The 55249-nt window shown below is 66.1% G+C and carries 55 protein-coding genes and 4 tRNA genes (2 of these 59 cut by a window edge); 26 read left to right on the plus strand and 33 right to left on the minus strand.

Translation table 11 applies throughout. From position 1 onward, the window contains the following. On the minus strand, nt 1-67 hold the 5' end (the start) of the coding sequence (locus QUV18_RS11655; protein WP_300894095.1) for an FAD-linked oxidase C-terminal domain-containing protein. It extends 1310 nt beyond the left edge of the window; 67 of the gene's 1377 nt are visible here — the first part of the coding sequence; it begins with the start codon at nt 65-67; its stop codon lies off the left edge, out of view. A gap of 87 nt (nt 68-154) precedes the next feature. Here QUV18_RS11655 and QUV18_RS11660 point away from each other — a divergent pair, with 87 nt between their 5' ends. Next, a complete protein-coding gene (locus tag QUV18_RS11660) occupies nt 155-1843 on the plus strand; it encodes a chloride channel protein (RefSeq protein ID WP_300894096.1) in 1689 nt (562 codons plus the stop codon). An 18-nt stretch (nt 1844-1861) separates the two neighbouring features. On the opposite strand, the gene QUV18_RS11665 is transcribed toward QUV18_RS11660, so the two are convergent. The 6 genes from QUV18_RS11665 to cobS form a co-directional block, all read right to left on the minus strand. Beyond that, nucleotides 1862-2203 carry a DUF427 domain-containing protein gene (locus tag QUV18_RS11665; protein WP_300894097.1) on the minus strand — a complete coding sequence of 114 codons (342 nt, stop codon included), beginning with the start codon at nt 2201-2203 and terminating at the stop codon, nt 1862-1864. A gap of 79 nt (nt 2204-2282) precedes the next feature. After that, nucleotides 2283-4082: an aminopeptidase P family protein gene (locus QUV18_RS11670; protein ID WP_300894098.1), complete on the minus strand. Its 1800-nt coding sequence runs from the start codon at nt 4080-4082 to the stop codon at nt 2283-2285. A 208-nt stretch (nt 4083-4290) separates the two neighbouring features. Further along, complete coding sequence (cobT, locus tag QUV18_RS11675) at nt 4291-6162, minus strand: cobaltochelatase subunit CobT (protein WP_300894099.1); 1872 nt, start codon at nt 6160-6162, stop codon at nt 4291-4293. 91 nt (nt 6163-6253) lie between these two features. Then, a complete protein-coding gene (locus tag QUV18_RS11680; RefSeq protein ID WP_300894100.1) occupies nt 6254-6661 on the minus strand; it encodes a hypothetical protein in 408 nt (135 codons plus the stop codon). A 71-nt stretch (nt 6662-6732) separates the two neighbouring features. Further along, nucleotides 6733-7422, minus strand: a complete 690-nt coding sequence (locus QUV18_RS11685) for an aspartate/glutamate racemase family protein (RefSeq protein WP_300894101.1) — start codon at nt 7420-7422, stop codon at nt 6733-6735. Between the two features lie 40 nt (nt 7423-7462). Then, nucleotides 7463-8449, minus strand: coding sequence for a cobaltochelatase subunit CobS (cobS, locus tag QUV18_RS11690; protein WP_300894102.1), 987 nt, complete (start codon nt 8447-8449; stop codon nt 7463-7465). Between the two features lie 180 nt (nt 8450-8629). Here cobS and QUV18_RS11695 point away from each other — a divergent pair, with 180 nt between their 5' ends. The 5 genes from QUV18_RS11695 (at nt 8630) to QUV18_RS11715 (ending at nt 12449) form a co-directional block, all read left to right on the plus strand. Then, on the plus strand, nt 8630-9133 hold the full coding sequence (locus tag QUV18_RS11695; RefSeq protein WP_300894103.1) for a sigma-70 family RNA polymerase sigma factor: 504 nt from the start codon (nt 8630-8632) through the stop codon (nt 9131-9133). Further along, nucleotides 9130-9828, plus strand: coding sequence for an anti-sigma factor (locus QUV18_RS11700; RefSeq protein WP_300894104.1), 699 nt, complete (start codon nt 9130-9132; stop codon nt 9826-9828). Before QUV18_RS11695 ends, QUV18_RS11700 begins: the two co-directional genes overlap by 4 nt. 105 nt (nt 9829-9933) lie before the next feature. After that, nucleotides 9934-10488, plus strand: a complete 555-nt coding sequence (locus QUV18_RS11705; RefSeq protein WP_300894105.1) for a fasciclin domain-containing protein — start codon at nt 9934-9936, stop codon at nt 10486-10488. Nucleotides 10489-10580: 92 nt separating this feature from the next. Next, on the plus strand, nt 10581-11060 hold the full coding sequence (gene msrB / locus QUV18_RS11710; RefSeq protein ID WP_300894106.1) for a peptide-methionine (R)-S-oxide reductase MsrB: 480 nt from the start codon (nt 10581-10583) through the stop codon (nt 11058-11060). A gap of 168 nt (nt 11061-11228) precedes the next feature. Continuing rightward, entirely contained in the window at nt 11229-12449 is a 1221-nt protein-coding gene (locus tag QUV18_RS11715) for an MFS transporter (RefSeq protein ID WP_300894107.1), read from the plus strand. A gap of 3 nt (nt 12450-12452) precedes the next feature. Here QUV18_RS11715 and QUV18_RS11720 read toward each other — a convergent pair whose 3' ends face one another. The 7 genes from QUV18_RS11720 to infC form a co-directional block, all read right to left on the minus strand. Then, the gene (locus tag QUV18_RS11720; RefSeq protein WP_300894108.1) at nt 12453-13076 is read right to left on the minus strand and encodes a DnaJ domain-containing protein; all 624 of its coding nucleotides are present in this window, start codon (nt 13074-13076) and stop codon (nt 12453-12455) included. A gap of 123 nt (nt 13077-13199) precedes the next feature. Next, nucleotides 13200-13799, minus strand: coding sequence for a hypothetical protein (locus tag QUV18_RS11725; protein ID WP_300894109.1), 600 nt, complete (start codon nt 13797-13799; stop codon nt 13200-13202). Between the two features lie 61 nt (nt 13800-13860). Beyond that, nucleotides 13861-14898 carry a YeeE/YedE family protein gene (locus QUV18_RS11730; RefSeq protein WP_300894110.1) on the minus strand — a complete coding sequence of 346 codons (1038 nt, stop codon included), beginning with the start codon at nt 14896-14898 and terminating at the stop codon, nt 13861-13863. A 224-nt stretch (nt 14899-15122) separates the two neighbouring features. Continuing rightward, nucleotides 15123-16088: an ABC transporter permease gene (locus QUV18_RS11735; protein ID WP_300894111.1), complete on the minus strand. Its 966-nt coding sequence runs from the start codon at nt 16086-16088 to the stop codon at nt 15123-15125. Next, nucleotides 16081-17088 carry an ABC transporter permease gene (locus tag QUV18_RS11740; protein WP_300894112.1) on the minus strand — a complete coding sequence of 336 codons (1008 nt, stop codon included), beginning with the start codon at nt 17086-17088 and terminating at the stop codon, nt 16081-16083. The genes QUV18_RS11735 and QUV18_RS11740 overlap by 8 nt, the downstream gene beginning before the upstream one ends. Before the next feature lie 74 nt (nt 17089-17162). Further along, nucleotides 17163-18869, minus strand: a complete 1707-nt coding sequence (locus QUV18_RS11745) for a peptide ABC transporter substrate-binding protein (RefSeq protein WP_300894113.1) — start codon at nt 18867-18869, stop codon at nt 17163-17165. A gap of 236 nt (nt 18870-19105) precedes the next feature. After that, the gene (gene infC / locus QUV18_RS11750) at nt 19106-19651 is read right to left on the minus strand and encodes a translation initiation factor IF-3 (RefSeq protein ID WP_300894159.1); all 546 of its coding nucleotides are present in this window, start codon (nt 19649-19651) and stop codon (nt 19106-19108) included. 200 nt (nt 19652-19851) lie between these two features. On the opposite strand from infC, the gene QUV18_RS11755 reads away from it, so the two are divergent. Beyond that, a complete protein-coding gene (locus tag QUV18_RS11755; RefSeq protein WP_300894114.1) occupies nt 19852-20760 on the plus strand; it encodes a translation initiation factor 3 in 909 nt (302 codons plus the stop codon). An 86-nt stretch (nt 20761-20846) separates the two neighbouring features. Here QUV18_RS11755 and QUV18_RS11760 read toward each other — a convergent pair whose 3' ends face one another. The 6 genes from QUV18_RS11760 to cysG all read right to left on the minus strand — a co-directional run bounded on the left by QUV18_RS11760 (nt 20847) and on the right by cysG (nt 26288). Then, on the minus strand, nt 20847-21692 hold the full coding sequence (locus QUV18_RS11760; RefSeq protein WP_300894115.1) for a ferredoxin--NADP reductase: 846 nt from the start codon (nt 21690-21692) through the stop codon (nt 20847-20849). Between the two features lie 70 nt (nt 21693-21762). Next, on the minus strand, nt 21763-22170 hold the full coding sequence (locus tag QUV18_RS11765) for a DUF934 domain-containing protein (RefSeq protein ID WP_300894116.1): 408 nt from the start codon (nt 22168-22170) through the stop codon (nt 21763-21765). Next, on the minus strand, nt 22167-22901 hold the full coding sequence (locus tag QUV18_RS11770) for a phosphoadenylyl-sulfate reductase (RefSeq protein WP_300894117.1): 735 nt from the start codon (nt 22899-22901) through the stop codon (nt 22167-22169). The genes QUV18_RS11765 and QUV18_RS11770 overlap by 4 nt, the downstream gene beginning before the upstream one ends. Continuing rightward, complete coding sequence (locus QUV18_RS11775) at nt 22888-24555, minus strand: nitrite/sulfite reductase (RefSeq protein WP_300894118.1); 1668 nt, start codon at nt 24553-24555, stop codon at nt 22888-22890. Before QUV18_RS11775 ends, QUV18_RS11770 begins: the two co-directional genes overlap by 14 nt. Then, nucleotides 24548-24892: a DUF2849 domain-containing protein gene (locus QUV18_RS11780; RefSeq protein WP_300894119.1), complete on the minus strand. Its 345-nt coding sequence runs from the start codon at nt 24890-24892 to the stop codon at nt 24548-24550. Before QUV18_RS11780 ends, QUV18_RS11775 begins: the two co-directional genes overlap by 8 nt. A gap of 1 nt (nt 24893) precedes the next feature. Beyond that, nucleotides 24894-26288, minus strand: a complete 1395-nt coding sequence (cysG, locus tag QUV18_RS11785; protein WP_300894120.1) for a siroheme synthase CysG — start codon at nt 26286-26288, stop codon at nt 24894-24896. A gap of 146 nt (nt 26289-26434) precedes the next feature. On the opposite strand from cysG, the gene QUV18_RS11790 reads away from it, so the two are divergent. Beyond that, nucleotides 26435-26896, plus strand: a complete 462-nt coding sequence (locus QUV18_RS11790) for an Lrp/AsnC family transcriptional regulator (RefSeq protein WP_300894121.1) — start codon at nt 26435-26437, stop codon at nt 26894-26896. 65 nt (nt 26897-26961) lie between these two features. On the opposite strand, the gene tpiA is transcribed toward QUV18_RS11790, so the two are convergent. The 6 genes from tpiA to rimK form a co-directional block, all read right to left on the minus strand. After that, on the minus strand, nt 26962-27714 hold the full coding sequence (tpiA, locus tag QUV18_RS11795; protein WP_300894122.1) for a triose-phosphate isomerase: 753 nt from the start codon (nt 27712-27714) through the stop codon (nt 26962-26964). A 56-nt stretch (nt 27715-27770) separates the two neighbouring features. Next, nucleotides 27771-28121 carry an iron-sulfur cluster assembly accessory protein gene (locus QUV18_RS11800; protein ID WP_300894123.1) on the minus strand — a complete coding sequence of 117 codons (351 nt, stop codon included), beginning with the start codon at nt 28119-28121 and terminating at the stop codon, nt 27771-27773. A gap of 28 nt (nt 28122-28149) precedes the next feature. Continuing rightward, nucleotides 28150-28869: a DUF3307 domain-containing protein gene (locus QUV18_RS11805; protein WP_300894124.1), complete on the minus strand. Its 720-nt coding sequence runs from the start codon at nt 28867-28869 to the stop codon at nt 28150-28152. Then, entirely contained in the window at nt 28866-29504 is a 639-nt protein-coding gene (locus tag QUV18_RS11810; RefSeq protein WP_300894125.1) for a hypothetical protein, read from the minus strand. Before QUV18_RS11810 ends, QUV18_RS11805 begins: the two co-directional genes overlap by 4 nt. Before the next feature lie 107 nt (nt 29505-29611). Beyond that, complete coding sequence (locus tag QUV18_RS11815; protein WP_300894126.1) at nt 29612-29974, minus strand: SUF system Fe-S cluster assembly protein; 363 nt, start codon at nt 29972-29974, stop codon at nt 29612-29614. A 75-nt stretch (nt 29975-30049) separates the two neighbouring features. Then, nucleotides 30050-31474, minus strand: coding sequence for a 30S ribosomal protein S6--L-glutamate ligase (rimK, locus tag QUV18_RS11820; RefSeq protein ID WP_300894127.1), 1425 nt, complete (start codon nt 31472-31474; stop codon nt 30050-30052). Between the two features lie 133 nt (nt 31475-31607). Here rimK and tgt point away from each other — a divergent pair, with 133 nt between their 5' ends. From tgt to QUV18_RS11835, 3 genes are all read left to right on the plus strand, one after another. Continuing rightward, a complete protein-coding gene (gene tgt, locus QUV18_RS11825) occupies nt 31608-32735 on the plus strand; it encodes a tRNA guanosine(34) transglycosylase Tgt (protein WP_300894128.1) in 1128 nt (375 codons plus the stop codon). Nucleotides 32736-33028: 293 nt separating this feature from the next. Further along, complete coding sequence (gene lon / locus QUV18_RS11830) at nt 33029-35437, plus strand: endopeptidase La (protein WP_300894129.1); 2409 nt, start codon at nt 33029-33031, stop codon at nt 35435-35437. A gap of 277 nt (nt 35438-35714) precedes the next feature. Then, the gene (locus QUV18_RS11835; RefSeq protein WP_300894130.1) at nt 35715-36155 is read left to right on the plus strand and encodes an SRPBCC family protein; all 441 of its coding nucleotides are present in this window, start codon (nt 35715-35717) and stop codon (nt 36153-36155) included. 94 nt (nt 36156-36249) lie between these two features. Here the strand turns inward: QUV18_RS11835 and QUV18_RS11840 are convergent, their stop codons facing one another. Beyond that, a complete protein-coding gene (locus QUV18_RS11840) occupies nt 36250-36441 on the minus strand; it encodes a hypothetical protein (RefSeq protein WP_300894131.1) in 192 nt (63 codons plus the stop codon). 126 nt (nt 36442-36567) lie between these two features. Between QUV18_RS11840 and QUV18_RS11845 the strand changes: the two genes are divergently transcribed. The 3 genes from QUV18_RS11845 (at nt 36568) to QUV18_RS11855 (ending at nt 37731) form a co-directional block, all read left to right on the plus strand. Next, the gene (locus tag QUV18_RS11845; protein WP_300894132.1) at nt 36568-37041 is read left to right on the plus strand and encodes an HU family DNA-binding protein; all 474 of its coding nucleotides are present in this window, start codon (nt 36568-36570) and stop codon (nt 37039-37041) included. 19 nt (nt 37042-37060) lie between these two features. Continuing rightward, a tRNA-Val gene (locus tag QUV18_RS11850) sits at nt 37061-37135 on the plus strand. A gap of 29 nt (nt 37136-37164) precedes the next feature. Then, nucleotides 37165-37731, plus strand: a complete 567-nt coding sequence (locus QUV18_RS11855; RefSeq protein ID WP_300894133.1) for a histidine phosphatase family protein — start codon at nt 37165-37167, stop codon at nt 37729-37731. Nucleotides 37732-37740: 9 nt separating this feature from the next. On the opposite strand, the gene QUV18_RS11860 is transcribed toward QUV18_RS11855, so the two are convergent. After that, nucleotides 37741-38205: a MaoC family dehydratase gene (locus tag QUV18_RS11860; RefSeq protein WP_300894134.1), complete on the minus strand. Its 465-nt coding sequence runs from the start codon at nt 38203-38205 to the stop codon at nt 37741-37743. A 90-nt stretch (nt 38206-38295) separates the two neighbouring features. Between QUV18_RS11860 and QUV18_RS11865 the strand changes: the two genes are divergently transcribed. From QUV18_RS11865 to QUV18_RS11880, 4 genes are all read left to right on the plus strand, one after another. After that, a tRNA-Val gene (locus tag QUV18_RS11865) sits at nt 38296-38371 on the plus strand. A 270-nt stretch (nt 38372-38641) separates the two neighbouring features. Beyond that, nucleotides 38642-38842: a hypothetical protein gene (locus tag QUV18_RS11870; protein WP_300894135.1), complete on the plus strand. Its 201-nt coding sequence runs from the start codon at nt 38642-38644 to the stop codon at nt 38840-38842. A 116-nt stretch (nt 38843-38958) separates the two neighbouring features. Beyond that, a tRNA-Asp gene (locus QUV18_RS11875) sits at nt 38959-39035 on the plus strand. Between the two features lie 215 nt (nt 39036-39250). Continuing rightward, nucleotides 39251-39327: transfer RNA gene (locus QUV18_RS11880), tRNA-Asp, on the plus strand. 33 nt (nt 39328-39360) lie between these two features. On the opposite strand, the gene QUV18_RS11885 is transcribed toward QUV18_RS11880, so the two are convergent. Beyond that, complete coding sequence (locus QUV18_RS11885) at nt 39361-40251, minus strand: alpha/beta hydrolase (RefSeq protein WP_300894136.1); 891 nt, start codon at nt 40249-40251, stop codon at nt 39361-39363. A 241-nt stretch (nt 40252-40492) separates the two neighbouring features. Further along, nucleotides 40493-41869 (minus strand): dipeptidase, encoded by a 1377-nt coding sequence (locus QUV18_RS11890; RefSeq protein ID WP_300894137.1) that lies wholly within the window; start codon nt 41867-41869, stop codon nt 40493-40495. A 245-nt stretch (nt 41870-42114) separates the two neighbouring features. On the opposite strand from QUV18_RS11890, the gene hemA reads away from it, so the two are divergent. The 3 genes from hemA (at nt 42115) to ispG (ending at nt 45972) form a co-directional block, all read left to right on the plus strand. Next, nucleotides 42115-43338, plus strand: coding sequence for a 5-aminolevulinate synthase (gene hemA / locus QUV18_RS11895; protein WP_300894138.1), 1224 nt, complete (start codon nt 42115-42117; stop codon nt 43336-43338). 136 nt (nt 43339-43474) lie between these two features. Next, nucleotides 43475-44758 (plus strand): helix-turn-helix domain-containing protein, encoded by a 1284-nt coding sequence (locus QUV18_RS11900; protein ID WP_300894139.1) that lies wholly within the window; start codon nt 43475-43477, stop codon nt 44756-44758. Nucleotides 44759-44841: 83 nt separating this feature from the next. Then, the gene (gene ispG, locus QUV18_RS11905; RefSeq protein ID WP_300894140.1) at nt 44842-45972 is read left to right on the plus strand and encodes a flavodoxin-dependent (E)-4-hydroxy-3-methylbut-2-enyl-diphosphate synthase; all 1131 of its coding nucleotides are present in this window, start codon (nt 44842-44844) and stop codon (nt 45970-45972) included. Between the two features lie 33 nt (nt 45973-46005). Here the strand turns inward: ispG and QUV18_RS11910 are convergent, their stop codons facing one another. Together QUV18_RS11910 and QUV18_RS11915 are read right to left on the minus strand one after the other, a co-directional pair. Then, nucleotides 46006-46524, minus strand: a complete 519-nt coding sequence (locus tag QUV18_RS11910) for a thioredoxin family protein (protein ID WP_300894141.1) — start codon at nt 46522-46524, stop codon at nt 46006-46008. Further along, complete coding sequence (locus tag QUV18_RS11915) at nt 46521-47273, minus strand: DsbA family protein (RefSeq protein ID WP_300894142.1); 753 nt, start codon at nt 47271-47273, stop codon at nt 46521-46523. The genes QUV18_RS11910 and QUV18_RS11915 overlap by 4 nt, the downstream gene beginning before the upstream one ends. Before the next feature lie 170 nt (nt 47274-47443). Here QUV18_RS11915 and QUV18_RS11920 point away from each other — a divergent pair, with 170 nt between their 5' ends. From QUV18_RS11920 to prfB, 5 genes are all read left to right on the plus strand, one after another. Then, nucleotides 47444-48583: an aminotransferase class I/II-fold pyridoxal phosphate-dependent enzyme gene (locus QUV18_RS11920; protein ID WP_300894143.1), complete on the plus strand. Its 1140-nt coding sequence runs from the start codon at nt 47444-47446 to the stop codon at nt 48581-48583. Between the two features lie 264 nt (nt 48584-48847). Continuing rightward, a complete protein-coding gene (locus QUV18_RS11925; RefSeq protein ID WP_300894144.1) occupies nt 48848-50071 on the plus strand; it encodes an N-acetylmuramoyl-L-alanine amidase in 1224 nt (407 codons plus the stop codon). 90 nt (nt 50072-50161) lie between these two features. Continuing rightward, nucleotides 50162-52672, plus strand: coding sequence for a penicillin-binding protein 1A (locus QUV18_RS11930; protein ID WP_300894145.1), 2511 nt, complete (start codon nt 50162-50164; stop codon nt 52670-52672). Nucleotides 52673-52699: 27 nt separating this feature from the next. Beyond that, nucleotides 52700-53341 (plus strand): glutathione S-transferase, encoded by a 642-nt coding sequence (locus QUV18_RS11935; RefSeq protein WP_300894146.1) that lies wholly within the window; start codon nt 52700-52702, stop codon nt 53339-53341. 127 nt (nt 53342-53468) lie between these two features. Continuing rightward, nucleotides 53469-54596, plus strand: a complete 1128-nt coding sequence (gene prfB, locus QUV18_RS11940) for a peptide chain release factor 2 (RefSeq protein ID WP_300894147.1) — start codon at nt 53469-53471, stop codon at nt 54594-54596. Nucleotides 54597-54690: 94 nt separating this feature from the next. Here prfB and QUV18_RS11945 read toward each other — a convergent pair whose 3' ends face one another. After that, a protein-coding gene (locus QUV18_RS11945) for a hypothetical protein (protein ID WP_300894148.1) crosses the window boundary here: on the minus strand, nt 54691-55249 show its 3' end. It continues 605 nt past the right edge of the window; only the last 559 of its 1164 coding nucleotides appear in the window; its start codon lies off the right edge, out of view; the stop codon is at nt 54691-54693.

Below are 55249 nucleotides of genomic sequence, written 5' to 3' on the forward strand. Positions count from 1 at the left end.
CCTTGGAGCATGTCAGCCGTTGTCCTAATAAGGTGGACAACGCGCCGATCGCAGCCTGGATAGTCATGCAAATCCCTCTCTCCCGTTCACGTGCCAAACCTAGTCGAAGCGGCACCTGGGGAAAAGCGGGGGCACGCCGGGAATTGCCGGTGGCATGACACAATCGTCGCGGCATTTCCTGGGTGGCAAGATCAACGCGGCGGAGCGGGCGGCAAGAAACGGCTGGCGCGTGCTGCTGGACAAGGGGCCCAGCCAGTTCCAGTTCTGGCTGATCGCACTGGCCATCGGGATCGCGGCCGGCTTCGCGGCGCTTTTGTTCCGGCGCGGGATCGATACGTTGCAAAGCTGGGCGTACAGCGCGCAAGGCATGGCCTATGTCCACAGCGCGGCGGCGGCCTTGCCGTGGTACTGGGTCATGGCGGTGCCGATCCTTGGCGGGCTGGTGGTGGGCGTCATCCTGCACCGGTTCACGCCGGACGGGCGGGTGCGGTCGGTTTCGGACGTGATCGAGGGCGCGGCGTTGCAGGAGGGCCGGGTCGAGGGGCGCGTCGGGCTGGCCTCGGCGGCGGCATCGATCATCACGCTCGGCACCGGCGGATCGAGCGGGCGGGAAGGGCCGGTGGTGCACCTGGCGGGCGTGATTTCGTCCTGGGTGAGCAACCGGATCAACGCAGACGGCGTGACCGGACGCGACCTTCTGGGCTGTGCCGTGGCCGCGGCGGTGTCGGCCTCGTTCAACGCGCCGATCGCCGGGGCGCTGTTCGCGCTGGAGGTGGTGCTCCGGCATTTCGCGCTGCATGCCTTCGCGCCGATCGTCATCGCCTCTGTGGCGGGCACGGTGATCAACCGGCTGGAATTCGGCGATGTGACCGAGTTCACGCTGCCGGTGGCCAGTGCGCTGGAATTCTACGTGGAACTGCCGGCCTTCCTGATCCTCGGTTTGGTTTGCGGGCTGGTGGCGACGGCGCTGATGCATGCGATTCTCTTTGCCGAGGACATGGCGAATTTCGTGCAGATGCGGACGCGGATGCCGCGCTGGCTGCGCCCGGCGGTGTCGGGGGCGCTGCTGGGGCTGCTGGCGATCTGGTTTCCGCATATCATCGGGGTGGGCTACGAGACGACGTCGCTGGCGCTGACGGGTCAGCTTGTGCTGCACGAGGCGATGGTGTTCGCCGTGCTCAAGGTGGTGGCCGTGGCCATCACGCTGGGCGGGCGGATGGGCGGTGGCGTGTTCTCGCCCTCGCTGATGGTGGGGGCGCTGACGGGGCTGAGCTTCGGGCTGATCGCGACGGGGCTGTTTCCGGAGGTGTCGGGATCATCGACGCTCTACGCGCTGGCCGGCATGGGGGCGGTGGCCGCCGCCGTTCTGGGCGCGCCGATCTCGACCACGCTGATCGTGTTCGAGCTGACCGGCGACTGGCAGACCGGGCTGGCGGTGATGGTGGCGGTGTCGATGTCGACGGCGCTCGGCTCGAACCTCGTGAAGCGGTCCTTTTTCCTGACCCAGCTCGAGCGGCGAGGCGTGCAGGTGGCGGCGGGGCCGCAGGCCTATTTGCTGTCGATGTACATGGTGTCGAACGTCATGCGGCCCAAGGGCGCCGAGAAGGCCGCGCCCGAAGAGCGGTGCTGGGAACTGATCGGCGAGGGGGTCTATGTCGATGGCGGCGCCACGCTGGAGGCGGCGATGGCGGTGTTCGAGCGGACGGCTGTGCCCTTCGTGCCGGTGGTGACGCTGACCAAGGAGGGCGAGCCGCCCGAACTGCTGGGCGCGCTCTTCCATGTCGATGCGCTCAAGACTTATAACCGCGCGCTGGCGGCGGTGTCGCGGGAGGAGCACAGCTAGGCGCCGCCCGCTCTGCCCTCAGATTCGTTCGACGGTCACGTTCTCGTTGGCGTAAAAGGCGATGTGGCCCTTGATGCGCTCGACATCCGGTTTCGGGTCTTCGTAGCTCCATGCCGCGTTCTGGAGTGTCTGGCTTTTCGTGACAATCGAATAGTAGCTGGCGTCGCCCTTGTGCGGGCAGTGGGTCGTGTGGTCGGTCTCGTCGAGGAAGGCCATGGCGATATCGCCGCGCGGGAAATAGATGATGTCGGGGTGGCCGTCCTCGCTGAGGACCAGCGCGTCGCGGCTTTCCACGAGGATGGCGCCGCCCGCGCGCACGGTCCATGTGCCTTCGGCCTTGCGGATCTTGATCGTCGTCATGGTTCTTGTCCCTCCCCGGTATGCGTCATGTCTTGCGGTGTCTTACACCGATTTGCCGGCCCCGTGTGACACCAATGTGTCACAGGGGCGCGGTTGCGGCCTCGAGCCAGTCGTGCGCGGGCCCGGTCAGGCGTGGGCCGATCTTGTCGAGGCAGGTGGCGTGGTAGGCGTTGAGCCAGTCCTTCTCGGCGTCGGTCAGCATGTCCACCTCGATCAGGCGGCGGTCGATGGGCACGAAGCTGATGGTTTCGAAGCACAGCTTGCCGGTCTGGTCGCCGCCGGGCAGGGGCTCGGCCTCGGTCACGACGACGAGGTTCTCGATGCGGATGCCGAAGGCGCCTTCGCGGTAATAGCCCGGCTCGTTCGAGACGATCATGCCGGGTTCCAGCGCCACCTCGCCGGCGCGCGACAGGCGCTGCGGGCCTTCGTGCACGCAGAGGTGGACGCCGACGCCGTGACCGGTGCCGTGCGCGTAATCCTGGTCGGCCAGCCACAGCGGGTAGCGCGCCAGAACGTCGAGGTCACGCCCCGCCAGCCCCTTGGGCCAGCGCGCGCGGCTCATGGCGATCATGCCCTGCAGGACGCGGGTGAAGGCCGCGCGCTCCTCGGGCCCTGGCGTGCCCACGGGCAGGGTGCGGGTTATGTCGGTGGTGCCGTCGACATATTGTCCGCCGCCGTCGAGCACCAGCAGGTCGCCGTCTTCCAGCGTGCGGTTTGACTTTTCCGTCACCCGGTAATGTGCCAGCGCGCCGTGGGGGCCGGAGCCGGCGATGGTGTCGAAGCTGATGTCGAGCAATTCGTTCGTGGCGCGTCGCTCGACCTCGAGCTTGGTGACGACGTCGATCTCGGTGATGGTGCCGGGGGGCTGGTCGTCGTACCAGGCGAGGAACTGGCAGAGCGCCGCGCCGTCGCGGATATGGGCGGTGCGGGTGGCGGCGATCTCGGATTCGGTCTTGCGGGCCTTGGGCAGGATGCACGGGTCGTCGCCCCAGACGAGCGGCACGCCGGTCTCTTCCAGTTGCCTGGCGACCCACAGCGGCACGCTCGACCGGTCGAGCCGCACCGGCCCGGTCAGGCTGTTGAGGCCGGGGCCGAAGGCGTTGGTGGGGCGGATCAGCACCTCTTCGCCCAGGTGCGCGCGGACCTCGTCGTTCAGTTTTTCCGCACCGACATAGAGCGTGAGCTGACCGGTGTCGTGGAGCACGGCAAAGGCATGGGCGACCGGGTTGCGGGGGATGTCACTGCCGCGGATGTTGAGCAGCCAGGCAATGGAATCGGGCAGGGTGAGCACGGCGGCTTCCTGTCCGGCGTCCTTCAGCCCGGCGGCGAGGCGGGTGCGTTTCTCGCCATGGGTCTCGCCGGCGAGGTCTTCGGGGTAGACGCGGATGGCGCCCTGCGGCGGGGCGGGGCGGTCGGGCCAGATGCGGTCGATCAGGTTGGCGCAGGGGCGCAGGCGGATATCGCTGCCCGCCAGACCCTTTTCGAGCGCGTCGATCTGTTCCGGGGTGTAGAGCCATGGGTCGAACCCGACCTCGCCGCTATCGAGGTTGTCTTTCAGCCATTGGGCCGGCTTGACCTCGGGCCAGTCGACGGGGGTGAAATGGGCGGTGTCCACCTGCGTCTTGACCTGCGCCCGGTAGCGCCCGTCGACGAAGACGCCGGCCTTGTGGGTCAGGGCGATGCAGAACCCGGCCGAGCCGGTGAAGCCCGTGAGCCACGCCAGCCGGTCGTCGCAGGGGGCCACGTATTCGCCCTGATGCGCATCGGCGCGGGGGACGAGGAAACCGGCCAGTCCTTCGGCCGCCATCGCCTCGCGCAGGGCGGCCAGGCGGGGCGGGCCCTGTTCCGGGCTGGCGGTGTCTTGGAAGGTCTGGAACATGGTCGGCCCCCGGGCGATTGCGTCAGCTTGACATTGCTAAGGGAGGGGCAGGGCAAGATCAATGCGGTAATCCCCTGCCGCCACGGCGCACGGAAGGAAAGGTGCGGGATATGAGTATTTCAGGAAAGATGAAGGCGGGCACCGCGCCAGGCTTCATCTTGCCCCAAATATTCCCGCCGGAGGCATCCGACGGCGCGGCGGGATGCCTTCAGCTGGCTTTCTTGATCCCCATGACGCGGGCGCGGGCGCGCGGGTCGCTGTCGAAGAGCGCTGCCAGCTGTTCGGTCATGGCGCCGGCCAACTGGTCGGCGTCGGTGATCGTAACCGCGCGGTCGTAATAGCGGGTCACGTCGTGGCCGATGCCGATGGCCAGCAGTTCGACCTGCTTGCGCTTCTCGACCATGGCGATCACGTCGCGCAGGTGCTTTTCGAGGTAGTTGGCCGGGTTGACCGACAACGTGCTGTCATCGACCGGCGCGCCATCCGAGATCACCATCAGGATCTTGCGCTGTTCACGGCGGTTGACGATGCGGCGGTGGGCCCATTCCAGCGCCTCGCCGTCGATATTCTCTTTCAGCAGCCCTTCCTTCATCATCAGCCCGAGGTTGTTCCGGGTCCGGCGCATGGGGGCGTCGGCGTTCTTGTAGATGATATGGCGCAGGTCGTTGAGGCGGCCGGGCAGTTGCGGGCGGCCCTCGTTGAGCCATGTCTCGCGCGATTGCCCGCCTTTCCAGGCACGGGTGGTGAAACCGAGGATCTCGACCTTTACCTGGCAGCGCTCCAGCGTTTTCGACAGGACGTCGGCGCAGATCGCCGCGATCGAAATCGGGCGGCCGCGCATCGAGCCGGAATTGTCGAGCAGGAGTGTCACGACGGTATCGCGGAACTCCATGTCCTTCTCGACCTTGAAGGAAAGCGGCGTCGTGGGGTTGGCCACCACGCGCGCCAGGCGCCCCGCGTCGAGGATGCCTTCCTCGCGGTCGAACTCCCACGAACGGTTCTGCTGGGCCTGAAGCCGGCGCTGCAGCTTGTTGGCGAGGCGCGACACCGCGCCCTTGAGCGGTTCGAGCTGCTGGTCGAGATAGGCACGGAGGCGTTCCAGCTCGACCGGCTCGGCCAGCTCTTCGGCGGCGATTTCCTCGTCGTAATTGGTGGAATAGACCGTGTAGTCGGGATCGGCCTCGGAAATCGGTTGCGGCGCCGGGGGCTCGAGGGGTGCTTCTCCCTCGGGCATCTCGGTCTCGTCGCCCATCTCCTCGTCGGCCATGTCATCCATGCTGACCTGGGCCTGGGCGTCGTCCTGCTGTTCTTCCTGGCTTTGCTCGGGATCGGCGTCGGCCTGTTCCTCGTCGCTCTCGTCCTGGCCGGTGCTGTCGGGCTGCTCTTCTTCCTGGGCTTCCTGGTCGGCCTCGTCCTGATCGTCATCGGGCGCGTCGGGGTCGTCGCCCAACTGGTCGCCGTAACCCAGGTCCTTGATGATCTGGCGGGCGAAGCGGGCAAACTCGGCCTGGTCGGAGAGCTTGGCCTGCAGGTCCTCGAGCGTGCCGCCGGCGTGATCCTCGATGAAGCCCTGCCAGAGTTGCATGACGTTGTCGGCAGCGCGCGGCAGGGTGCGGCCGGTGGCGAGGTGGCGGATGAGGTAGCCCGCGGCGACGGGCAGCGGCGCCTCGGACGGGTCCTTGATCTGGTCGTAGCCGCGGCGCAGGGCCTCGGCGCCGATCTTGGCGTCGATATTGCCGGCGGTGCCGGGCATGTGGCGGGCGCCCATCGCCTCGCACCGGGCCGATTCCATGGCGTCGTAGAGCTCGCGCGCCATCTCGCCCGGCGGGGTGTAGCGGGCCGAGACACCGGCGTCATGGTACTTGTGGCGCAGCGCCAGCGCGTCGGCGGTGCCGCGGGCCTGCAGGACCTCGTCTTTCGACATGCGCCGGCTGATCTGGGGCAGGCGCATCGCCTCGCCCGTCAGGCCGGCGGGATCGACCGAGTAGGTGACGGACAGGTCGGGGTTGTCGGCGAGCACCTTGGTCGCCTCGGCCAGCGCCTTCTTGAAGGGATCGGCAGGGTTGTCGGACTGAGCCATTAAGCGCGCCTTACGCATCGTGTTCGTGATCAGGGGCAACCTAGTGGGATTGCACCGGATTGACCAGTGGGGGCGATGCGATTCCGGGGGCTTACAGGATCATCCGGGTGCAGGTGTCGATCCGGCGGGCCATGTCGGCGCGGGCGCGGGCTGCGCGGGTGTCATCCTCGCCATACTCGGCGTGGCGCAGGAGGAGGGCGATCTCGGTCCAGCCATAGGCGCGCCAGCGCTTGGGTGCGCCGGGGTCGACGCCGGCCTCCGTGACATGGGGAAGAAGGGCGTCGAGCATGTCCTCGAATCCGAGCTGCTTCTGCCGCGTATCGGTGGATTGCGGGTCATGGATGGCGCCCTGCCGCGTGGCGAGTGCCTGAAGCCGGCCGGCGCACGTGGCGAAGGCCTGGGCCTGTTCCATCGGGGAAAGCGTGCCCGCATTGGCGGAGGAGATGCCTGTCGCTGCCAGAAACGCCACCACCGCCGGGGTGATCGTTTTGTGCCTCATGTCAGCAGGGTATGAATATGTATATACCCTGTCAATACATAGAATATACGTTACGCGCCGGGCGTGGCGGATCAGCCCGCCGCCGGTTCGGCCTCTCCCGAGGCGATCCGCGCGAGAAGGTCGACATGAACATCAAGCGCATCGATGACCGGATAGCCCGCGTCCTGCCCGTCGAAGGCGAGGTTCAGGTCGGTGCCGGCCAGCACGATGGCCCGGGCCCCGTGATCGTTGATCATGCGGCGGCCCGCGTCGAGGAAGAGGTGCCGCTGGTCGGGCGTACAATGGCCGGCGACCGCCATGTCGGTGTAGGCCTGACCCAGATGCGCGGCTTCATCGTCGAGGGCGACCGCGCGGGTGGCTTTCAGTTGCCCGTAAAGCCGCGTCTGCATGACCCTTCGCGTGCCGAGCAGACCTACGCTGCTCAAGCCCAGGCTTTCGAAATGGGCATCGAGGGGGGCGACGGCCGAGACCAGTGGCAATGCCGAAATGGCTTTCGTCTCTTCGAAACAGAAATGCCCGCCTATCGAGGTGATGACAGCGCAGTCGCATCCCGCCGCCTTGAGCCGGTCGATGAGCCGGGCGTAGATCTCGGCCTGTGCCCGCCGGTCGTCGGCGTTGTTGTTGCGGATCAACTCCTGAACGTCGGCATGGACGATGGTAAGCTCGAGGCGCTGTTGACGCTTGTTCATCAGCGTGGTCAGGCGGCGGTAATATTCCACCGTCGCCGCCACGCCGATACCGCCGATCAGGCCGATGTGCATGACACGGCTCCAGTTTCGCGGGGCCTGCCGTTCTGCCGCATCACCCCAGGCTGACGCTCGCCGCGCTTTCCGGCAGTTCCTCGTCGAAGCAGCGCTGGAAGAACTCGGCCACGGTCTGGCGTTCGAGCTCGTCGCACTTGTTGAGGAAGGTCAGGCGGAAGGCATAGCCCACGTCGCGGAAGATGTGGGTGTTCTGTGCCCAGTTGATCACCGTCCGTGGGCTCATGACCGTCGAGAGGTCGCCGTTCATGAAGGCCGTCCGCGTGAGGTCGGCCACTGTCACCATCTGGCTGACCTGCTGGCGGCCGTCCTTGGTGTTGAAGAGCGGGTTCTTGGCGAGAACGATGTTGGTTTCCGCGTCGTGGCTGAGATAGTTCAGCGTTGCCACCATGGACCAGCGGTCCATCTGAGCCTGGTTGATCTGTTGCACGCCGTGGTAGAGGCCGGTCGTGTCGCCCAGGCCCACCGTGTTCGACGTGGCGAAGAGACGGAAGCAGGGGTGGGGGGTGATGATCTCGTTCTGGTCGAGCAGGGTGAGCTTGCCGTCATGTTCCAGCACGCGCTGGATGACGAACATCACGTCGGCGCGCCCGGCATCGTACTCGTCGAACACGATGGCGACGGGGTTGCGCAGCGCCCAGGGCAGGATGCCCTCGTGGAACTCGGTCACCTGCTTGCCGTCGCGCAGCTTGATCGCGTCCTTGCCGATCAGGTCGATCCGGCTGATATGGCTGTCGAGGTTCACGCGCACGGCGGGCCAGTTGAGGCGGGCGGCGACCTGTTCGATATGGGTCGACTTGCCGGTGCCGTGGTAGCCCTGGATCATCACGCGGCGGTTGTGGGAGAAGCCCGCGAGGATGGCCAGCGTCGTGTCGGGGTCGAACTTGTAGGTGGTATCCAGCTCGGGAACCCGGTCGGTGCGGTCGGAAAAGCCGCGCACGACCATGTCGGTGTCGATGCCGAACACGTCGCGCACCGAGATCTCCTCGGTCGGTTTGGCATTCGTGTCTATGGTTCCATCCGCCATTCGTCGGGTCCTCTGGGTTCGCATCGTGAATTTCGCCACGTGGTGCAACATAAAGCCGGAAAGGGCAAGGGGTAGGGGAAGTTTTGCTGGACGTCCCGTTCAACTGACTTACCCTAGGTCGAAACGAGTTGGTGTGTAATGTCGTCTGAGCTTCAGGAAATCGAAAATCTGATCGCGCGAATGGCCCTGAAGGACCGGGCGGCCTTCCGCAACCTCTATTCCCGCACCTCGGCGAAACTATTCGGCGTTATCCTGCGTGTCTTGGACGACCGGGCCGAGGCGGAAGACGTGCTGCAGGACGTTTATGTGAAGATCTGGAACAACGCCGACCGATACCGCGCCAATGGCCTGAGCCCGATGACGTGGCTCATTTCCATCGCCCGCAATGCGGCCATCGACCGCAAGCGGCGGGCGCGGCACTCGACCAGCGGCGACGTTCTGACGGCCACGCTGGCCGACCCCGCGCCGGGCCCCGAGACGATGGCGATCCGGGCGTCCGAACGCAACCGCCTGGACGGGTGTTTCGGCGAACTGGACCATCAGCACGCCGATGCCGTGCGGCGCGCGTACCTGGAAGGCGATACCTATGCCGAACTGGCAGAGCGGTACAACGTGCCGCTCAACACGATGCGAACCTGGCTGCGGCGCAGCCTGTTGAAACTGAGGGAGTGCCTGTCTCGATGAGCGGCACCACGCCAGACCCGAACGACGACGTCGTTCTTGCAGGGGAGTACACCCTGAGCCTGCTGCCCGAGGAGGAACTGGCGGCGTTCGAGGCGCGCCTGGCGTCCGAACCGGCGCTGCGGCGTATCTGCGCGATCTGGGCCGAGGAATTTTCGGGCTTTGCCGATGACGTGAAGCCGGTGACGCCGCCGGAGGATGTTCAGACCCGCGTGGAGATGCGTCTTTTTGGCGAGAGCGCGCCCGAGCGTCGCACCGGGCTGTGGCAACGGTTCGGGCTGACCGGGCTGGCCGTGGCAGTTCTGGCCGTGCTGTTGTTCGTGTCGTCGGATTTCCTCGACCAGGGCCCACTGCCGCCGGAAACGCCGGCATACACCGCCGAAGTTGCCGCCGAGGACCGCAGCCTCGTGGTCGAGGCGGCCTATGACGCGGAAAACGCGGAGCTCTATGTCGAACGGCTGGCAGGCGAGGCAGCGGAGGGTCGCTCGCTGGAGCTGTGGCTGATCGCGGGCGAGAACGCGCCGGTGTCGCTGGGCGTACTGCCGCCGGATGAGCGGGCGCTCTTTACCGTGACGCCCGAGTTGCAGGAGGCCCTGTCGGGCGGGGTTCTGGCCATCTCGGACGAGCCCGAAGGCGGCTCGCCCACGGGCGCGCCGACCGGGGCCGTTCTGGCAACCGGCCCGATCACGGATGCGTGAGACTGCGCGTTTTTCACATTTTCTCTGAAACTCTGGCCGCCGCCCGTCCGTGGGTTGTCGCATGTTCGGGCAATGACGCCCGGTACGACAGAGAGGAGATACACAATGTTCAACAAGACACTTGTCGCGGCCACGGCCGTTGCCGCCATCAGCGCCGGTGCAGCATTCGCAGAAAACCCGATGGTGGGTGGCGCGCCCATGTATGCCGACAAGAACATCGTGGAAAACGCCGTGAACTCGGCCGATCACGAAACCCTTGTCGCGGCCGTGAAAGCAGCCGGTCTTGTCGACACCCTGTCAGGCGACGGCCCGTTCACTGTGTTCGCACCCACTGACGCGGCCTTTGACAAGCTGCCCGCGGAGACGCTGGAAGCGTTGATGCAGCCGGCATACAAGGACAAGCTGACCGAGATCCTGACCTGCCACGTGGTGTCGGCCGACGCGATGTCGACCGCCATCAAGGGCATGGTCGACGATGACGGCGGCATGCATATCGTCCCGACCGTGGGCGGCTGCGAGCTGGAAGCGACCTACGAGGGCGACAACATCATGCTCAAGGACGAGCGCGGCCAGATGATCAACGTGACGATCGCCGATGTCGACCAGTCGAACGGCGTGATCCACGTCGTCGACACCGTGATCCTGCCCGCTGAAGGCTGAGCCCGATCACCGAAATGTGCAGGGCGGCGCACTTGCCGCGCCGCCCTGCAACCGGCATCTTTGGACCACAAGGACCGAAGGGAGGACCCGCCATGGACCGCAGAGGCTTTATCGCCATGATCCTTCTGGGCGGCACGGCCGTTTCACTGACCTCGCTTGGCGCCGCCAGCTCGGCGTCCGGCAATTTCGAGGTGACCCGCACCGAGGCGGAATGGCGCAACATGCTGACCGACCTGCAGTACAAGGTGATGCGCGAGGAGGGCACCGAGCCCGCGGGCAGCTCGCCGCTCGACAAGCAGTATTCGGCGGGCACCTACCATTGCCGGGGCTGCGACCTGCCGCTTTACCCCTCCGATACCAAGTATGACAGCGGCACCGGCTGGCCCAGCTTCTACCGGCCGCTTGAGAACGCCGTGGAAACCAAGCGGGATTTCAAGCTGATCTACCCGCGCACCGAGGTGCATTGCCGCCGCTGCGGCAGCCACCTGGGCCATATCTTCAACGACGGGCCGGAACCTACGGGGAAACGGCACTGTCTCAATGGCGTGAGCCTGGTTTTCAAGCCGGCGTAGAGGCGCCGACCATCCCGTAATCTCGCAACGGTCGCCGTTCAGGGCGGCCGTTTTTCGTTTGCGCGGTCGCGGCGGAGGCCCGTTTCCGACCTGCGGGTCGCGAACGGAGGCGACAGGGCGCGCGCCGGGGCGCATCCGGTCAGGAAAACAGCAAGTGACAGGCCCCGTATGTTCGAGCGCCATATACCCGAATGGCTTCGCCATGCCCCCGCACCGTCGATGCGCGGTTTCGCCATGCTTGCCGGGGCCGAGGCCGTGGCGCGCGGCATGCTCGTGTCGGTTTTCCCGGTGGCCATGTACAAGGCGTTGGGCGATGCGCAGGTCGTCTCGGCGATCTATTTCCTGACCGGGTTCCTGTCGCTGGTCGCGGGGCTGCTGGTGCCGTGGCTCAACCGGTTCATCCCGCGGCGCTGGCTTTATGCCGGGGCAGGGACGCTGTTCCTGTCGGGCGCGCTGGCGGCAACGACGGGCGGGTCGGGGGTGATCGCCGGGCTGGTGATGATCACGGTCGCGACCGTCTCGCTTTTCGTGTGTTTCAACGCCTACGTGCTGGACTATGTCGAGCGGGCCGAGCTGGGCCGATGCGAGACGCTGCGGATGTTCTACAGCGCGCTCGGCTGGACGATCGGCCCGGTGGCCGGTGTCACCCTCATGCAATGGTGGGGCCCGGCCCCATTCCTTGTCTCCGCGGCGGCGATCTGCGGGCTGCTGACACTGTTTTTCGTGATGCGACTGGGCAACGGCAAGCTGATCACGCGGGCGCGGCGCCCGGCGGCCAACCCGCTTCGCTATCTGGGCCGGTTCTTCGCCCAGCCCAGGCTGGTGGTGGGGTGGCTCTTCGCGGTGATCCGCTCCTGCGGGTGGTGGGCCTACGTCGTCTACCTGCCGATCTACGCGGTCGACAGCGGGCTCGACCCGCAGACCGGCGGGATCATGATGTCGGCCACCAACGCGATCCTGTTCCTGACGCCGGTGATGCTGCGGTGGATGCAGCGGCACACGGTCCGGATGGCGGTGCGGACGGGCTTTGCCTGTGCAGGGATGCTGTTCTTTACCGGCTGGATGCTGGCGCCCACGCCGGCGTTTGCGCTGGTGGCGCTGTTCTGCGCCTCGGGCTTCCTCGTGCTGCTCGATATCTGCGGGGGTCTGCCGTTCCTGATGTCGGTGAAGCCCTCGGAACGGACGGAAATGTCGGCCGTCTATTCCAGCTTCCGCGACGTGTCGGGCATCCTGACGCCGGGGGCGGCGTGGCTGGTGCTGCTGGTGGCGCCGGTCTCGGGGATCTTTGCCTTCGCGGGAATCGCGCTGGCCGGGTGCTGGGGGCTGGCGGCCACGCTGCACCCGCGCCTTGGCGCGCGGCGCGCCGGGCCGGAGCCCGTCACGCCCTGACGCCTACTTGAAGTTCCGGCTCGGCTTGATCTGGTCCCACGCCCAGACGACCTGTTGCAGCTGTTCTTCCTGGCTGCGGTCGCCGCCGTTGATGTCGGGGTGGAGTACCTTGATCAGCGACTTGTAGGCCTTGCGGATATCGGCCTTCGACCAGGTATCCTCGGCCTCGAGAATCTCCAGCGCGCGGCGCTCGGTCGGGGGCAGCTTGCGCTGCTGTGTCCGGTTCTTGCCCGGGTTCTGCGTGGCGTTGCCGCCCAGGACCTGGTGCGGGTCCTCGATGCCCAGCCGGGCCCAGGCGCGCGCCTCGGGGTCGTTGAAGGCCTTGGTCTGGCGTTCCCAAACCTTGTCCTTCGACATCTGGGCGTTCATCTCGGCCTCGGTCGTGCCTTCGAAGAAGTTCCACTTGGTATTGTATTCGCGCACGTGGTCTTTGCAGAACCAGTAGAAATCATCCAGCACATCCGGCGCCTTGGGCGCGCGGTACTTGCCGGGCTCGTTGCAGCCCGGATGATCGCAGACGCGGGTCGAGGTTTCGGACGCACCCGACATGCCGCGCCGGCCGCGCGGGTTCTTCTTCTTCGAAGCGCCGACTGAAATATCGAATCCGAATGGGTCACTCTTGGACATGGGCTTCCCTCTGCGAGTCAGATCGGAGAGTTTAGATTACTGGTTGGCAAATTGAAGAGGGCAGTTTGTAAAAATCTGGTGGAGGAGCGATAAATCGCGAGTGGTGCGGCAGATTTCGCCGCCTCAGCGACGCGGGGTTTCACCGTCCTCTTCTTCCCTTGCGTCATCGGTTATGTCGTCCTGCGTTTCTTCGGTCTCGATCTCGGTCCCAGTTTCGTTCCCGGTTTCGGTCCCGGGCGTTTCGGGCAGCGTTTCCTCGTCCTCGATCCGGACGGGAGCATCGTCATTGGCGGCCTGCTCCTCGGTGTCGGTTTCGGGCAGGTCCTGCGAGTCAGGAACCTCAGGGTCATGGACATCGGGTTCAGGGGCAAGCGTGTCTGCCGCAACTGCCGCGATCGGCTCGCGTCGGGTGAACTTCAGCTCTTCCTCGGGCGCGGGGCCGCGGCGGGCGGTCAGCGACGGCACCGGGCGTTCCGCGGCGCCGTTGCCCTTGGCCTCGCGCCGGAAGACCAGCACGCTGCGGTAGACGGTGTTCGTCGAGGTCAGGCCCTGGCGTTCCTCGCTGGGCAGGATGTCGGCGCGCAGGTATTCCCAACCCTGCGCAGCCATCTCGTTCATGGCCTCTTCGAGCCCGTGCGCGAACCGCGCTTCCGCGCCTTTGACCCCGGGGGCCTTGCGCCCCTTCGCGGGGGCCGGGATTACCTTGTACGTGTAGCGCGTCATGCCGCCTGCCTTTGTTGAAATGCGGCGTGCATCCTAGCGGCAAAGGACGTCAGTGCAAGGCTTACTCGGCGGGATGGGCGCGGGCGGCGGGAACGGCGCCCAGGGCGCGGTTCGTGGCAAGCGCGCCGACGGCCATGGATGCGACGGCGAGGATGGCTGCGATGGAGAGTGTCGGGATGCCCGACAGCCCCGCGCCGACCGTGCAGCCGCCTGCAAGGACGCCCCCGAAGCCCATCAAGGCGCCCCCGGCAAGGTAGCGGCCGGTTTCCGACGGGGAGGAGAAGCTCTGCCACTGGAACCCGCGCGACAGCAGCGCCGCCGCCAGTGCGCCGAGCAGAACGCCGCCGATCAGCCCCGTGCCGAAGCCGGCCGGAATGGCGGTCGAGGCAACGGTGAAGAACAGCGCGTCGGTCATGGGCGAGGTGAAGGCCAGCGATTCCATCGCAATCGGGTCGAAGTCGTCGTAAAGCAGGAAGCCCGTGCCGACCCAGCCCAGCGGCACCAGCACGCCGATCAGGGCGGCCAGCAGCAGCATGCCGGGCCGGTTGCCCGAGCGCAGGGCGTAAAGCAGCGCCGCGGCGGCGATGACGGCCGTCCAGATCAGCGGGTTGCCGGGCAGGGCGGCACTGTCGAGCGGCAGGGTGACGGAGCCCAGCGTCGTGCGCAGGGGCGACAGGATGCCCTTGAGCGCGGCATGGGCGGTGATGGCGAAGATCACCACCACGGTCAGCGCCCGCAGGTTGCCCGAGGCGGACAACACGGTCAGCCGTGAAATGCAGCCCCGGGTAAGCACCATGCCCGCCCCGAAGAGCAGGCCGCCTACGACCACGGCCAGCACGGGCAGGTTGGCGGCCATGAACCGGTGATCGCCGAAGCCGATCCAGCCCTGTGCCACGGCCGCCTGCGTGCCGAGCACCGCCACGGCCAGCGCCGTCAGCCAGATGCCGGCCGCCTGTTTGCGGTCCTCGCCCACGAGTGAGCGGCGCAGGCAGAAACGGGTGATCTGCGCCAGCGCCCCGAAGGCGAGCCCCAGGGCCAGCGCGAACCAGACCACCGCCTGCGGGGCGGTGAGGGTTTCGAAACCGAATTCTTCAAACATGGCAGCCTCGGCAGAGATGCGGAATTTTTTCCCATCTGGCGTGGAATCCGGCGCCGATCAAGTATTCTGACCTGTGAATATCTTGCGGGTTTCGGAAAACGGTTCTCGCATGACTGCGTGGCCAGAACGTTGTTCCGGGTGACAAGAGAGGAACGGTGAAACGTTTTCCCTGTAGGCGGGCCGGCGTGAAGGGGTTCTTATTTGCGGTGAAACGCCGTTGCCGCTCATCGACCGCGGATGCGCGGGTCGAGCGCGTCACGCAGGCCGTCGCCGAGGTAATTGACCGACAGAACCGTCAGCGAGATCGCCACGCCCGGCCAGAACACCCGTTCCGGGTAATCCTGCAGGTAGACCGTCGCGTCGTTCAGCAGGCGGCCCCATGTCGGGAAGTCGGGCGGGAAGCCGAGGCCGAGGAAGCTGAGCGCCGATTCGGTGATGATGGCGTTGGCGATGCCCAGCGTGGCCGAGACCATGATCGGCGACAGCACGTTGGGCAGCACGTGCCGGGTGATCAGGTTGAAATTTGTCGTGCCGATCGAGCGGGCGGCCAGCACGAATTCCCGTTCCTTCAGCGCCAGCACGTCGCCGCGCACGACGCGGGCGGTGGGCATCCAGCTTGTCACGCCGATGGCGAAGACGATCAGGATGAAGATCCCGGTTTCCGGCCCGAACGTGCTGCTGAGCGCCTGCCGGAACAGCAGGACCATAACCAGCAGAAGCGGCAGCAGGGGCAGCGACAGGAACAGGTCTGTCAGCCGCATGAGCGGGCCGTCGAGCCGCCGGAAGAAGCCGGCCAGTACACCGATCAGGCTGCCGAGGCCGAGCGCCAGAAGCATCGCCGTCAGCCCCACGGCGATCGAGACCTGACCGCCCGCCATCATCCGGGCCAGCGTGTCGCGGCCAAGCTGGTCGGTGCCGAACGGGTGCGCCCAGCTCGGTCCCTCGTTGCGGGCGCGGATGTCGATATAGGTGGCGTCGATGGGCCAGACGAGCGGGCCGAGATAGACCACCACGATGATCAGCAGGAAGAGGATGCCGCCCGCCAGCGCGCCGCGGTGGCGCTTGAACTGGTCCCAGACGTCGCGCCACTGGCTGCGGGGCGGGGCGACCGGTTGCGGGTCGGAGAGCGCGCCCAGCGGAGTGGGAGCCGGGGTCTTGGTTGGCGGGGTTTCGGGGGTCGGATCAGTCATAGCGGATCCTCGGGTCGAGCAGGCCGTAAAGAAGGTCGGCGATGATGTTGAAGAGCACGATCAGGACCGCCAGCATGAAGGTGACGGTCTGGACCATCGGCAGGTCGTTGGCCTGGATGGCGGTGATCAGAAGCTGTCCCAGCCCGTTCACCTTGAAGATCTGCTCGGTGATGATGGCGCCTCCGAAGATCTGCGGCACGCCGAGCGCGATGACGGTGACCACCGGGATCATCGAGTTGCGCAGCACGTGGACCATCACCACGATCTGTTCCGAAAGGCCCTTGGCCCGGGCGGTGCGCACGTAATCCTGGTTGAGGTTGTCGAGCATCGAGGCGCGCATGAAGCGGGAAATCTGCGCCGTGGTCTGCAGCGCCAGCACCATGACCGGCATGACCATCTGCTTGAGCTGCATGACGAAGGTATTCCAGTCGACCACCCGGTGCGTGGTGTCATAGATCGACGGCAGCCAGCCCAGCTGGACCGAGAAGATCACGATCACCAGCACGCCCGAGAAGAAGGGCGGCACGGAAAAGCCGACCATGGTGACGAAAGTGCCGACCTGGTCGAAGACGGAATATTGCCGGTAGGCCGAGTAGATGCCGATGGGCAGGGCGATCAGCACGCCCACCACGTAGGCCATCGCCACCACCCAGATCGTCTGGGGCATCCGCTGGACCACGATATCCATCACCGGCGAACGGGTCTGCCAGCTTATGACGCGCTGCTTGTCGGCGGCAAACTCCGTGCCGAACAGGTGGTCGGTCAGCACCATGGGCTCGACCACGAAGAACTGCCACAGCCATTTGCCGAAACGGATATGGGTGGGCTCGCCCAGCCCCAGCGCCTCGCGCATCTGGGCTTTCACTTCCGGCGGGACGGTCAGCGGCACCTGGGCCATCGGGTCGCCCGGCGCCAGTTCCAGCAGAAGGAAGATGACGAGCGCGATGAACAGCAGCGTCGGGACCGACAGGACCAGCCGGCGGATTGTATAGGTCAGCATTCAGCCGCACACCCCCTGAAAGTCACCCTTCGTCGGGCGCGCGGCGACCCCGCGCGCCCGGTCGTGGCAAGCGATCAGTTGGTTTCCTTGCGGTGCCAGTCGGCCGCGTTCCAGAGTTCGCTGTCCCAGGTGTTGAGGATGACACCGCCCAGGCTGTTGGAATGGGCAGACACCCGGCCGCGATCGACGAGCGGGATGATCACGTATTCCTGCATCAGCATGTCGTTCATCGCCTTGGCCAGCTCGGCACGTTTCTCGAGCTCGCCGGTCTGCTGCATCTCGTCGACGAGGGCGTTGTATTCCTCGCTGCAGAAACGCGGCATGTTGTTGCCCTGCCACTGGTTTTCCGGTGCCGGGATCTGTTCGCAGTGCCAGTTCGACATGTAGGCCTCGGGGTCGGTGCCGTCGAAGTTGTTGGCGTACATCTCGACATCGGCGAAGAACTTCTGGAACGTGTCCGGGCTGCCCGGGTCGCCGCCGAAGAAGACGCTGGAGTCGATGTTGCGCAGCTCGGCCTCGACGCCGATTTCCGACCACCACTGCTTGATCAGTGCCTGGAAGTCCTGGCGCACGGCGTTGGTCGAGGTCTGGAACAGCATCGACAGCTCGACCCCATCCTTGTCGCGGGTGCCGTTGCCGTTGGTGTCGGTCCAGCCGGCTTCTTCCAGCACGGCCTTGGCGCCCTCGATGTCCTGCACCTTGCAGTCATCATTGGCGGTGGAGGCGTAGATTTCCGGTGCCGGGAGCACGTTGCAGGTCACGCGGCCCGCGTCGCCATAGCCGATCTCGACCAGCAATTCGCGGTCGATCGCCATGGAGAGCGCCTGTCGCACGGCCTTGTCGGTCAGGAACGGGTGCGGGTGATCGAGCGTCGCCCGGCGGTCGCCGAGGTCGGAGGACGGGTCGGTCTGGTTGACCATGATCCGTTCGACCAGCGTGCCGAAGCCCGAGATGATCTGGCCTTTGCCGGCCGATTCCATGTTGGCCAGCACGTCCGGCGCCAGTTGCAGGTTCCAGGCATAGTCGAACTCGCCCGTCTCGAGAACCGCGCGGCCGGCCGCCGTGGCATCGCCGCCGCCCTTGAAGACGACCGAGGCGAAGGCCGGCTTCTCGGGGTCGCGGTAATTCTCGTTGGCTTCCAGCGTGATCACGTCATTGGGCCGGAAATCCGTCACCACGAAGGGGCCGGTGCCGATCGGGTTGAAGTTCTGCTCGGTGCATTCCGGCGCCTTGGGCCCGAGGCAATCGGCGAATTGCGCCTTTTGCAGGATGGGCGACTGGGCGCCCACGAAGGCGGTATAGGGGAAGGGCTTGGGATTGCGGAAGGTGACCACGGCGGTCAGCTCGTCCGGCGTCTCGATGCTTTCGATGCCGCCGTATTTCTCGATCTGGGCACAGCCGCCGCCCTCGGCGGTGCAGTATTCCCAGCTGAATTTCACGTCTTCGGAGGTGACGGGCGAGCCGTCGGACCAAACCAGGCCTTCTGTCAGCTTCCAGGTGATCGAGGTCAGGTCTTCCGAAACGCCACCGTTTTCCACGGTTGGCACCTCGTCGACGAGCCACGGCACCATGTCGCCGTTCTCGTCGTAGCGGGCCAGCGGTTCGAGCACGAGGCTGGCGGCCTCGAGATCCTTGGTGCCGCCGGACAGGTAGGGGTTCATGATCGAGGGCGCCTGCCAGTAGATGATACCGACCTGGCCGTCTTCACCGCGCTCGGCCTGCGCCATGGGGGCCAGCGCCGATGCGGCGATTCCCCCGATCAGGATTGATCTGAGTGTCATTTTGGGTCTCCCTTGCTGGACGTTCAGTCGTCTCTTGTACGGTTCATGCCCCGTTTGCCGGAGCCGTCCGTTCTTGTTGGTTCGCACGCCGATAGTGACGGAGATGCAGCGAATATCAAGGGTTTCCGTTTACCGGACCGCGACGTCAGCGATTCCGTGCAGGTTGTACCGGAAAAAAGCAAAACCTCCCGCGCGGGTGGCGGGAGGTTCCGGTCGAACGGGTCTGGGAAGAGGGCCTACTTGCCGGCCGGGGCGATGATCATGATCATCTGCCGCCCTTCCATCTTGGGCATGTTCTCGACCTTGCCGATTCCCTCGACATCGCCGGCGACCCGCTGAAGCAGTTCGCGGCCGAGGTCCTGGTGGGCCATCTCGCGGCCGCGGAAACGCAGGGTGACCTTCACCTTGTCGCCATGTTCCAGGAACTTGACCACGTTGCGCATCTTCACGTCGTAGTCATGCGTATCGGTGTTGGGGCGGAACTTCACCTCCTTCACCTCGATGACCTTCTGCTTCTTGCGCGCCTCGGATTCGCGTTTCTGCTGTTCGTACTTGTACTTGCCGTAGTCCATGATCTTGCAGACCGGCGGCGTGGCGTTCGGCGAGATTTCAACGAGATCGAGTTCGGCCTCGAAGGCCAGGTCCATAGCCTTTTCTGGGGTCACCACGCCAATATTTTCTCCCTCCGGGCCGATCAGGCGGATTTCGGGAGCTCGGATCTTTTCATTGACGCGGGGGCCGGTGTCGCGCGTCGGGGGCGCGTTGTGGGGTCTGCGGGCTATGGCTTTGTTCCTTCGTGTCGTGATTGTTTGAGTGCGCAAGGTAGCGTCCCGTAAGGGGCGTTTCAAGCTGCAAAATCAGCGGCTCGGGGCCGAAACGGGGCCGGTTTTCCCTTGCGGCTTTTCTGTTAGGATAGTCATGTGGATATTGGAATACTGAAGGCCGCCGGCTGAGGGGGCGGCCATTGTCAAGGGGAACGACCATGCGAAACCTGCTCTGGATCTTAGTTGCTGTCCTGGTGATCGGCGGCGGATACCTGCTTTTCACCGGGAAATCGGTTCAGGAGGTGCTCGGACTGAGCGACGAGGCGGCGGAAGAGGCGGCCGAGGATGCAGGTGAGGCCGCCGATGCGGCCGGCGAGAGCGCCGAGGAGGCGGCAGAGGCCGCGGAGACCGCGACGGAAGACGCCGCGGACACGACCGAGGCCATGGCCGAAGACGCCGCCGAGGCCGTGGACGAGGCCACCGAGGTGGCGGAAGACGCCGCCGCGGACGCGACGGAAGCCGCAGAGGACGCCGCCGACACCGCGGCCGAGGCCGCACAGGAGGCCGCCGAGGCGGTCGAGGAGATGGCGGACGACGCGGCCGAGACGGCTTCGGAGGCCGCGGATGCAACGGGCGAGGCCGCCAGCGAGGCGATGGACGCCGCCGAGGAGACCGGCAGCGAGGCAATGGAGGCGGCCGAAGAGACCGGCAGCGAGGCGATGGAGGCCACGGAAGAGGCGGCCGAGAGCGCGGCCGATGCGGCTGGTGACACGGCAGAAGCTGTCGAGGACGAGATCATTGAGCTGACCATCGACGATCCGGAGACGGCGCAATCCACCGAGGCCGCCGAAGCCACGAACGAGGCCATGGAAGAGGCGATGGACACCACCGACGGCAGCGAGGCAGGCGCGACCGTCGCCGGGGAGGCTGCGGAAGAAGGGGCCGAGGCCGAAGAGGTGTTCACGGTCGAGGGGTTCGATATCGACCAGGCCGTCGAGCTGATAGAGGCATCGGACCTCGACGCGGTTCGGCGCACCGTATTGATCGAGACGCTGCGCGAGGCTGCCGACAACCCGGAACAGCTCGAAACCGCATTGACCGCGGCGCGCGAGGCGCTTGGTCTCTGAGGCATCCACCTTGGAGTCGAGAAACAAGACCGCGCCGGATGTTCCGGCGCGGTATTCAATTCAGGTCAAGTGCTTGAGTGGCGAAGTTAATCCAGGAAAGCCTTTTCGACCACGTATTCCTTGGGGTCGGAATTGGCGCCTTCGCGAAGGCCGTATTCCTCGAGCATCTCTTTGAGTTCGAGGTTGAAGGCCAGGTTGCCGCAGACCATCGCGCGGTCGGTTTCGGGCGAAAGCGGCTCGACACCGAGATCCTCGAACACCTCGCCCTTGCGCATCAGGTCGGTGATGCGTCCCATCTTGGGGCTCTCTTCGCGGGTGGTGGTGGGGTAGTAGCGCAGCTTCTCGTGGAAGCCCTCGCCGATCAGTTCCGCCAGCATCTCGTCGGAGCGGATGGACTCGATCAGGTCATGGCCGTATTGCAGCTCGCCCACCTCGCGGCAGGTATGGGTGATGATCACCTCGTCGTAATCCTCGTAGGTCTGCGGATCGCGCAGGAGCGAGGCGAAGGGCGCGAACCCGGTGCCGGTGGCGAAGAACCAGATGCGCTTGCCGGGCAGCAGCGCGTCATGCACCAGCGTGCCGACGGGCTTGGGCCGCAGGATGATCTCGTCGCCCGGCTGGATGTGCTGAAGGCGCGAGGTGAGCGGGCCGTCCTGTACCTTGATCGAGTAGAACTCCAGCTCGTCGTCCCAGGAGGGCGAGGCGATGGAATAGGCGCGCAGCAGCGGCTTTTCCTTGCCGGTCTTCTCGTCCTTCTGCATCAGCCCGATCATCACGAACTCGCCCGAGCGGAAGCGCAGGCTGGCGGGGCGGGACACGCGGAAGGAAAACAGCCGGTCCGTCCAGTGCTTCACTTGTGTCACGGTCTGGGCGTCGGGCAGGGTGGGAACTTTCACGGCCTTGGCGTCGGTCACGGTTACGGTCTCGTTCATGAATGCATCCTGCCGGTCCTGTCGACCGGCACCTCCTGTTAATCGTTGAGGACGGTGAGGTGAAGGGGCGTTATCCGCGCAGGCGGGCCTGATAATCGTGGGCCTGCCAGTTTGCCCGGAATTTCCACTCGTCTTCCGGTTGGCGTTTGGCGAGCTCGTCGGAGATTTCCACCTCGTCGAAGCCGGCGCGGCGGGCCATGGCGTACTGGTCGGCGATGACGTGGCCGCGGGCGCGGAGGCGGCCGGTGAAGCCCATCAGGCGAAGCTGGCGGGCGATGGTGAAGCCGCGCCCGTCGGCGAAGCTGGGGAAGTCGACGCGGATCGCCTCGACGCCGTCCAGCCGGCCCGTGAGGGTGGCCGGGTCGGTGTCCGAGGGCAGGTCGAGCGCGGTGGCGTCTGCGGGGGCCTCTTCCAGCGCCAAGAAGTCGCCGTTGAAGCCATCGGGCGCGAACCCTGTGTCGGTCACGATTACGGTCATGCGTTCACTCCTGTCCGGACGAGCTTGCCATCCACGAAATGGATGCCGCACTCGGATTTATCCTCGCCCCGCCAACGGCCTGCGCGAATGTCTTCACCTTCCTTCACGGGCGAGGTGCAGGGCATGCAGCCGATCGACGGGTAACCTTTGGCCACCAGCGGATGGCGCGGCAGGCGGTTTTCTTCCATGTAGGTCTGCACGTCCTCTCGGCGCCAGTGGGCCAGCGGGTTGACCTTGATCCGGCCGGTGCCGGGCTCGACCTCGAAGAACTCCAGCGCCTCGCGGCCGTTGCCGTGAAAGCGTTTGCGGCCGGTGATCCAGCCGTCGAACGGGGCAAGGGCCCTTTGCAGCGGCACGGTCTTGCGCAGGTCGCAGCAGGCGTCGGTGTCGCGCTGGTGCAGCGTGCGGTCCGGGTCGGTGCGGTCGAGCGCGGCCTGATCGGCGCGGATGACGCGCACATCCGTCAGGCCCAGTCGCTCGCTCACTTCCTGCTGGTAGACCAACGTTTCGGCAAAGAGCAACTCGGTGTCGAGGAAGATCACCGGCGTGTCGCGCCGCGCCACCGACACCATGTGCAGAAGCACCACGGATTCGGCGCCGAAGCTCGACACCAGCGCCAGGTCTCCGGCGTCGGGGTCGCGCAGGGCGTGGGCCAGCACGGACGTCGCCGAGTGGTGGCGGTAGCGCTCGTTCAGGCTGGCGACCGTTTTATCCAGATCATTCAGCGGCATAAGCCTCGGCCTTCTCGTAAAGGGCCGTCTTGAACGGCTCCATTCCGACGCGGCGATAAGCTTGCAGGAAGGTCTCTTGCGGGCCTTCGCGCAGCTCGAGATAGGCATAGACGATCCGCTCGACCGCCGGGATGATCTCGTCGGCCGAGAAACCGGGGCCGGTGCGCGTGCCGATGGCCGCGTCCTGCGTGCCGTCGCCGCCCAGCGTGACCTGGTAATTCTCGACGCCCGCGCGATCGAGCCCGAGGATGCCGATATGGCCCACGTGGTGGTGGCCACAGGCATTGATGCAGCCCGAGATCTTGATCTTCATGTCGCCGATCTCGTGCTCGAGCTTGAGCTCGTCGAAGCGGTTGGCGATCTCCTGCGCGATGGGGATCGAGCGGGCGGTCGCGAGAGCGCAGTAATCCATGCCGGGGCAGGCGATGATGTCGGAGATGAGCCCGATATTCGCCGTGGCCAGCCCGTGCTTCTTGAGCGTGGCGTGGATGGCCGGCAGGTCGGATTTGTGGACATGCGGCAGGATCACGTTCTGCTCGTGGCTGATGCGCAGCTCGTCATGGCCGTACTTGCGGGCGATGTCGGCCATCACGCGCATCTGCTCGGCCGAGGCGTCGCCCGGGGTCGCGCCATGCGCCTTGAGGCTGATCTGCACGATGGCATAGCCCGGCGCGCGGTGCTCTGCGAGGTTGGTGTCGGCCCAGGCCCGGAAGATCGGGTCGGTCTTGTAGGCGGTCTCGTAGACGGCGGTGCTGTCCTCGCGGAAGGCGGGGGCGGCGAAGGCGGCCTTGATCTCCTCGAAGAGCTGCACGTCGATGCCGGTAAAGGCCGGGCGGATCGCCTTGAAACGCTCCTCGACACGGGCACGAATGTCTTCGATTCCATGCTCATGCACGGTGATCTTGATGCGCGCCTTGTACTTGTTGTCGCGCCGGCCCAGCAGGTTCCAGACGCTGACGATGGCCTCGACATAGGGCAGCAGGTCTTCCTGCGGCACGAAGTCGTTCAGCACCTTGCCGATCATCGGCGTCCGGCCAAGGCCGCCGCCGACGACGATGCGATAGCCAAGCTCGCCGTCGCGGTCGACGATATGGATGCCGATGTCATGCGCCTTGATCACGGCACGGTCGTTTTCCGAGCCGGTGACGGCGATCTTGAACTTGCGGGGCAGGAACTGGAATTCCGGGTGGTCGGTGGACCATTGGCGCAGCAGCTCGGCCACCGGGCGCGGGTCGGCCACCTCGTCGGCGGCGGCGCCGGCGAAATGGTCGGCGGTGACGTTGCGGATGGTGTTCCCGCTGGTCTGGATGGCGTGCATGTTCACCTCGGCCAGCGCATCGAGCATGTCAGGCACGTCCGGCAGCTTGGGCCAGTTGTACTGGATGTTCTGCCGGGTGGTGAAGTGGCCATAGCCCTTGTCCCATTTCTCGGCGATATAGGCCAGCTGGTCCATCTGACGGCTGCTGATCGTGCCGTAGGGGATGGCGACCCGCAGCATGTAGGCGTGCAGCTGCAGGTAAAGGCCGTTCATCAGGCGCAGGGGCTTGAACTCGTCCTCGGTCAGGTGGCCGGCGACGCGGCGCTCGACCTGGGCGCGGAACTGGCGGTTGCGCTCGGCCACGAAGGCGGCGTCGAATTCGGTATAGTCATACATGGGTCTGCGTCTCCTGTTCGGGGGCGGCGGATTGGGCCGACCCTTCGGATTGCTTGCCGTGGAAATAGTTGGAGGGGCCGGTGCGCCGGAAATCCTCGCGGAAATGGGTGGGTTCGGGGCCCTCGTCGCCGGCGACGGCGTCGGCGAGGTAGACGCCTACGACCGTCTCGGTCTGGGCCGTGGCGAAGAGCAGGCGTTCGTCGGCGACGGCCTCGTCTTCGAGCAGCTCGGCCTGGGAGAGCTCGCGGGACCAGCTGTCATCTGCGGCGAGGTAGACCACGTCGCCCTCGATCAGGGCGTTGGCCGTGACGACCTTGGGGGTGAATGGTTTGGCCATGTCAGGCAAGCTCCTGTTCGGCGTGGGAAATCTCGGCCTGTGCCGCGCGGGGGGCGAGGCCGTAGAAGGTAAGCGCGGGGCCGGTCAGCCCGGCCTCGGTGAGGTCCTGCGGCAGCCGCTCGAGCGTGGTGGAGAGCACCCGCTGATCGGGGCGCGAGGCGTTTTCGATCACGGTGACGGGCGTGGCGCGGTCGGCGCCATGCATGATCAGCCTACCTTGGATGAACCGGGCGGATTTCTTGCCCATGTAGATCGCCGCGACCTCGCCGGTGCGGGCCAGCGCCTTCCAGTCGTGGTCGGCAAAACCCTTCATGTCATGGCCCGTGAGGTAGCGGACGGAGGAGTTGCGCTCGCGCTTGGTGAGGCTCTGGCCGATGGCGGCGACGGAGGCCGAGGCGGCGGTGATGCCGGGGACGACGTGCCAGCCCAGGCCGGCGGCGTCGACGGCTTCGATCTCCTCGTCGAGGCGGCCGAAGATGGTGGGGTCGCCGCCCTTGAGGCGGACGACTTGCGCGCCTTTGGTTCCGTGCTCGACGATCAGGCGGCTGATCTCCTCCTGGCTCATGGAGGGGCCGAAGCCTTCCTTGCCGGCGTCGATCAGCACCGCCTCGCGCCGGGCGAGTTCGAGGATCTCGGGCGTGACGAGCCGGTCGTGGATGACCACGTCGGCGGTGTCGAGCGCCTTGCGGGCCTTGAGCGTCAGCAGCTCCGGATCGCCGGGGCCGGCGCCGACGAAGGCGACGTGGCCATCGCGGTCGGCCGCGTTTTCATGTTTCGTCAGAAGGGTTTGAAGGGCGTCCTTCACCGTGCCTTCGCCGCCGTCATCCATGGCGCGGGGGCCGGCGTTGAAGTAGTAGTCGGCCCAGAAATCACGGCGGCGGCGGCCGAAGGGCAGCACCTCGACGGCCTTGCGGAAGCCCTTGCCGATGCGGGCGAGCGTGCCCAGCGTGGCGGGCAGGCGCGCCTCGAGATCGGCCTTGATGGCGCGGGCCAGCACGGGGGCGGCGCCCTCGGTGCCGATGGCCACGGTCACCGGGTCGCGGTCGACGATGGCGGGGGTGATGAACTGGCTGTCCTCGAGGTTGTCGACGATGTTGACGAGCGCGCCGTCGGCCGTGGCGATGGCGGCGGTGCGGGCGTCTTCGGTTGCGTCCTCGTCTGCGGCGTAGAACATCACGGCGCCGGCGGTGTCGCCGGGTTCAAGGGCGCGGCGGGTGAGGGTCAGGCGGCCTTCGGTGGCCCAGGCCTCGATCTCGGGCGCGGGGGACGGGGTGAAGACGGCAAGCTCTGCCTCGGTCTTCATCAGCAGGCGCAGCTTGGCCAGCGCCGCCTCTCCGCCGCCCGAGAGGGCGACGCGGCGGCCTTCCAGCGCCATGAAGATCGGGAAATGTTTCATCTGTGCCGTCTCCGCGTTGCGATTGACTTCCTCCTCTATATAGAAAATATTCCCGGTTATTCGCCATACGCGGATGGAAATAAGGACATATGTTCCAGTTTGGTGGCAAGCCAGACGGAATGTTCCAGCGGAAGGACAAATCAGGAATGGCTGTTCGCCTCGACGAGCTCGACCGGAAAATCCTTGTGGAATTGCAGCGCGACGGCGGGCAGTCGCTGGACGACATCGCCAAGGCGGTGGGCAGTTCCAAGACGCCCGTGTGGAACCGGATTCGCAAGATGCGCGAGGGCGGGGTGATCCGGCAGCAGACTTTCTTGCTGGATGCTGAAGCCCTGGGGTTCGAGGCGTGTTTCTTCGTGCTGATCCGCACGTCGGAACATGACGCGGAATGGCAGGCAAGGTTTCTCAAGGCGTTAAAGGACCGCCCGGAGGTGCAGGAGGCGCACAGGCTGGCCGGTGATATCGACTATATTTTAAAGGTGGTCGTGGCCAATGCGCGGGCCTATGACACGTTCTACCAAGCGCTGATTTCCGAGGTGAAGGTGCATAACGTGACGGCGCTTTTGTCGATGGAAGAGATCAAGTCGACCACCATGCTGCCGCTGTGATTCAGACGTCGGTATAACGTCGGTATTTTGTCGGTATCACGTCGGTGCGATGCACCGTGCCCGACTTAAGCCGTGGCTTCCAGTGCCTTGATGATGGGCGAGAAATCCTCGGCCTTGAGGCTGGCGCCGCCGACCAGCGCGCCGTCGACATTGTCGGTGGCGAAGATCTCGGCCGCGTTGCCCGGTTTGACCGACCCGCCGTAGAGCAGGCGGATGGCGCGGCCCTCGGCCTCGCCGAAGCGGCGGACGAGGCGGGCGCGGATGAAATCGTGCACCTCGTCGATCTGCTCGGTCGTCGGGGTCTTGCCGGTGCCGATGGCCCAGACCGGTTCGTAGGCGATGACGGTGTTGGCGCCGGTGGTGATGTCGGGCACGGAGGTGGCGAGTTGGCCGGCGATGATGTCGAGCGTGTTGGCGGCATCGCGCTGTGCCTCGGATTCGCCGAGGCAGATGATGGCGGTCAGGCCGGTTTCGAGCACGGCGCGGGCCTTCTGGCGGACCAGCGCGCTTGACTCGTTGTGGTCTTCGCGGCGTTCGGAATGGCCGAGGATCACGGCGGTGGCGCCGGTATCGGCGACCATGGCGGCGGAGATGTCGCCGGTATGGGCGCCGGAGGGTTCGTAATGGCAATCCTGCGCGCCGATCATGATCGGGCTGCCGGCGGCCAGTTCGGCGGCTTGTACCAGCAGCGGGGCGGGCGGGCAGACGAGGATATCGACGGCGGCCTCGGGGTGGGCGGCGGCGATCTTCTCCAGCTCGGCCAGGGCCGCGCGGGTTCCGTTCATCTTCCAGTTGCCGGCGGCCAGCTTGCGCATCATCCCAGAGCCCTCTCGTTTTCTTTTTTCTTAGATCGGGAGGGGTTGGGGTGCAATCCTCACATGCCCTCGAACTTGATCGATTCGCCGCAGCCGCAGGCCTCGGTCACGTTGGGGTTGTTGAAGACGAAGCCGGATTCGAGCAGCGAGGTCTGGTAGTCGATCTCGGTGCCGAAGAGGAACATCTGGGCCATCGGCGCGATCATCACGCGGGCGCCGTCCTGTTCGACGACCTCGTCGTTGGGGTCGACCTCGGTGACGTAATCCATGGTGTATTCCATGCCCGCGCAGCCACCCTTCTTGACGCCGATGCGCAGGCCCTTGGTGTCGCCCTTGCTCATCAGCTTCGCGATCTGGGACGCGGCTGTCGGGGTCATGGTGACCGCCTGTTTTCCGGGAATGCCGAACATGGAATGATCCTTCTGCCTGCCCCTGAACTTAAGGCCGGAGCGCGCCGATCTCAAGGGCCGGGAGCATCGACAGAAGGCCTTGCGTGGCGAGCGTGACGGCGATGGCCCAGCCGAAGGAGGCGAGCGTGCCGATGATGACGTATTCGGCGGTGCGCTGGTCCTTGGTGGCGGTGCCGAAGCGCAGGATCGACTTGGCGCCGACGAGGAAGCCCACGCCGATCGGGTGGCTGGTGAGAATGAAGAGGAAGATGAGGCCGCGTTCGAGGAGGCCGATCTGCTGCCCGCCGAGGCGGAGGCCGGCGCTGCGGATGCGGGGGCCGTGGGGGCGCATCAGCAGGCTGACGGCGTATTGCCCGGCGATCAGCGCGATGATGAGCCCCGCGCCCAGCGCCATGAGCGGCAGGAGGACGGGGAAGGCGGACCAGGGACCGGAAGCCCAGAGGCCGGGGGCATAGGCCGCCACCGCGGCGATGGTGGCGATATGGGCGGCCTGGTCGGTGATGTAGGCGGTGAGCGAGGTGAACCTGCCCCATGTCTTGATGCCGTCGATGACGAGATGGGCGGCGGCCAGCGCGAGGAGTTCGGGGGCGTCGGGGCGTCCGATGGCGGCCTGGGCGGTGACCAGCACGATGGCGCCGTGCAGGAGCATCACGTGGGGGCGGTGCTTGTTCGCGTTGATCCAGTTGGTCTGGAACAGGAAATCGGCCAGCGCATGGGCGAAAAGCAGGGCGGTGAAGGTTTCGATCATGCGGGGGCCTCGAAATTGTGGCTGCGGAAGGCGTGGCGCGCATGGGCGAAAGCGGAGAGGCCGGAGCCCTTGAGGCGGGATTCGAAGGCCTGGCGGCTGATGCCGAGGGTGCGGGCGCGCTCGGCATTGGTGGTGTGGGTGGGGTCGAGCAGGGTGACGGCGACCGCCTCGGCCTGTTGGGCGGTCCAGCCGCTGACGATCCAGTCGGCGAGCGCGATGACGCCGCGCTGCCAGTCGGTGACGCCGTGGCCGGCGATGGCGGCGGTCTCGGTGTCGAGGGTTTCGAGCAGGTCGCCGGAAGTGACGAAGGCCGCGCCGGAGGCGTCGGAGAGGTCGGCGGTGCCGGGGGAGTCGACCGGGCCGAGGCCGATGGCGATGCGGGTGGCGAGCCCGGTATCGGCCGCGCGCAGGGTGGCGGCGAGGGCGAGATACGCGTGAAGGGCAAGGTGCGGATCGGGCAGGAGGACCTGCCAGCCATCGCCGCGGTTCCGGGTGAAGCGGGCGGGGAATCCGTGAACGGTTTCAAGGGATTGCGCGGCGTTCTTCAGGCTGTCCATGGCCGCGTCGACCGCCGTGGCGGGGACGTCGCGGGAGCCGATCAGATCGCCGGTGAAGACAGCCTGCACGCGGGGCATGACAGGGAAACCCTTTGCATTCGTTAGATGCAAGTTATAAGGGTTGCTTTGCGCTAATGCAAGTGAAAAGGCTTGCTTGGCGAAGATGCAAGCCAAAAGGCTTGCTTTTACATGAAGCCCAGTTCGAGCCTTGCCTCGTCGGACATCATGTCCATGCCCCAGGGCGGCTCCCACGTGAGCTCGACATCGACATGCTTGACGCCTTCCAGCGGCTCGATCGCGTCGGCGACCCAGCCCGGCATTTCGCCGGCGACGGGGCAGCCCGGCGCGGTCAGCGTCATGATGACACGCACGGCGTTTTCCTTGTCGATGTCGATCGTGTAGACCAGCCCGAGATCGTAGATATTGACAGGGATTTCAGGGTCGTAGACGGAACGGCATGCCTCGACCACCGGCTCGTAGAGCGGGTGTTCCGTGCTGGACGGTGCGATGAGAGGGGTGCCCTCGAGCGGTTCCGGGCTCTGAGTCATCGGGTATTCCTGACGTTCCTATCCTGAGAGAACATATAGGATTTATCGGCGGCGGCGTCCAGAGGGCGCGGGGGGTCAGGTCTCCTTTGACGCACCCTGGGAGGTGGACTTGCGGCGGCGGATCGGGACGGGGCGGACGCGGGCCTCGATCTGTTCGTAGAGCTTGCCGACGATGTTCTTGCCGGTCGAGGTTTCGATGCCCTCGAAACCGGGGGAGGAATTGACCTCGAGCACCTTGGGCCCGGTTTCCGAGCGCAGGAGGTCGACGCCGGCCATGTTGAGGTCGAAGGCGCGGGCGGCGCGGACGGCGGTTTCGCGTTCCTCCTTGGTGATGCGGACGGATTTGGCGGTGCCGCCGCGGTGCAGGTTGGAGCGGAAATCGCCTTCGGCGCCGGTGCGTTTCATCGAGGCCACGACCTTGCCGCCGATCACGAGGCAGCGGATGTCCTCGCCCGCCGCCTCCTTGACGAAGCTTTGCACGAGGAAGTTGGCCTTGAGCCCGCGGAAGGCGTCAATGACGGATTCGGCGGCTTTCTTGGTTTCGGCCAGCACGACGCCCTTGCCCTGCGTCGATTCCAGCAGCTTGACGATCAGGGGCGTGGTGCCCACGAGGCTGATGATGTTGGCGGTGTCGCGGGGCGAGCTGGCGAAGGCGGTGTTGGGCATGCCGATGCGGGCGCGGGCCATGATCTGGTGGGCGTAGAGCTTGTCGCGGCTGGCGGAAATGCCGGCGGCGCCGTTGACGCAATAGGTGCCGATGGTCTCGAACTGGCGGATGATGGCGGCGCCGTAGGGGGTGATCGAGGCGCCGATGCGGGGGATCACCGCGTCGAAGCGGGGCAGGCGCTTGCCGTCGTAATGCACCTCGGGGGCCAGCGCGTTGATGGCCATGTAGCAGCGGGTGGTGTTGATCACCTCGACCGCGTGGCCGCGTTTCTCGCCCTCCTCGACGAGACGGCGGGTGGAGTAGTTGTCTTCCCGGCTGAGCACGCAGATGCGGAGTGCCCGTTTCGGCGCCACCTCGCGCATGCGGGAGGTGTGGTAGACGTCGTAGCTGAGTTCCGGTTGCAGGAAGCGGTCGGTGGCGGCGATCGAGATGTGATCCTTCATCGCCTGCCGGCCCAGCAGCATCCGCGAGGTCATGGTCGACCGGTTGGTGAGCGTGATCTCGATGGGCCATTTCTGGCCGTTGACCAGAAGGGTGCTTTCGATGACGTAGCGCATCTCCTTCTCGCCGTTGGAGGAGGCGACCTCGCGCCGGTCGACGATGTTGGCGGAGCAGGGAATCACCAGGTCGTCACGCCCGGGGATGGGGTGGACGGTGAAGCGCACCTTGGGCTTCGCCTGGGTGCCGAAGGTCTCGATATCGAAGGCGTGAAGGGCCGAGGTGCGGGCGCCGGTATCGACCTTGGCGCGCAGGGCGGGGACGCCCAGATCGGGGAGCGATATCCATTCTTCCCATCCGAATTGCAGTGTTTCCGGCGTTTCGGATTGGGTCATGAACGTCTCCCTCTAGATCTTGATCGGGGCGTCTTGATGCGCCTTTGGCCCTGCTGGCCCGATACCAGCATGTATGGAGATATGACACAAGGACGTCTTGGCAAACCGGGAAATCCGGTGCATTTGGGCCGCCATGACGCGATTTTCCTTTTCCCTGAACGCCACCGACGGCCCGGCCCGGACGGGCAAGATTTCCACGCCGCGGGGCGAGATCCGGACGCCGGCCTTCATGCCGGTGGGCACCGCCGGCACGGTCAAGGCGATGCTGCCCGGAAGCGTGCGCGAGACCGGGGCGGATATCCTGCTGGGCAATACCTATCACCTGATGCTGCGCCCCGGGGCGGAGCGAGTGGCGCGGCTGGGTGGGCTGCACCGGTTCATGAACTGGGAGCGGCCGATCCTGACGGATAGCGGCGGGTTCCAGGTGATGAGCCTTGCGGGATTGCGGAAGCTGACCGAGGCGGGGGTGACCTTCAAGAGTCATATCGACGGCTCGAAGCACGAGCTGACGCCGGAGCGGTCGATGGAGATCCAGCGGCTGCTGGGGTCGGATATCGTGATGTGTTTCGACGAGTGCCCGGCGCTGCCCGCGAGCGAGGAGGCCGTCGCCGAGAGCATGCGGCTGTCGATGCGGTGGGCGGCCCGGTCGAAGGAGGCGTTCGGCGACCGCCCCGGATACGCGCTCTTCGGCATCCAGCAGGGGGGCGTGACGCAGGAGCTGCGGGCCGAGAGCGCCGAGAAGCTTGTGGAGATCGGCTTCGACGGCTACGCGGTCGGCGGGCTGGCCGTGGGCGAGGGGCAGGAGGCGATGTTCGGCGTGCTGGATTACGCGCCGGGGATGCTGCCCGAGGACCGGCCGCGCTACCTGATGGGGGTGGGCAAGCCGGATGACATCGTCGGCGCCGTGAAGCGCGGGATCGACATGATGGATTGCGTGCTGCCCTCGCGCTCCGGCCGGACGGGGCAGGCGTGGACGCGGCGGGGACAGGTCAACATCAAGAACGCGCGGCACATGGATGACCCGCGGCCGCTGGACGAGGATTGCACCTGTCCGGCCTGCCGGAACTATTCACGGGCCTACCTGCACCACGTCTTCCGCAGCCAGGAGATCATCAGCTCAATGCTGCTGACCTGGCACAACCTGCATTACTACCAGCAGATCATGGAGGGGATGCGCGGAGCCATCGCGGCGGGCACTTTCGCGGAATGGGAGGCGGCGTTCCATGCGGGCCGCGCCGAGGGGGATATCGAGCCGGTTTGAAGGGGCGGGGGGCGCATTCTTGAAAAGAATGCGGGGCGAAGTCTTTTAAAGACTTTGAATGGCGCCCCTGCACACGCGCGCACATAGCTGTGACCAAGTTGCACGGGCCGGCCACGGGCCCTGAAAAAGCTGGGGATTTGCCGCTTGCCCCCGTTGTCACTGCGGGGCATGGTTGTTGGATGGAAGGTTGAAAGAAGGGTGGAACCGCCCCAGATTAACTTTCTGGAAACGGAGACGGACGGGGCTGCCGATAAACGGGGCCGGAGCCGTCTTGCCAAGAACAGGACAAGAGCATGCAAGAACCCCTCAATCAATCCTACCCGGTGCTTCCGCTGCGCGACATCGTGGTCTTCCCCCACATGATCGTGCCGCTTTTCGTGGGCCGTGAAAAATCGGTCCGGGCGCTGGAAGAGGTCATGCAGGACGACAAGCAGATCCTGCTGTCGAGCCAGGTCGACCCGAGCGAGGACGACCCGTCGGCCGACGGGATCTACCGCGCCGGCGTGCTGGCCAACGTGCTGCAGCTTCTGAAGCTGCCCGACGGCACCGTGAAGGTGCTGGTCGAAGGGGTGGCGCGGGTGCGCATCACCGATTACCTCGAGAACGAGGATTTCTTCGAGGCGCGCGCCGAGTACCTGAACGAGATGCCGGGCGACGCCGCCACGATCACCGCGCTTCTGCGCACGGTGACGGACGAGTTCGCGCGCTACGCCAAGGTCAAGAAGAACATCCCCGAGGAAGCGCTGTCGGCCGTGGCCGAGAGCGAGGAGCCCGCGAAGCTGGCCGATCTCGTGGCCGGACACCTCGGCATCGAGGTGGCGCAGAAGCAGGAGCTTCTGGAGACGCTGAGCGTGAGCGAGCGGCTGGAGAAGGTCTATGGCCTGATGCAGGGCGAGATGAGCGTTCTGCAGGTCGAGAAGAAGATCAAGACCCGCGTCAAGAGCCAGATGGAGCGCACCCAGCGTGAGTACTACCTGAATGAGCAGATGAAGGCCATTCAGAAGGAGCTGGGCGACGGCGAGGACGGCGAGGGCGAGATCGCCGAGCTGGAAGAGAAGATCGCCGAGACCAAGCTGTCGAAAGAGGCGCGCGAGAAGGCCGAGGGCGAGCTGAAGAAGCTCAAGAACATGAGCCCGATGAGTGCCGAGGCGACGGTTGTGCGCAACTACCTCGACTGGATGCTGAGCATTCCGTGGAACAAGAAGAGCCGGGTCAAGAAGGACCTGAGCCGCGCCGAGGAGATTCTCGACGCCGATCACCACGGGCTGGAGAAGGTCAAGGAGCGGATCGTCGAATACCTGGCGGTTCAGCAGCGTTCCAAGAAGCTGAAAGGCCCGATCATGTGCCTTGTCGGCCCTCCGGGCGTGGGCAAGACGTCGCTCGGCCAGTCGGTGGCGAAGGCCACGGGCCGCGAGTTCATCCGCATCAGCCTTGGCGGCGTGCGCGATGAAAGCGAGATCCGCGGGCACCGCCGGACCTATATCGGCTCGATGCCGGGCAAGATCATCCAGGCGCTGAAGAAGGCCAAGTCGACCAACCCGCTCATCTTGCTCGACGAGATCGACAAGATGGGACAGGATTTCCGCGGCGACCCGGCAAGTGCCATGCTCGAGGTGCTTGATCCGGAACAGAACGGCACTTTCGTGGACCACTATCTCGAGGTGGAATACGACCTGTCGAACGTCATGTTCCTGACCACGGCCAACAGCTACAACATGCCCGAGCCGCTGAAGGACCGGATGGAGATCATCCCGCTGGCGGGTTACACCGAGGACGAAAAGCGCGAGATCGCCAAGCAGCACCTCGTTCCGAAGCAGATCAAGAACCACGGTCTGAAGAAGAAGGAGTTCGAGCTGACCGACGAGGCGCTGACCGACATCATCCGCCTGTATACGCGGGAGGCCGGTGTGCGGAACCTCGAGCGCGAGATCGCCAAGGTGGCGCGGAAGGCCGTGACCCGGATCATCCGGAAGAAGGACGAGACGATCACGGTGACGCGCGAGAACCTGGGCGACTTCCTGGGCGTGAAGAAGTACAAGTTCGGGCTGGCCGAGGAGCGTGACCAGGTCGGGGTCGTGACCGGGCTGGCCTATACGTCGGTCGGGGGCGAGCTTCTGAACATCGAGGCGCTGCGCCTGCCGGGCAAGGGCCGGATGAAGACAACCGGGACGCTGGGCGACGTGATGAAGGAGTCGATCGACGCGGCCAGTTCCTACGTGCGGTCGATCGCGCCGGAAATCGGGGTGAAGCCGCCGCAGTTCGAGAAGTGGGATATCCACGTGCACGTGCCCGAGGGTGCGACGCCCAAGGACGGGCCGAGCGCGGGTCTTGCCATGGTGACCTCGATCGTCTCGGTGCTGACGGGCATCCCGGTGCGCAAGGATATCGCGATGACCGGCGAGGTGACGCTGCGCGGCAACGCGCTGCCGATCGGCGGGCTGAAGGAGAAGCTTCTCGCGGCGCTCAGGGGCGGTATCAAGACCGTGCTGATCCCGCGGGAGAACGAGAAGGACCTGACCGAGATCCCCGACAACGTGAAGGAGGGGCTGAAGATCGTGCCCGTCGATCACGTGCGCGACGTGCTGAAGCTGGCGCTGACCGAAGAGCCAGAGCCCGTCGACTGGGACGAGGCCGCCGAGGAAGCCGCCGCAGCCGAGGCCGCGCGGAAATCCGGCGAGGGGTCGGGCGCGGTGGCGCACTGATCCTTCGGGTTCATGAGAGTTGAGAGGGGGCGTCCTGCGGGGCGCCCTTTTTCCTTGTTGTCGGGGTTGGGGCAGGTGGGTTTCACCCACCCTACGGGGCATGGTTGCGCGCAACGGGCCTTGCCCGGGGGTTCCGGTGGCGCGAGGTCCCGGCTCGGGGGCCGGGACGGGATTGTTCTGGGGCTGGATCGCGCCCGCAGGGGCGGGCACGTATCGGCGGGACAAGCCGGTTGCGGCGTGGTTTAAGGGCGTCGACCAGTCAGCCCGGAGCGCCGCGATGAAGACCGTACGCCTTACCCATGACTACCCCGTTGCGCCCGAGCGCCTTTGGGCGCTGGCCACGGATTACGATGCGCTGGCGCGGGTGATGGAGGGGGTTGTCACCTTCGAGGGCCTGCCCGAGGGGCGGGTGCGGGAAGGGCAGAAGATCGACGTCATGGTCTCGCTTTTCGGCCGGCTGCCGAAGCAGCCCTATCGCATGGAGGTGCTGGAATGCGATGACGACCGGATGGTCCTGCGCTCGTCGGAGAAGGGGGCGGGGGTGAAGGCGTGGCGGCATACGATGCGCGTGACGCCCACGGCGCAGGGTAGCCGGCTGACCGACCGGATCGAGATCGAGGCGGGGCTGCTGACCGGGCTGTTCGCGCTTTGGGCACGGTACCTGTACGGCGCGCGGCACAAGCCGCGGCTGCGGTTGCTGGAGGAAGGGGCGTTCTAGGGCGTTCCGGGGGCGGGCACGAAAGCCGCGCGCGGAGCGGTCTCCGCGCGCTGTCGGTCGTCGCCGTCAGGCCGCCCGTATCAGGGCGACGGGGTCAGAGCGACGGGCCGAGGATGATGGCGATCACCGCCACGGCCGCGATCAGCCCCTCGACATTCGAGGAATTGTCGACGGCGTCGACCATGACCACGTCGGGCGTGATGACCGTATCGTTCAGCGAGCCCGCGTGGGCGGTTCCAGCAGCCAGAAGGGCGGCAATTGCGGCGGCAGCCAAAGTCTTTTTCACGGTATTCCCCCAATACTACATCTAGTCGGATTAAAATGGCGAACCTACCACACGTCAACTTGCTGGTAGTCAAATGACAAGAGAATCAGTAGGCTTGCCGCATAATTGAAGCAAAAGAGGCACACAATGGCAGCGAGCAGCACCGGGTCGGGCAAGTCCGGGTCCTCCACCAAGTCATCCACCAAGAGCAAATCCACCTCCGCCAAGCCCGCACGGGCGGCGACCAAGCTTGCGCCGGGCAGCGCTTCGGCGGTCAAGCCGGTCGTGGCGAGCGAAAGCGCCGAAGACGGGGGCGGCGCCGAGCTGAAGAAGCGCGAGCTGATGGACGAGGTGATCAAGCGGTCGGGAGTGCGGAAGAAATTCGCCAAGCCGGTGATCGAAGCGATGATCGACGTCCTGGGCGAAGCGATACTGGAAGGCCGAGAAGTCAACCTGCAGCCCTTCGGCAAGATCAAGCAGCAGCGCACCAAGGATGCCGGCAATGCCCGCATCACCATCGCGCGCATCCGCCAGAGCAAGAACGCGGGCCCCGCGCTCGACCCGGAAGACCGCGCCGATGACGATAATTCGAACGAGACGGTTGCAGAGACCGTGGAGTAGCGCTAAGAGACGCGGCGGCGGGTGATTAGCTCAGTGGTAGAGCGCTTCGTTCACATCGAAGATGTCAGGAGTTCGAATCTCTTATCACCCACCATTTTCCCTTGATTTGCAGCGGGTTGCACGATGGCGGAGCTTCCCCCGATCTGGTTTCTGCGCCATGGCCAGACCGAATGGAACCTGGAAGGGCGGCTTCAGGGGCACAAGGATTCGCCGCTGACGGCGCTTGGCCGGAGCCAGGCGGCGCGGCAGGCGCGGATATTGCCGGACATATTGCAGCGGGTGGCGACGGGCGCGGGCGGGTGTTTCGCCTCGCCGCTGGGCCGCGCGCAGGAAACGGCGCGGATCGCGCTGGCGGGGCGGGGTTTCGTGACCGATCCACGGCTTTCGGAGATTGCGACGGGCGACTGGGAGGGCCGGCTGCGGGCCGAGGTGGCGACGGGCGAGGGGGACCTCTTCCTCTATGCCGGGGCGCCCGGCGGCGAGGGTCTGGACGCGTTGCAGGCCCGGGTGGCGGCGTTCCTGGCCGAGCTGGAAGGCCCCAGCGTGGTGGTGTCGCACGGGCTTCTGGGCAAGGTGCTGCGGGGGCAGGCCTGCGGGCTGGATGCGCAGGCCATGGACAGGCTGAGCAACCTTCAGGGTGCCGTCTACCTGCTTGAAAACGGGGAAGAAACGGTTCTGGAGGCGCCGTAACTCAGGGCCTCAGAGCGTGAGCAGGTATTTCTGCATCCCCTCGACCACGAGCGTGCCGTCCTGGTTGTGGATGGTGATGGCAAGCTCCATCACGCCGGTGGTCTTGCCGGGGGTGAGGGCGGTGATCTCGAAGGCGGGGTAGAGCGTTTCGCCGCAATAGACCGGGGCGAGAAAGCGGCTGGACTGTTCGAGGAAGCCGATGAGCGCGTCGCCCATCTCGTGCGCCAGGGGCGAGGCGCCGATCGCCGCCTGGATCAGTGTCTGGAAGCCGTGGGCGTAAAGCTCGGGATGGCCACGGCGTAAAAGGTAGGCGCGGTCGTAATGGATCGGGTGGTTGTCGCCGGAGGCCGCCTGGAAGGCGGCGAAGACGCCCTCGGTCATGGTGCGGGAGGGGGCGCGGAAGACCTCGCCCACGCGGAACGCGGCGAAGGGGCGGGTCGGGTGCGTCCAGTGGGCGGCGGGGTCGAAGCTCATGGCGGCCATGAAGGCGTGCGGCGGCGCGGCTGTCAATCGTCACCTTGCCACTTGCGCGCCCGCGCCGGTCTTTGTATGAGGCGCGTCACGGGGTCGTTAGCTCAGTTGGTAGAGCGCTTCGTTTACACCGAAGATGTCGGGAGTTCGAGTCTCTCACGACCCACCATTTTCCCCTTTCTTTCCGCTTTTCCCCGCGTTCGCGCGGAACACTCGGGCGTGTCGCAGGTTAAGATGACCGGAGGGTTAACGCGCCGGTTCGGGTGTTGAACACGTGCCGATACATGGCCCGCTGGTCAAATGCGAATTCGTTGATATATGCTGCCATGAATTAGGGATGTGCGGGATGGCCCGGGCATCGGGGCGCATTGCACGCGATTTATACTTGAGGGCGGCCGGCGGTTTACCGGTTGGGTCGTTGCGATATTGAGGAGACTTGATGCGGAAGAGACTGCCGCCGGGAGGCGGGTCATGGGCGGAAACGCTGGCAGCCATCCGGAAAAGCCTTGAAGACAAGCCGGACGGGGCGCTGCGGCCGGAGGAGATGGCCATGCTGGAGGATTGGTACACGGCCTGCGAAGACCCCGATCAGCGGCGGCGGCTGGGCCAGATCATGCGGGCCCTGGGCCACGGGGAGTGAGCGCGGGCGCGGCGGAAAGAAAAGCCGCGAATTCGGCGTTTCGGGTGCTTGACGGGGCCGGGCCACGGGCCTAAGAAGCGCAGACGCTTGGGGCGGTTGCCCCGGGTGCGCAGCGGGCGGTTGTAGCTCAGTTGGTTAGAGTGCCGGCCTGTCACGCCGGAGGTCGCGGGTTCGAGCCCCGTCAACCGCGCCATCGCTGCATTTGGTTAATTTCCGGAAATTTCGGGTGTTCGGGGCCGGGTCGCGATTCGCGGGGATCGGCCCTGTTTTGCCGGGTTTTGCGACGTCGGTATCACGTCGGTATATTGTCGGTATCGCGTCGGTGCGGGGGCGGGGCCTTGAAAGAGGCGGGCGAGGTGATATTTGGCGATTGACGGGCGCGGCGGGCTGGCGTAAGACGCCCGGCACGCGGTTGTAGCTCAGTTGGTTAGAGTGCCGGCCTGTCACGCCGGAGGTCGCGGGTTCGAGCCCCGTCAACCGCGCCACTTTCCCTTCCCTTGAAAATTCGCGCTTGCTCGTCAGCCCTTTCGGGCTGCCTCGCCTGCGTTGAAGAAGGTCGCGAGGGCGGTTGTGGTCTCGGCCGGGCTGGTATCGGGGAAGAAATGGCCGCCGGTGATGGCCCGGGCCTGCATGTCGGTGCATTTGTCTTCCCACGTGGCGGGCACGTCGAAGGCTTTCGCCATCGCGCCCTGCGCGCCGTAGAGCACCAGCGTGGGGCAGGTGACGCGGGCGTCGAGATCGGCGGCGTCGTCGTGGACATCATGCGAGAGGGCGGCGCGGTAGTCGTTGCACATGCCGCGGATGGTGTCGGGGTCACGCCAGGCGGCGCGGTAGGCCGCCAGTTGATCTTCGTCGAAATCGGAAAGCTTTGAGCCGCCCCAGCCGAGCAGGCAGGAATGATAATAGGCGTCCGGGTCATGGCCGATCATGGTTTCGGGGAAGGGCTCGGGCTGGGCCAGGAAGAACCAGTGGTAATAGGCCTGTGCCACCTCGCGTTTGAGCGGCTCGAGCAGGGTATGGGTGGGGACGATATCCATCACGCAGAGGCGGGTGACGGCGTGGGGGGCGTCGAGCGCCAGGCGGTGGGCCACGCGGCCGCCGCGATCGTGGCCGGCGAGGGCGAAGGTGGCGTGGCCGAGGTGGTGCATGAGGGCTGTCTGGTCGCGGGCCATTTCGCGGAAGCTGTAGGCGGCGATTTCGGCGGGTTTGCCGCTGTCGCCGTAGCCGCGCAGGTCGGGGCAGATGACGCGGTGGGTTTGCGCCAGCTCGGGGGCGATACGGGCCCAGAGCGCGCGGGTTTGCGGGAAGCCGTGGAGAAGAAGGAGCGGCGGGCCGTCGCCGGCTTCGGACCAGGTGATGTCGATGCCGTTGAGGGGGGCGGTGTGGTCGGTGAAGCCGGGGATGGTCATGGGGTGAGCCTTTGGGGTGGTGGGTTGGTGCAGAGCACGCCCGGAACAGAGCCGCGCCTTGGCGCGGCGCCGGGCGAGCGCCGGCCCGTCCCGGCGGGCAGGCGCTTTTGAGATCTAGCATGACGTCTATGGGGAGGATGTGCGTGGCCCCATAAAGTGGCGACCATGACCTTTGCAGCGCCTCCCCACGGGCCGGCGCACGCCCGGCGGGGAGATGCTTTCAACGGGTAGAACACCACCCTCACCCCGCCAGCTTGTCCAGCACGCGGGCCCAGCTTCGGATGCCCTTGTGGAAGCTCTCGACGTTGTATTTCTCGTTGGGCGAGTGGATGGCGTCGTCGTCCTGGGCGAAGCCGATGAGCATGGAATCGAGGCCGAGGATGTCCTTAAAGAACCGGGTCACCGGGATCGAGCCGCCCATGCCGGAGAAGACGGCCTCGCGGTTCCATTCCTCGGACAGGGCCTGGCGGGCCTGTTCGAACTCGGGCCGGTCGATGTTCATGACCGAGGCGGGGGAGCCGTCGAGGTTGTTGTCCCAGGTGACGGAGGCGTCCACCGGCAGGCGGTCTTCGACATGCTTGCGGAGCGCGCGGCGGACGTGGTCGGGGTCCATCTGGCCCACGAGGCGGCAGGTGAGCTTGCAATGCGCCTCGGCCGGGATGACGGTCTTGGAGCCCGCGCCCTGGTAGCCGCCCCAGAGGCCGTTGATCTCGAGCGTCGGGCGGGCCCATTGCTGGACGAGGGTGGAATAGCCCTGTTCGCCGTGGGGCTGGCTGTAGCCGACGGAGGAGAGGTAGGTTTCTTCGTCGAAGCCGCAGTTTTCCCATTGGCGGAGAAGCTCGTCGGGCACCTCCTCGACGCCGTCGTAGAATCCCTCGACGGCGACGCGGCCGGTGTCGTCGTGGAACGACGCGATGATGCGGGCGATTTCCTTCAGGGGGTTTAGGCCGGGGCCGCCGTAATGGCCCGAGTGCAGGTCGATCCTGGGCCCGTGGAGGGTGAACTCGTCCTTCAGCATCCCGCGGAGCTGGGAGGCGATGGAGGGGACGCCGGGCGAGACCATGGAGGTGTCGCAGACAAGGGCGATGTCAGCGGAAAGCTCTTCGGCGTTGTCCTTGAGGAAGGGGACGAGGGAGGGGGAGCCCGATTCCTCCTCGCCTTCGAAGAAGAAGGTGATGCGGCAGGGCAGGGTGCCGTTGACCGCCTGCCAGGCGCGGCAGGCCTCGACGAAGGTCATGAGCTGGCCCTTGTCGTCGGAGGCGCCGCGGCCGCGGATCACGCGGCCCTGGTCGGTGTCCTGGATCTCGGGTGCGAAGGGGTCGGTCTTCCACAGCTCCAGCGGGTCGAAGGGCTGCACGTCGTAATGGCCGTAGAAGAGGAGGTGCGGGCCGCTGTCGCCGACATGGCCCACGACCATCGGGTGACCGGGCGTTTCGCGTTTTTCCGCATTGATGCCAATGCTTTGCAGGTCGGCGACGAGCCAGTCGGCGGCGCCCTGGCAATCGGCCTTGTAGGCCGGATCGGTCGAGATCGAGGGGATCCGCAGAAGCGTCATCAGGCGGTCGAGGGCCTGGGGCAATTCGTCGTCAATGCGCGTCAGAACGGCGTCAATCGGCATGGAAGTCTCCGCGTGGTCTTGCTATATCGCGGGGACCGTATCAGGACGCGGGGCACTGTCCAGCAAGTTGACATAGGTCAAGGCGCAGGGGCGTGACGATTTGTTACCTGTTGTCCTGTAAAGCGCCATCTTATATGCATCTTATGGACATGCATACAGAATATTGAATATGTCGTGCGGCGCGCGACCTCGGGCCCGGACCGGATTCAGATGGGACCGAAGACTGCCAAGGAAGGGGATCCGACGTGGATTATACGGCCAAGCTGGACGAGGCGATCGGGCGCCTGCATGAAGAAGGCCGGTATCGGACCTTCATCGATATCGAGCGCAAGCAGGGCCAGTTCCCGCATGCCACCTGGCGGCGACCGGACGGGTCGGAGACGCCGATCACGGTCTGGTGCGGCAACGACTACCTTGGCATGGGCCAGCATCCGGTCGTGCTGGAGGCGATGCACGAGGCGGTGGACGCCACCGGCGCCGGCAGCGGCGGCACGCGCAACATTTCCGGCACCACGGTCTATCACAAGCGGCTGGAGGCCGAGCTGGCGGACCTGCACGGCAAGGAAGCCGCGCTTCTGTTCACCAGCGCCTATATCGCCAACGACGCCACGCTCTCGACCCTGCCGAAGCTGTTTCCCGGGCTGATCATCTATTCCGACGAGCTGAACCATGCCTCGATGATCGAGGGGGTACGGCGCAACGGCGGGGCAAAGCGGATCTTCCGGCATAACGACGTGGAACACCTGCGCGAGCTGATGGCGGCGGATGACCCTGACGCACCGAAGCTGATCGCGTTCGAGAGCGTCTACTCGATGGACGGGGATTTCGGCCCGATCGAGGCGATCTGCGACCTGGCCGACGCGTTCGGCGCGCTGACCTATATCGACGAGGTTCACGCGGTTGGCATGTACGGCCCCCGCGGCGCCGGCGTGGCCGAGCGGGACCGGCTGATGCACCGGCTGGACATCATCAACGGCACGCTGGCCAAGGCGTTCGGCGTGATGGGCGGCTATATCGCGGCCAGCGCGAAAATGTGTGACGCCATAAGGTCTTATGCGCCGGGGTTCATCTTTACCACGTCGCTACCGCCGGCCGTTGCGGCCGGGGCCGCGGCCTCGGTCGCGCATCTCAAGCGGGACCAGGCGCTGCGCGACCTGCACCAGGAGCGGGCGAAGATCCTGAAGACGCGGCTCAAGGGCATGGGCCTGCCGCTGATCGACCACGGCAGCCATATCGTGCCGGTGATCGTGGGCGACCCGGTGCATACGAAGAAGCTGTCGGACATGCTGCTGGAAGGCTACGGCATCTATGTTCAGCCGATCAACTTCCCCACCGTGCCGCGCGGTACGGAGCGCCTGCGCTTCACCCCGTCGCCGGTGCACGGGCCCGACGAGATGGACCACCTGATCCGCGCGATGGACGAGCTGTGGAGCCATTGTGCCCTCAACCGGGCGGAAATGTCGGCGTAATACCGCATCCTGCCCCTGAAAGATGATGCGGCACGTGCAATATATATTGCGTTGTGGTAACCTATTATAAACAAAAAGAGCGGGTTCCGAATCGTCAATTCGGGTAACAGGCAATGGGTTGTAAGGGGCAGGTTGCATGGCCATACGCCGGAGCAAAACGGCTGATCCTCTTGTAAATGCGGAGAAACCAAGGGGTTTCGATGCCTATGACGTGCGTCTGGGGGACAAGATGCGCGGCGAACGGGCGACCCTTGGCAAATCGCTGCTGGACGTGGAGCGGGAGATCCGCATCCGCGCCTCCTATATTGCCGCCATCGAGAATGCTGACCCGGATGCCTTCGACACGCCCGGATTCATTCCCGGATACGTGCGCTCCTATGCGCGCTATCTCGGCATGGACCCGGACGCGGCCTTTGCCGATTTCTGCACCGAATGCGGGTTCTCGGTGGCGCATGGCATGTCGGCGGGTGCCTCGAGTATCCGCAAGGCCGACGAGAAGCCGCGCCGCAATGCCACCCCGAAAGACCCGCTGATCGCGCCTTCGACGCCGTTCCTGCCGGCGCGCGAGACCATGTTCAGCCAGATCGAGCCGGGCGCCATCGGCTCGGCGCTGGTGCTGGTCGCGCTGATCGCCGGGATCGGTTACGGCGGGTGGAGCGTTCTGAACGAGATCCAGCGGGTGCAGTTCGCCCCGGTTGAGAACACGCCCGACGTGCTGACCGACCTCGACCCGCTCGACGCCGCGGTCAAGACCCCGGCCCAGAGCGAGGACCCGACGCGCAGCGCGGGTGTCCTGCCGCCGGTGGCCGAGGAGGGGCTGGACCGGCCCTATCGCCCCGAGGCGCTTGACGTGCCGGTGATGGTGGCCCGCGATGCGCCGATCTCGACGCTCGATCCGGCCGACGTGGGCACCTTCGTGGCGGAACTGCCCGAGGCCGACCGCCAGTCGGACCCGGTGGACCGCAACGCCATCGAGAATGCCATTGCCAGCGCCGTGGAAGGCGTGGGCGAGGCGGTGCCCGCCGTGGGCAACACCACGCCCGGCGCCAACACGCCCAAGGTCGTGGCCGATCCGCCGCCCGGCGTGCGGCTGGTGGCCGTGCGGCCGGCATGGGTGCGCGTGCGCGCCGCCGATGGCAGCGTGGTCTACGAGGGCATCCTGAACGGCGGCGACACCTACAGCGTGCCGGTGACGGAAGAGCCGCCGACCCTGCGGGTGGGCGAATCCGGCGCGGTGTATTTCGAGGTGGCGGGCAAGCATTACGGGCCGGTTGGCCCCAACGGCTCTGTCACGTCGGACCTTGCGCTGGCGGCCGAGGGGCTGACCGAGCGCTATGACGTGGCCGACCTGAGCCAGGATCGCGACCTGTCGCGCTACGTGGCCCAGCTCGAGCAGTCGGACGTATCGCCGCAGGAATAATCCGGTCGCTTCGCATTGCGACTGCGGGTTGCGGCACCTATGATTCCACCAGACGCAATTTCCGAGTTAGCGGGGCCGACCTGATGTCGCTCAATGAAATCCGCCCGTGGCGCAATATCCACCGCCGGCAGAGCCGGCAGATCATGGTGGGCAACGTGCCGGTGGGGGGCGGCGCGCCGATCAGCGTGCAGACCATGACCAATACCGACACCTGGGACGTGAAGGCCACGGTGGCGCAGGTGCAGGCCGCCGCCGAGGCGGGCGCGGATATCGTGCGGGTCTCGGTGCCGGACGAGAAGAGTTCGAAGGCGCTGAAGGAGATCGTGCGGGAAAGCCCGGTGCCGATCGTGGCGGACATCCATTTCCACTACAAGCGCGGGATCGAGAGCGCCGAGGCGGGCGCGGCCTGCCTGCGGATCAACCCCGGCAATATCGGCAGCCAGGACCGGGTGCGCGAGGTGATCAAGGCCGCGCGCGATCATGGCTGTTCGATGCGGATCGGGGTGAATGCGGGCTCGCTGGAGCGGCATTTGCTGGAGAAATACGGCGAGCCCACGCCGGACGCGATGGTGGAGAGCGGTCTCGACCATATCAAGGTGTTGCAGGACAACGATTTCCACGAGTTCAAGATCAGCTGCAAGGCGTCGGACGTGTTCATGGCCGCGACCGCCTACCAGATGCTGGCCGACCAGACGGATGCGCCGATTCACCTCGGGATTACCGAGGCGGGCGGGCTGATGAGCGGCACGATCAAGTCGGCGATCGGCCTTGGCAACCTGTTGTGGATGGGGATTGGCGACACGGTCCGCGTCAGCCTGTCGGCCGATCCGGTGCAGGAGGTGAAGGTCGGCTACGAGATCCTGAAATCGCTGGGGCTGCGGCACCGGGGGGTGAACATCATCTCCTGCCCGTCCTGCGCGCGGCAGGGGTTCGACGTGATCAGGACGGTCGAGGTTCTGGAAGAGCGACTGGAGCATATCAAGACGCCGATGAGCCTGTCGATCATCGGCTGCGTGGTGAACGGGCCGGGCGAGGCGCTGATGACCGATGTGGGGTTCACCGGCGGCGGGGCCGGGTCGGGGATGGTTTACCTGGCCGGGAAGGCGAGCCACAAGATGTCGAACGACCAGATGATCGACCATATCGTCGAGGAGGTCGAGAAGCGCGCGGCCGAGATCGAGGCGGGCGAGGCGGAGCCTCAGGCGGCGGAGTAGGCGGCGCGGTTCGGTGCTGAGCCGGGCGGGGGGTTATTCCGCGAGGTAGCGTTCCAGCACGATGGCCGGGATATGCCCGCGCAGCATTTGATCCGGGAAGACGTAGCTGGGGGCCATGTCGAGTTGCAGGGCGTCGGCCAGGGCGCTGTTCTCCTCCATGTCGAGGAGGGTGACGCGGAGGTCGTGAGTTTCAGCCAGCGCGCGCAGGTCGGCCTCGGCAAGGGCGCAGTCGGGGCAGTTGGCACGGGTGAAGAGGGCGATGGTGTGGGCCGCGTTCTCGGGCCCGAAGCCGGGCAGGGCGGGGGAGAAGAGCGCCTCGCGATGCGCCCTGAGGCGGGCGAGGTCGCTGTCGATGGCCTCGGCGTAGAGGTCGGCCGCATCGGGCGGGGGCCGGTCCAGCGGCAGGAGCTGCGGCACGGTCAGCAGGACCGCGCGGATCTCCTGCCCGAGGATGGCGCGCTCGGCCGGGGTGAGGTTCAGGACATCGGTCTCGGCAAGGGACGGCCCGCCGCAGCAGGCCGCCAGCAGGGCCGCCCCCGCGACGCGCTTCACGAGTCGGCGCGGATCTCGGCGGCGATCACTTCCATCTGCTCGCGCGGGACGTAGCCGCGCAGCATCTGGTCGCCCATCACGAAGGAGGGCGTGCCCGAGATGCCCAGCGACTTGGCGAGCTGGTGGTTCTCGGCGATCACCTCGGTCACGTCGGGGCTTTCCATCTGCGCGAGGATGGCGTCGGTGTCGAGGCCGAGCGTCTCGCTTATGCGGGTCAGGGCGGTTTCGTCGATATCGCCCCCGAAGGTGATCAGCGCGTCGTGGACGTCCTTGTAGGCGTCGTCGCCCGCGACCTGCTTGGTGGCGATGGCGAAGCGGGCCGACGTCATCGACTGCTCGCCCAGGATCGGGAATTCCTTGATCACGAAGCGGATGTTGCCGTCGAACTCGACGAGGTCGTCGACATCCGGCGCGGCGCGGCGGCAATAGCCGCAGCGGTAATCCATGAACTCGACCAGCGTCAGGTCGCCCTCGGGGTTGCCGCCGACCCAGGAATGATCGTCGTTGAAGATCGCTTCGGCGTGGTCCTCGATCATCTGCACGTCGGATTCGGCCTGCGCCGCGGTCTCGCGCTGTTCCAGCACGGCGACGGCTTCCATGATCACCTCGGGGTTTTCGAGCAGGTAGTCGCGGATCTCGGTGCGGAAGGCGTCACGCTCGGCATCGGTCATGTTCTCGAGGTCGAAGGCCTGGGCGGGCAGGGCGAGCGTGGCCATGGCGGCCAGCGCGGGCAGAAGGGGGCGTGTCATGAAGCGGGTCTCCGTCATACTGGTGAATCGGTGTTTCGTCATTTCGCTCTTGCGGGTGCGGCGGGGGCCGGCAGGGCCCCGGCCGGAAATCGGAGATGATGCATTGACGGCGCGTCTCTTTCCGGTGCAACCCAAGGCTCGAATACGTGGCGCAGTCTAGGGATAAATCCATGCGGAACTCAAGCCGGTCGGGCGTCGATCCCTTTATCGTGATGGACGTGATGGAAGCCGCCCGCAAGGCCGAGGCGGCCGGGCGGCACATCATCCACATGGAGGTGGGCCAGCCGGGCACGCCGGCGCCCGAGGGCGCGCGGGCGGCGCTGGCCGCCGCGATGGGCGAGGACGCGATGGGTTATACCGTGTCGCTTGGCCTGCCGGCGCTGCGGGCGCGGATCGCGCGGCTTTACGGCGAGTGGTACGGGGTGGATCTGGACCCGAACCGGGTGGTCGTGACCTCCGGCTCGTCGGGGGCGTTCATACTGGCCTTCACCGCGCTCTTCGACACCGGGCAGCGGGTGGGGATCGGGGCGCCGGGTTATCCGAGCTATCGGCAGATCCTGCGGGCGCTGGACCTCGTGCCGGTGGATATCGAGACGCGCGAGGCCAACCGGCTTCAGCCGGTGGCGGCGGACCTGGAGGGGCTGGACCTGTCGGGGCTGATGGTGGCGAGCCCGGCGAACCCGACGGGAACGATGCTGGGGCGCGAGGACATGGCGGCGCTGATGGAGGCGGCCGCGGCGCAGGGGGCGGCGTTCATCAGCGACGAGATCTATCACGGGATCGAGTATGAATCGAAGGCGGTAACGGCGCTGGAAATCAGTGACGAATGCTACGTTATCAACTCGTTTTCCAAGTATTTCTCGATGACCGGCTGGCGCGTGGGCTGGATGGTGGTGCCGGAGGATCACGTGCGGGTGGTGGAACGGCTGGCGCAGAACCTGTTCATCTGCCCGCCCCATGCCAGCCAGGTGGTGGCGCTGGCGGCGATGGATTGCAGCGAGGAGCTGGAGGCGAACATGGATGTCTACCGCGCCAACCGGCAATTGATGCTGGACGGGCTGCCGGCGGCGGGGTTCGACCGGATCGCGCCGCCCGATGGCGCGTTCTATGTCTATGCGGATGTGAGCCACCTGACCGATGACAGCCGGGGGTTTGCGCAGGAAATCCTGGAGAAGGCGGGCGTGGCGGTGACGCCGGGGCTGGATTTCGACCCCGCGCGGGGCGGCGGGACGTTGCGTTTTTCCTATGCGCGGAGCACGGCGGATATTGCCGAGGGGCTGAGGCGGTTGAAGGCCTTCATGGGGCGCTGAAATTGTCGGCGCCTGCGCCTTGGGGCGGGTGTCGGGATTTGAGTATTTTTGCCAAGAAGAAGCGGGGGTGGTGCGTGGATTGCGGGCGTGTCGTTTGGGGCGCGGTTGGGGGATTGAGTATTTCTGGAAAAGTGAAAGCGGGGCCGGGCGGCGGGGTGCGGCAAATGGTTTTTCGGGCCTTGCGGGGCGCGTGGGCTGTGGGCAAGAGGGCCCGGTTGGTGTATGCTTGGACGCAACCAAGACCGGTAACGGCGGAAGAGCAGGATGATCAGGATTTGTCTGGCGCTGGTGATCTGCGCGATGGGCCTGGGCGCGCATGCGCAGGGGCGGGAGCTGACCGCGCTGGCGCGGGTCGAGATGGCGCAGACGCGCATCGACGATATCGGCGGCGGGCTGCGGGTGCGGCTGGGGCTGAGCCAGGGCGTGCCGTTCCGGGTGTTCACGCTGGACGAGCCGGCGCGGCTGGTGATGGATTTCCGCGAGGTGGACTGGCGCGGGGTTGACCCCAAGCTGATCGACTGGGCCGAGGGGGCGAAGGCGGTGCGGATGGGCACGTTCCGGCCCGGCTGGTCGCGGATGGTGGTCGACATGGCCGGGCCCTTCGCAGTGGATACCACGGAGGCGAAGACCGACAAGGCGAGCGGCACCGTGCAGATCGAGGTGGTGCTGCGCGAGGTGTCGGAGGCGGATTTCGCCAGCGCGGCGGGCGCGGCGCCGCTGCCCGGGTGGGATATCGACCAGCCCGGCCTGCCGGCGGTGAAGCAGGCGCGGCAAACCGGGGAGGGCAAGCTGCTGGTGGTGCTGGACCCCGGCCATGGCGGGATCGACCCCGGGGCCGAGAATGACGGCGACAGCGAGAAGGAGCTGATGCTGCGCTTTGCCCGCGAGCTGCGCGACGAGCTCATGCGGGCCGGGGGCTTCGACGTGGCGCTGACGCGGGAGGAGGACAAGTTCGTCTCGCTCGAGCGGCGGGTGGCGATCGCCCACAAGCTGGGGGCGGACGTGTTCATCTCGCTTCATGCCGACGCGCTGAGCGAGGGGCGGGCGACGGGCGCCACGGTCTATACCCTGTCGGACAGCGCCAGCGACAAGGCCAGCGCCGCGCTGGCCGAGCGGCACAACCGGGCCAATATCCTGGCCGGGGTGGACCTGACCGAGAGCGACGACGTGGTGGCGGACGTGCTGATGGACCTGGCCCGGATGGAGACCCAGCCGCGCGCCGACCAGCTGGCCCGCGCGGTGCGGCTGGGGATCAAGGAGCAGGGGATCGCGCTGAATTCACGGCCGCTGCGCTCGGCCGGGTTCTCGGTGCTGAAATCGCCGGATATCCCGTCGATCCTGATCGAGCTGGGGTTCCTGTCGAGCCGCAGCGACCTGGACCATCTACGCGACCCGGTGTGGCGGGCGGCCATGGCCGCCGGCATCCGCGACGCGCTGGAGGCCTGGCGGATCGCCGATGCCGCCGCCGCCAAGCTTGTCCGCCAGTAGGCGGAGGGGTGCCGGGCCTGACCCGATTGTGTTTTGACGGGCTTTCGCCCGCCGCTTATAGGAATGCCTAACTTGAAACGGGGGCCGCGCGTGCTCAGACCTATCCTCAGCCTGTTCGGAACGATCTTCAGCCTTGCGACGCTGGTCGTCGTCATGGTCGCGCTGTCGATCGGCGCGGTGTTCCATATCTATGGCAAGGACCTGCCCAGCCACGAATCGCTGGCCAATTACACGCCGCCGACGATCAGCCGGATCTACTCGGGCGAGGGCAAGATCATCGACGAGTTCGCCCGCGAGCGGCGGCTGTTCACCCCGGCCGAGGAAATTCCGGAGCTGGTGAAACAGGCCTTCATTTCCGCCGAGGACAAGAATTTCTACAACCACGCCGGATACGACGCGCGTGGCATCGCCGCGGCCGTGGTCGAGGCGGTGAAGACCCGCGGCGAGACGGTGCGCGGCGCCTCGACCATCACCCAGCAGGTGATGAAGAACTTCCTTCTGTCGGGCGACCGGCGGATCGAGCGCAAGATCAAGGAGATCATCCTGGCCACGCGGATCGAGGAGACGCTGAGCAAGGAGGACATCCTCGAGCTCTATCTCAACGAGATTTTCCTCGGGCAGAATTCCTATGGCGTGACCGCCGCCGCGCAGACCTATTTCAACAAGACGCTGAGCGAGCTGGAGCCGCACGAGGCGGCGTTCCTGGCTTCGATGCCGCAGGCGCCGGGCCGGACGCACCCGGTGCACAACAAGGACCGGCTGCGGGATCGGCGGAACTACGTGCTGACGGAGATGTACGAGAACGGCTACATCTCAGAGGCGGTGAAGGAGGAGGAGATCACCGCCGAGCTGCGGTCTGTCCAGAACGGGGATTTCCCGGAATGGCGCGAGACGCTGCCGCCGCGGGATTACTTCACCGACGAGATCCGGCGTCAGCTGTCGCAGGATTTCGGCGAGGGCGAGTTCTTTACCGGCGGGCTGACCGTGCGGGCGACGATCGACCCGGAGATGCAGACCGCGGGCGCGCAGGCGCTGCAGCGGCAGCTGGAACAGTATGACCGCAACGCCGGCAAATGGCGCGGCACGGGCGAGACCCTGCCGGAAGAGGTGCTGGACGACGAGAAGGCGTGGCGCGAGGCGCTGGCGGCGACGGACGTGGCGCGCGATATCGAGCTTGACGGCAAGTGGTACCCGGCCGTGGTGCTGGAGCGCGGCGACCAGGAGATGACCGTCGGCATCGAGGCGATCGCCGAGGTGCAGAGCGTGCCGCGCAAGGATATCGCGTGGCTGCCGGGCGACTTCAAGGAGACCTTCAAGCGCGGCGACGTGGTGCATGTGCGCCGGATGACCTCGGACGACGATGGCAGCCTGATCCGCTGGACCCTGCGGCAGGTGCCGGAGGTGCAGGGCGGCTTCGTGGCGATGGACGTGCATAACGGCCGGGTGCTGGCGATGCAGGGCGGGTTCTCCTACCAGGATTCGGTGTTCAACCGGGCGACGCAGGCCGACCGGCAGCCGGGGTCGTCCTTCAAGCCGTTCGTTTATGCCGCCGCGCTCGACAGCGGGTATTCGCCCGCGACCATCGTGATCGACGCGCCGATCGAGATCGACACCGCCGGGGGCATCTGGCGGCCGCGCAACTCGTCGAACCAGTTCTACGGTCCGACGCCGCTGCGCACCGGCATCGAGATGTCGCGGAACCTGATGACCGTGCGGCTGGCGCAGGAGGTGGGAATGGACACCGTCGCCGCCTATGCCGAGCGGTTCGGGGTCTATGACCGGATGAGCACGTTCCTTGCCAACTCGCTGGGCTCGGAGGAGACGACGCTCTACCGCATGGTCTCGGCCTACGCGATGTTCGCCAATGGCGGCGAGCGGGTGCAGCCGACGCTGGTCGACCGGGTGCAGAACCGGTACGGCGAGACGGTCTACAACCACGATCCGCGCGATTGCGTGGAATGCGACGACCCGTCGATCCCGCAGAACCGGGGCCCGCGGATCGTGTCGAACCGCGACCGGGTGATCGACCCGGTGACCGCCTACCAGCTGACCTCGATGATGCAGGGCGTGGTGCAGCGTGGCACGGCCTCGGGCGCGATCAACCTGTCGGTGCCGGTGGCCGGCAAGACGGGCACCACCAACGACGCGCGGGACGTGTGGTTCGTGGGCTTCACCTCGAACATCGTGGCGGGCTGCTATATCGGTTTCGACCAGCCGCGCGGCCTTGGGCGGAGCGCCTATGGCTCGTCGATGTGCGGGCCGGTGTTCCAGGAGTTCATGACGCAGGCGATCAAGAAATACGGCGGCGGCAAGTTCAAGGTGCCCGAGGGCGGGCATTTCATCAAGATCGACCGTTACACCGGCGAGCGCCTGCCCGACGGGGCGAGCGGGGCGCATGTGGTGGCCGAGTATTTCCGCGACGGGGAAGAGCCGCTGTTCGGTTATGTCTATGACGGCGGGTTCGCCATGGGCACCGACCTCGATATCTACGAGCAGAACCGCTCGGAAGAGGTGCGCGAGGTGACCACCTCGGACGGCGACACCGGCAGCGTGGGCGACAAGGCGAGCTTTGGCAGCCTGAGTTCGGGCGGGCTGTACTAGGCTGAAGGGACGGAACGGGAGGTGCCCATGCTGACGGTCTGGGGACGGAAGACCTCGTCGAACGTGCAGGCGGTGATGTGGGGCATTGCCGAGCTGGGGCTCGACCACGAGCGGCTTGACGTGGGCCACAAGTATGGCGGCACGGACACGGACGAGTTCATTGCCATGAACCCCAACCGCCTTGTGCCCGTGATCCGGGATGGCGACGACGCGCCCTTGTGGGAATCGGCGGCGATCCTGCGGTATCTCGCCAATCGCTACGGGGCGGCGCCGTTCTGGCCGGAGGACCTGTCGGCGCGGGCGCAGGTGGACAAGTGGGCGGAATGGGCCAAGATCAACGTGGCCAGCGCCTTTACCGTTCCGATCTTCTGGCGCGTGGTGCGCACGCCCGAGGCCGAGCGCGACTGGCCGGCGATTGAGGCCTCCGTCACGGCGCTGGAAAAGGCGCTGGCGATCGCGGAGGAGCGGCTGGGCGAAACCGCGCATCTCGCGGGCGAGGATTTCACGCTGGCGGATGTGCAGCTTGGGCACGTGCTGTACCGCTATTACGAGATCGGGATCGAGCGGGCGGAGCTGCCCAACGTGGCGCGGTATTACGAGCGGCTGCAGGCGCGGGAGGCGTATCGCGAGCACGTGATGGTGTCTTACGCGGAACTGGCGGTGTCGTAGGGGCCGCGTGTCGGCGGGCCGCGGGACGCCTTTGTTCCGCGCGGGGAGCGACACGTACCGACCCGTCTTGTCCAACCCCTTGGCCCTTGGTATCACCCGCATCTGAGCAGACCGAGGACCCTGACGCATGCGCGCTGAAATCGAAACCGCCGTGGAAGAGATCGAGAATTCGCTGGAGCTTCTGCGCCAGCGGATGGGGTGGGAGACCGCCCAGCACCGGCTGGAGGAATTCAACGCCCGTGTCGAGGACCCGACCCTGTGGGACGATCCCGCCAAGGCACAGAAGCTGATGCGCGACCGGCAGGCGCTGGTCGACGCGATCGAGACCCATGACACGATCAAGCAGGACCTGTCGGACAACATCGAGCTCATTGAACTGGGCGAGATGGAGGACGATGCCGAGGTCGTGGGCGAGGCCGAGACCGCCATCAAGGCGCTGCAGCAGAAGGCCGCCGCCAAGGAGCTGGAGGCGCTTCTGGACGGCGAGGCGGATGGCAACGACACCTTCCTCGAGATCAACGCGGGCGCGGGCGGTACGGAAAGCTGCGACTGGGCCAACATGCTGGCGCGGATGTATGTCCGCTGGGCCGAGAAGCGGGGCTACACGGTGGAGCTTCAGTCGGAAAGCCCGGGCGAGGAGGCGGGGATCAAGTCGGCCGCCTACAAGATTTCCGGGCACAACGCCTATGGCTGGCTGAAATCGGAATCGGGCGTGCACCGGCTGGTGCGGATCTCGCCCTTCGATTCAGCGGCCAAGCGGCATACCTCCTTCTGCTCGGTCTGGGTCTACCCGGTGGTGGATGACAATATCGAGATCGAGGTGAACCCCTCGGACGTGCGGGTGGATACGTTCCGCTCGTCCGGCGCGGGCGGGCAGCACGTGAACAAGACCGACTCGGCCGTGCGGATGACGCATATTCCCACGGGGATCGTGGTGACCAGCTCGGAGAAGTCGCAGCACCAGAACCGCGAGATCGCCATGAAGGCGCTGAAATCGCGGCTCTACCAGATGGAGCTGGACAAGCGGAACGAGGCGATTGCCGAAGCGCACGAGGCCAAGGGCGACGCGGGCTGGGGCAACCAGATCCGGTCTTACGTGCTGCAGCCCTACCAGATGGTGAAGGACCTGCGCACGAGCGTCGAGACCTCGGATACGAAGGGCGTGCTGGACGGCGATCTGGACCAGTTCATGGCGGCGACGCTGGCGATGAACGTGTCGGGCAAGAGCCGGGCCGAGGCGCAGGGCGAGGACTAGGGCGGGCAGGGGGCGTTGCGCCCAGCGTTGAATTTCCTTTGGAAATTCAACGTCCCCGCCCAGGATATTTTCGGCCAGAAGAAGCGGGGCGGCGTCAGTCGACCGCTTCCAGCGCGTCGAGCCGGGCGATGAGCCGGGCGTTCAGCGCCTCCTGTGCGGCGAGACGCTCGTTCAGTTCCTCGATGTAGATATGGGCGTGCTCGAGTTCGTTGAGGATGCCGCCCATTTTCTCGCTGACGTTCATCGGGGCATCGGGCAGGGTGGGGCCGACCGCGGGCAGGTGTCCCTTGTCCCACATGAGCGCGGCGTGCTCGGAGACGGAGAGGCGTTTGAACTCGGCGTCGAACACCGCGTCGCAGCCGCTGTCGCAGGTGGGGCCGCCGGTGGTGAGCGTGCCGGTAAGACGCATGTCGCCGTTGGCGTTGAGCCGCATTTCCGGCCCGTCGCCGTCGACGATGTTGTAGCGCAGTTCGCCCGTGCCGAGCGGACCTTCGGTGAAGACCACGTCGACCGACGGGTTGACGGCGGCGCCGTCGGCGGTGATGCGCAGGAAGTTGAAGCTGTCCGGGCCGAACAGCTCGAGCGGGGCATCGGGCTCCACGGCGCCAAGGCCGACATTGCCGCTGGCGTCGACATGCAATGCAAAGCTCGGG

It is taken from the genome of Roseovarius sp. (genome assembly GCF_030373445.1).
Taxonomy (GTDB): Bacteria; Pseudomonadota; Alphaproteobacteria; order Rhodobacterales; family Rhodobacteraceae; genus Roseovarius.

Coding starts and splice junctions, on each gene's coding strand:
- QUV18_RS11660 (WP_300894096.1), top strand. CDS start 155: ATGACACAATCGTCGCGGCATTTCCTGGGTGGCAAGATCAACGCGGCG.
- QUV18_RS11665 (WP_300894097.1), bottom strand. CDS start 2,203: ATGACGACGATCAAGATCCGCAAGGCCGAAGGCACATGGACCGTGCGC.
- QUV18_RS11670 (WP_300894098.1), bottom strand. CDS start 4,082: ATGTTCCAGACCTTCCAAGACACCGCCAGCCCGGAACAGGGCCCGCCC.
- cobT (WP_300894099.1), bottom strand. CDS start 6,162: ATGGCTCAGTCCGACAACCCTGCCGATCCCTTCAAGAAGGCGCTGGCC.
- QUV18_RS11680 (WP_300894100.1), bottom strand. CDS start 6,661: ATGAGGCACAAAACGATCACCCCGGCGGTGGTGGCGTTTCTGGCAGCG.
- QUV18_RS11685 (WP_300894101.1), bottom strand. CDS start 7,422: ATGCACATCGGCCTGATCGGCGGTATCGGCGTGGCGGCGACGGTGGAA.
- cobS (WP_300894102.1), bottom strand. CDS start 8,449: ATGGCGGATGGAACCATAGACACGAATGCCAAACCGACCGAGGAGATC.
- QUV18_RS11695 (WP_300894103.1), top strand. CDS start 8,630: ATGGCCCTGAAGGACCGGGCGGCCTTCCGCAACCTCTATTCCCGCACC.
- QUV18_RS11700 (WP_300894104.1), top strand. CDS start 9,130: ATGAGCGGCACCACGCCAGACCCGAACGACGACGTCGTTCTTGCAGGG.
- QUV18_RS11705 (WP_300894105.1), top strand. CDS start 9,934: ATGTTCAACAAGACACTTGTCGCGGCCACGGCCGTTGCCGCCATCAGC.
- msrB (WP_300894106.1), top strand. CDS start 10,581: ATGGACCGCAGAGGCTTTATCGCCATGATCCTTCTGGGCGGCACGGCC.
- QUV18_RS11715 (WP_300894107.1), top strand. CDS start 11,229: ATGTTCGAGCGCCATATACCCGAATGGCTTCGCCATGCCCCCGCACCG.
- QUV18_RS11720 (WP_300894108.1), bottom strand. CDS start 13,076: ATGTCCAAGAGTGACCCATTCGGATTCGATATTTCAGTCGGCGCTTCG.
- QUV18_RS11725 (WP_300894109.1), bottom strand. CDS start 13,799: ATGACGCGCTACACGTACAAGGTAATCCCGGCCCCCGCGAAGGGGCGC.
- QUV18_RS11730 (WP_300894110.1), bottom strand. CDS start 14,898: ATGTTTGAAGAATTCGGTTTCGAAACCCTCACCGCCCCGCAGGCGGTG.
- QUV18_RS11735 (WP_300894111.1), bottom strand. CDS start 16,088: ATGACTGATCCGACCCCCGAAACCCCGCCAACCAAGACCCCGGCTCCC.
- QUV18_RS11740 (WP_300894112.1), bottom strand. CDS start 17,088: ATGCTGACCTATACAATCCGCCGGCTGGTCCTGTCGGTCCCGACGCTG.
- QUV18_RS11745 (WP_300894113.1), bottom strand. CDS start 18,869: ATGACACTCAGATCAATCCTGATCGGGGGAATCGCCGCATCGGCGCTG.
- QUV18_RS11755 (WP_300894114.1), top strand. CDS start 19,852: ATGCGAAACCTGCTCTGGATCTTAGTTGCTGTCCTGGTGATCGGCGGC.
- QUV18_RS11760 (WP_300894115.1), bottom strand. CDS start 21,692: ATGAACGAGACCGTAACCGTGACCGACGCCAAGGCCGTGAAAGTTCCC.
- QUV18_RS11765 (WP_300894116.1), bottom strand. CDS start 22,170: ATGACCGTAATCGTGACCGACACAGGGTTCGCGCCCGATGGCTTCAAC.
- QUV18_RS11770 (WP_300894117.1), bottom strand. CDS start 22,901: ATGCCGCTGAATGATCTGGATAAAACGGTCGCCAGCCTGAACGAGCGC.
- QUV18_RS11775 (WP_300894118.1), bottom strand. CDS start 24,555: ATGTATGACTATACCGAATTCGACGCCGCCTTCGTGGCCGAGCGCAAC.
- QUV18_RS11780 (WP_300894119.1), bottom strand. CDS start 24,892: ATGGCCAAACCATTCACCCCCAAGGTCGTCACGGCCAACGCCCTGATC.
- cysG (WP_300894120.1), bottom strand. CDS start 26,288: ATGAAACATTTCCCGATCTTCATGGCGCTGGAAGGCCGCCGCGTCGCC.
- QUV18_RS11790 (WP_300894121.1), top strand. CDS start 26,435: ATGGCTGTTCGCCTCGACGAGCTCGACCGGAAAATCCTTGTGGAATTG.
- tpiA (WP_300894122.1), bottom strand. CDS start 27,714: ATGATGCGCAAGCTGGCCGCCGGCAACTGGAAGATGAACGGAACCCGC.
- QUV18_RS11800 (WP_300894123.1), bottom strand. CDS start 28,121: ATGTTCGGCATTCCCGGAAAACAGGCGGTCACCATGACCCCGACAGCC.
- QUV18_RS11805 (WP_300894124.1), bottom strand. CDS start 28,869: ATGATCGAAACCTTCACCGCCCTGCTTTTCGCCCATGCGCTGGCCGAT.
- QUV18_RS11810 (WP_300894125.1), bottom strand. CDS start 29,504: ATGCCCCGCGTGCAGGCTGTCTTCACCGGCGATCTGATCGGCTCCCGC.
- QUV18_RS11815 (WP_300894126.1), bottom strand. CDS start 29,974: ATGACTCAGAGCCCGGAACCGCTCGAGGGCACCCCTCTCATCGCACCG.
- rimK (WP_300894127.1), bottom strand. CDS start 31,474: ATGACCCAATCCGAAACGCCGGAAACACTGCAATTCGGATGGGAAGAA.
- tgt (WP_300894128.1), top strand. CDS start 31,608: ATGACGCGATTTTCCTTTTCCCTGAACGCCACCGACGGCCCGGCCCGG.
- lon (WP_300894129.1), top strand. CDS start 33,029: ATGCAAGAACCCCTCAATCAATCCTACCCGGTGCTTCCGCTGCGCGAC.
- QUV18_RS11835 (WP_300894130.1), top strand. CDS start 35,715: ATGAAGACCGTACGCCTTACCCATGACTACCCCGTTGCGCCCGAGCGC.
- QUV18_RS11845 (WP_300894132.1), top strand. CDS start 36,568: ATGGCAGCGAGCAGCACCGGGTCGGGCAAGTCCGGGTCCTCCACCAAG.
- QUV18_RS11855 (WP_300894133.1), top strand. CDS start 37,165: ATGGCGGAGCTTCCCCCGATCTGGTTTCTGCGCCATGGCCAGACCGAA.
- QUV18_RS11860 (WP_300894134.1), bottom strand. CDS start 38,205: ATGAGCTTCGACCCCGCCGCCCACTGGACGCACCCGACCCGCCCCTTC.
- QUV18_RS11870 (WP_300894135.1), top strand. CDS start 38,642: ATGCGGAAGAGACTGCCGCCGGGAGGCGGGTCATGGGCGGAAACGCTG.
- QUV18_RS11885 (WP_300894136.1), bottom strand. CDS start 40,251: ATGACCATCCCCGGCTTCACCGACCACACCGCCCCCCTCAACGGCATC.
- QUV18_RS11890 (WP_300894137.1), bottom strand. CDS start 41,869: ATGCCGATTGACGCCGTTCTGACGCGCATTGACGACGAATTGCCCCAG.
- QUV18_RS11900 (WP_300894139.1), top strand. CDS start 43,475: ATGGCCATACGCCGGAGCAAAACGGCTGATCCTCTTGTAAATGCGGAG.
- ispG (WP_300894140.1), top strand. CDS start 44,842: ATGTCGCTCAATGAAATCCGCCCGTGGCGCAATATCCACCGCCGGCAG.
- QUV18_RS11915 (WP_300894142.1), bottom strand. CDS start 47,273: ATGACACGCCCCCTTCTGCCCGCGCTGGCCGCCATGGCCACGCTCGCC.
- QUV18_RS11920 (WP_300894143.1), top strand. CDS start 47,444: ATGCGGAACTCAAGCCGGTCGGGCGTCGATCCCTTTATCGTGATGGAC.
- QUV18_RS11925 (WP_300894144.1), top strand. CDS start 48,848: ATGATCAGGATTTGTCTGGCGCTGGTGATCTGCGCGATGGGCCTGGGC.
- QUV18_RS11935 (WP_300894146.1), top strand. CDS start 52,700: ATGCTGACGGTCTGGGGACGGAAGACCTCGTCGAACGTGCAGGCGGTG.
- prfB (WP_300894147.1), top strand. CDS start 53,469: ATGCGCGCTGAAATCGAAACCGCCGTGGAAGAGATCGAGAATTCGCTG.